The following is a 54089-nucleotide window of genomic DNA, read 5'->3' on the forward strand; positions in this document are numbered from 1 at the left end:
TGGTAGCGAAGCCCTCTATTCTATACCGATTTTTGAACCAACCGGGAAAGTTTTGAGAACTTTCTTCAGATCAACTCGCAGCATCTTCGGATCTCTCCGCAATCAGCGCGTTCTTTCTGAGGAAGGGCGCAAGTATAGCCCTGAAAATCACGCCTTCTATGAAAAAGGCGGATTTCTTTCCGGTTTGTCATCCCAAAGAGATGAGGCGCCCTCTTCCCACAGTCAGGCGACGGCCGCTTCCAGCGCATCAATGAACATGGCGGGCACGTCAAAGCCCGTCTGATCATGGATCTCTTGGAAACAAGTCGTGCTGGTCACATTGATTTCCGTGACGCACTCACCGATCACGTCCACGCCCACCAGCAGCAGCCCCCGGCTTTGCAGGATGGGCCCGAGCGCTTGCGCAATCTGCAGATCCTTGTCGCTCAGCGGCCGGGCGACGCCCTTGCCGCCAGCCGCCAGATTGCCGCGCACTTCATTGCCTTGGGGAATGCGCGCCAGGCAATAAGGAACCGGCTGGCCCCCGATGATCAGCACACGCTTGTCGCCGTCTGCGATCTCGGGAAGGAATTTCTGCACCATGACGCTTTGCGCGCCCTCCTTGTTGAGCGTCTCGATGATGCTGCCCAGATTCAGGCCATCCGCCTTCACTCGGAAGATGCCCATGCCGCCCATGCCGTCGAGCGGCTTGAGGATGATGTCCTTGTGCTCCTCATGAAAGCGACGGATCTGCTGGGCATCGCGCGTCACCAGCGTGGGGCCGATGAACTGCGGGAACTCCATGATCGCCAGCTTCTCGGGATGGTCACGCAGCGCGCTCGGCTTGTTGACGACCTTGGCGCCGTCGCGCTCGGCCTGCTCCAGCAGGTGAGTGGAGTAGATGTACTCGGCGTCGAATGGCGGGTCCTTGCGCATCAGTACTGCGCCGAAGTCCACCAGAGCGGCCCGGCGCTCGCCCTCCACCGCGAACCATGCATCGGCATCACCCGTCAGGCGGATGTCCCGCACCTCGGCCGTGACCTGCTCGCCGCGCTGCCAGGAGACATGACGAGGCTCGCACACCGCGATGGTGTGTCCGCGTCTCTGTGCCTCGCGCATCATGGCGAAGGTGGTGTCCTTGTAGATCTTGAAGTGCTCGATGGGATCGGCAACAAAGAGGATTTTCATGGGCTGTCGCGCCTATATAGATAGAGAGATCACTTCGCTGTGGGCGAGTGTGGACGTCCATACTGTTGCACAAACAGGGCAATGCTGCCGGCGATCACTCCCCAAAACGCTGATCCGATCCCGGCTATGGTGACGCCGCTCAGGGTCACGAGGAAGGTGATGAGCGCCGCCTCGCGATGCGATTCGTCACGTACGGCATTGGCCAGGCCACCGCCGATGGAGCCGAGCAACGCCAAGCCGGCAATCGCCATGACGAGCTCCTTGGGAAAGGCGATCAGCAGGCCGGTCACCACCGCGCCGAAGATGCCGATCAATATGTAGATGATGCCGCAGGAGGCCGCCGCCGTGTAGCGCTTGGCCGGATCGGGATGCGCCTCCGGGCCCATGCAGATCGCCGCAGTGATGGCGCTGAGGTTGAGCGCGTAGCCGCCGAATGGCGCCAGAACGAAAGTCGCCAGCCCGGTCATGGAGATCAGCTTCGAGATCGGCATGTCGTAGCCGCTTGCCCGGATCACCGCCACGCCGGGGAGATTCTGGGACGCCATCGTCACGACAAACAACGGCAGCGCCAGACTCATGATCGCCGCCACGGAGAACGTCGGCATGGTGAACACCGGCACCGCCAGATCCCAGTGGATGGCCGACCAGTTCATCTTGTTCATGAGGGCGGCGCAGAGGATTCCGGCCGCCAGAGTCAGCATGACGGCATAGCGCGGCAGAAAGCGGCGGGCCAGCAAATAGGTGAGCAGCATGGACAGCACCAGCGGCAACGCGGTTTCGGCCGCACTGAAAGCCTGCATGCCGAACTTGGCGAGCACTCCGGCCAGCAGCGCAGCGGCGATCTCCTGCGGAATCTTGTCCATCACGCGCTCGAACCAGCCGGTCACGCCCGCAAGGAAGATGAGCGCCGCGCTGACCATGAACGCCCCGACGGCATCGCCCATGGTGAAGCCGCCCATGGCACCGGCGGTCGCGAGCACCGCCGCGCCGGGCGTGGACCATGCGACCATCACGGGTTTCTTCAAAATCAGGGATGGGACCAGCGAGCACAGGCCCATGCCGATGCCCAGAGCCCACATCCACGAGGCGATTTCAGCCGGCGTCGCGCCGAAGGCCAGAGCCGCCTGAAAGACGATGGCGACCGAGCTGGTCAAGCCCACCAGCACGGAAACAAAACCGGCCACGAAGGCCGAAAGCGTCAGGTCCTTGAAAAATCGCATCGCGTATGTCGTTCCAAACTGCGACGCGATGCCAGCTCAAGGGTTCTTCAGGGCGAATCTGCGGCGCCCACGCAATATACAAAGAATCGCGTCCGCACGCTGGAATGCGTCAGACTTCCACCTTGGAGCCAAGCTCCACCAGACTGTTGCTGGGCAGGAGCAGGAAGTCGGCGACGCCCGCCGCGTTGTGGTGCATCTGGCCGAACAGTTTCTGACGCCAGAGCGCCATGCCGCTGTTGTTGTCGCCGGGCACGAACACATCGCGCGAAAGAAAGTAGCTGGTGCTCATGCTCTCGATCTCGCAGCCGCGGCCACGCAGTTGCTGCAGCGCCGCCGGAACGTCCGGGTCGTTCTTGAACCCGTAGTTGATCTTCACGCTCCAGCAGTCGCTGCCGAGCGATTCGATCTGCACGCGCTTGTCGAGCCCGATCCACGGCACTTCGTGGTTGACGATGGTCGCGAAGATGTTCTGCTCGTGCAGGACCTTGTTGTGCTTGAGGTTGTGCAGCAGCGCCGTCGGCGTGACCTTGGGGTCGGCGGTCAGGAACACCGCCGTACCGGCCACCCGTGTGATGGGCGGTTGCTGCAGGAACACCATCTGCAGGAAGTCGCGCAGGTCGATGCCGTCGGAGTGCAGCTTGTTGTAGATGAGATCGCGACCGCGCTTCCACGTCATCATCACCGTGAACACCGCAAAGCCGATGCTCAGCGGGAACCAGCCGCCTTCGAAAAGCTTGAGCATGTTCGACGCGAAGAACGTGACATCGATGAAGAAGAAAAACAGCGTGGGCGCGAGCGCCATCCACAGCGGATATTTCCAGCCGTAGCGCAGCACGAAGAAGGTGAGCACGGAAGTGATCGTCATGTCCAGCGTCACCGCGATGCCGTAGGCGGCCGCGAGATTGCTGCTGGAGCGGAACATCACCACCGCCAGCGCAATGGCGACGCACAGGCTCCAGTTGATGAACGGGATGTAGATCTGGCCCATGTCGCGCACGCTGGTGTGCTCGATCTGGATGCGCGGCAGGTAGCCGAGCTGGATCACCTGCTTGGTGACGCTGAAAGCCCCGGTGATCAGCGCCTGCGACGCGATCACCGTCGCCAGCGTGGCCAGCACCACCAGCGGCAGCACCGCCCAGCTGGGGGCGAGCATGTAGAACGGGTTCTTGATGGCCTCAGGATTCTCGAGCACCAGCGCGCCCTGCCCGAAGTAGCACAGCGTGAGCGCCGGCATGGCGATGCTGAACCAGGCGAGACGGATCGGCTTGCGGCCGAAGTGGCCCATGTCGGCATAGAGCGCCTCGGCGCCCGTCACGCAGAGCACGACCGCACCCAGAATGATGAAGCTGACGCCCGGATTCTCGAAGATGAAGCCCAGCGCGTAATGCGGGCTCAGACCGCGCAGCACCGTGGGATGCTGCATGATGTTCCAGACGCCCAATGCCGCGATGCTGATGAACCAGATCAGCATGATCGGTCCGAAGAACTTGCCGATGCCGGCCGTGCCGCGCTTTTGCAGCATGAACAGCGCGATCAGCACGATCAAGGTGAGCGGCACCACGCCCTTGGTGAAATGCGGAGAGACGAGCTCCAGACCCTCGACCGCCGAGAGCACCGAGATCGCGGGGGTGATGACCCCGTCACCATAGAAAAGGCAGGTGCCGAAGATGCCGATCATCATCAGCGCGGAGCGCAGCCTGGGCTTGTCCTTGACGGCCTGCGAGGCCAGCGCCAGCATCGCGATCAGGCCGCCTTCACCGTTGTTGTCCGCCCGCAGCACGAGCACGACGTACTTGAGCGAGACGATGATCGTCAGCGTCCAGAACAGGATCGAGAGAATGCCGTAGACGTTGTCATGCGTGAACGGAACATGGCCTGAGCCGAACACCTCCTTGAGCGTATACAGCACGCTGGTGCCAATGTCACCGTAGACGACACCGATCGCCCCCAGAGTGAGCGTGGTGAGAGAGGATTTCGAATTTTGCACAGGGATCAGTCACCCAGAACGCGAATGCGGGCTGTTGGGCGGTATTTTCCATCAATCACGGGAAATTTGCGCCGCCTGCAGCCCAAGGCCCGGTGATCGTTGACAGTTGTGGTGCGGCCACCATAGCAACCGCTCACAGACACTGATTTTTCGCGGTTTCGGTTGACGCGCCTATTGACCGGAGTGCTGACCGGAGTGCTGGCTGGCCTGCTTGAGCAGCTGCTGCAGAAACGGTTTCGCGGGCTCGGAGGGCTTGCCCGACTGCTGGATCAGATAGGGCGCGCCGGACATCGACGACGACGACGCCACCTTGTCCACGAACTGCTCGGCCGAATCCAGCCGGTTGCGGGTGCGCGAGAGCTTGAGCTTGAGATGGGCGACGGCGTCCACCGCGCTGTGCGATTCGCCGTTGCGGATGAAGACGAGGTCGGAGCGCTTTTCGAGCAGCGCGAGCATGGCCTGGACGCGCGCCTCCTCACTGCCGGAGAGCGCGAGCGCGGGCGCTGCAGGCAGACTCATGCAGGCAGCGAGCACCAGCAGCGCGGCCCGCCGGGACGGCGCAATACTGCACGTTCCGTGCGCCACCGCCGCGTCCTGGCGCTTGCTCATCAGTCGTAGACCTCGGCGTTCGGGTCGGTCGCCTCGAGCTCATAGCTCGCCGCCAGCATCGCCAGACGCGCGACCACGCCATACATGTAGAAGCGGTTCGGCGCACTCGCACCGGGGCGCGCGCCGGGCTGCGGCAGATGCGTGCTGTGCTCGAAGGCCAGCGGCACGTAGCTCGCGCCGGGTGCGTTGAGGTTCTCGTCGGTGCCGCGCTCGGCATGCATGCGGTAGAAGCCGCCCACCACGTAGCGGTCCATCATGTAGACGACCGGCTCTGCCACGGCCTGCTGCACGCGCTCGCGGGTCAGAACGCCTTCCTGGACGATCACGTCGTGCACGACCTGGCCGTCCTTGATGACGGCCATCTTGTTGCGCGTCTTGCGGTTCAGATCGTCGAGTTCCTTGGCGTCGCGCACCGTCATGATGCCCATGCCGTAGGTCCCGTTGTCCGGCTTGACCACGACCCATGGCTTCTCGTTGATGCCGTATTCCTTGTACTTGCGGCGCACCTTGGTGAGCGTCGCGTCGACGGAAGTCTGCAGCTCTTCGAGGCCCACGCCCTCGTTGAAATCAACGCCCTCCACCTTGGTGAACAGCGGGTTGATCAGCCACGGGTCGATGCCCAGCATCTTGCCGAAGCGCTTGGAGACTTCTTCGTAGCTCTGGAAATGGCGGCTCTTGCGGCGCACGCTCCAGCCCGCGTGCAGCGGCGGCAGCAGGTATTGCTCGTAGAGCTCTTCCAGAATGCCGGGCGCACCTGCGGAGAGGTCGTTGTTCAGCAGGATCGTGCAGGGGTCGAAGTTTTTCAGGCCCAGGCGGCGCTTGGTGCGGATCACCGGCTCCAGCGTGATCGACTCGCCGTGCGGCAGCGTGATCGTCGTGGCCTTCTTGATCTCCGGGCTCACCGAGCCGATGCGCACGTTCAGGCCGGCCATGTTGAAGATGCGCTGCAGCTGCATCACGTTGGCCAGATAGAAGGTGTTGCGCGAGTGGTTCTCGGGCACGATCAGCAGGTTGCGTGCCTCGGGGCAGATCTTCTCGATGGCGGCCATCGCGGCCTGCACGGCCAAGGGCAGCATCTGCTCGGTCAGATTGTTCCAGCCGCCCGGAAACAGATTGGTGTCCACCGGCGCCAGCTTGAACCCTGCATTGCGGATGTCCACGGACGAGTAGAACGGAGGCGTGTGCTCCATCCATTCGAGACGGAACCAGCGCTCGATCGCTGGCATCGAGTCCAGAATGCGTTGTTCCAGTTCGTTGATGGGGCCGGTCAGGGCGGTAATGAGATGGGGAACCATCAATGTCCTCGCAAGATTGCAAAAGGCTTTGGGCGGGGTAAGCCCACCATTTTACGAGACGCGGCAAATCGACTCTGAAACGACGTGCGGCAACCCCTATCGCGCGCCCTCGTCCTCGCCAACGCTACCTGCGCCAGAAAGTGGGCGTCAACAGCGCGATGAAGCTCAGGATTTCCAGACGCCCGAGCAACATGCCGAGCGTGCAGACCCAGAGCTGAAAGTCGTTCAGCACCGCATAGCTGGAGCTCGGCCCGAGCCGTCCCATCGCCGAGCCCGCGCAGTGCACGCTCGCCAGCACGGCGGAAAACGCGGTCAGCGGATCGAGATCGGTGAGCATCAACACCATGCTCAGCACGATCACCGTGGCGCCGTACATCAGCATGAAGGCCAGCACCGCGAAGATCATGCGGTTCTCCACCACCGCATGGCCCAGCTTCACCGGCTGCACCGCATTGGGGTGGATGATGCGGGCCATCTCGCGGCGTGCCTGCTTCAAGAGGATCAGCATGCGGGCCATCTTGATGCCGCCGCCGGTCGATCCCGCGCCCGTCGCCACGCCCGAGAGCATGATCATGAACACCGGAGCGAACACCGGCCAGTTCAGATAGTCGGTGGTCGTGTAGCCAGTCGTCGTGCCGACGGAAATCACATGGAACAGCCCCATGCGCAGCGCGTCAAGCGGCGCATAGACATCCTTGAACCACAGCAGCAGCGCGACGAACAGCCCGCCGCCGACCAGCGCCACCATGGTCGCGCGCATCTCCACATCGCGCCAGAAACCGCGCCAGTTGCCCTTGCGCAGCGCGATGAAGTACAGCGCGAAATTGCAGCTCGCGGCCAGCATGAAGAAGACCGCGATGCTCTCCATGAGCGGCGACTTGAAGTAGGCAAAGCTCGCGTCGTGCGGAGACAGTCCGCCCAGACTCACCGTGGTGAACATGTGCATGATCGCGTCCTCCGGCGTCATGCCCGCCCACCAGTAGCCGAGCGCGCAGAACAGCGAGAACAGAAAATACACGCCCCACAGCCCCTTGGCGGTTTCCGTCATGCGCGGCGTGAGCTTGGTGTCCTTGACCGGACCGGCCGCCTCGGCCTTGAACAGCTGGCTCGCGCCCACTCCGAGCAGCGGCAGCACGGCGACCGCCAGAATCAGAATCCCCATGCCGCCGATCCACTGCATGAAGGTGCGCCAGACGTTGAGCGACAGCGGCAGCTGGTCGAGATCCGACATCACCGTGCTGCCGGTGGTGGTGAGCCCGGAGACCGACTCGAAATACGCGTGCGTGAACGACATCGGCCGGTGGATCTCGTAGGACGCGAGCATCAGCGGAATCGCCGCGAACAGCGGCAGCGCCACCCACACCATCGACACCAGCATCACGCCATGCCGCGGCAGCAGCTCGCGCTGGTACTTGCGGGTGCTGAACCACAGAATCGCGGAAACCAGCAAGGTGAACAGAATCGAGACGACGTAGCACTCCCACAGCCCGTCGTCCGCGTAGACCGACGCGCCAAGCGGCACCAGCAGCGCGCCCGCGAACATCGCGAGCAGGACGCACAGCAGTCGCAGGACGGGCAGGATGTCGTTCATGTTCGGCGGTCGGATCAGAAATAGGTCGCGCTGACGCGAAACAGCTTTTCCACGTCCTTGACCAGCCGCTTGTTCGGCAGGAAGAACACCACGTGGTCATTCGACTGGATCACCGTGTGGCTGCGCGGAATGATGACCTCGGGCTCGCCCTCGGGTTGCGCCTGCTCCTGCCCGTCGTGGCACAGCGGATCAGGCAGCCCGCGCACGATCAGCCCCATATTCACTTCGGGCGGAAGATGGATTTCGCTGACCTTGCGCCCCACCACGCGCGAACTCTTCTGGTCGCCGCGCGCGACGATCTCCAGCGCCTCGGCCACGCCCCGGCGCAGGCTGTGCACCGCCTGCACGTCGCCCTGGCGCACATAGGCCAGCAGCTCGCCGAGCATCGCCTGCGCGGGCGACAGCGCGATGTCGATCTGCGTGCCGTGCATCAGGTCGGCATAGCTGCGCCGGTTGATGAGCGCGAGCACGCGGCTTGCGCCCATGCGCTTGGCGAGCAGGCTCGCCATGATGTTGTCCTCGTCGTCGCTGGTGATCGCGAGAAACAGGTCAATGTCCTCGATGTTCTCGTTGCTCAGCAGTTCTTCGTCGGTCGCATCGCCCTGCAGCACCAGCACGTCGGAGGGCAGCTGCGACGCCAGATCCACGCAGCGGTCCGGATTCATGTCGATGATCTTGATCTGCAGGTTGCCCTTCTTCGTGAGCTGGTTGGCCAGCCGCAGCGCCACGCGCCCGCCACCGGCCATCATCACCCGGCGCACCGGACGCGCGGCCTGGCCGCGCTGGCGATGGAACGAGGCCAGCACCTCGGGAATCTGCTCGCGTCCGGAGAGCACGAAGACCTCGTCGCCGGGCTCGACCATCGTCGAGCCATCGCAGGAAATGAAGCGGTCGGGCTCGTCCGCAAAACGCCGGTAGATCGCGACGATGCGCATCCCCACATCGGGCGCCATCAGGCGCAGCGCGCTGATGCGGTGGCCCACCATCGGAGCGCCGCCGCGCGCGCGCACCGACACCAGACAGGCCCGTCCGCCCGCGAACTCCCGCACCTGCATGGCCTCGGGAAACTCGATGAGCTTGCCGATGTAGCGGGTGAGCGACTCCTCGGGGCAGATGATGCGGTCGACGCCGAAACCGTCCTTGCCGAGCAGCTGCTCGGTCTTGTCCAGCCCCGACGAGCGCACCCGCGCGATCAGCTTGGGCACGTTGAACATCACCTGCGCGACCTTGCAGCAGACGAGATTGGTCTCGTCCTGCGCCGCGCAGGCGATCAGCAGATCGGTATCGTTGGCGCCGGCCTCGGCCAGCACCCGCGGGTCAATGCCGTTGCCGACGACGCCGCGCAGATCGTAGCGACTCTCGAGCTCGCGCAGCCGATCGGGGTTCTGATCGATCACCGTGATGTCGTTGCGCTCGGACTCCAAGCTGTCCGCAACGCTGGCACCGACCCGACCTGCACCCAGAATGATGATTTTCATCGTGTGTATCCCGCCCTGACTGGCTCAGCCATCCAAGCCCTTTGGCAGTGCCCGGCGCCGATCAGCCCCGGATCTCACCTTCGCCGAGCACGATCCATTTGAGCGAAGTAAGGCCCTCGATGCCTACCGGACCACGCGCATGGAACTTGTCAGTGCTGATGCCGATTTCAGCGCCGAGACCGTATTCAAAGCCGTCGGCAAAACGCGTGCTGGCGTTCACCATCACGCTCGCCGAATCCACCTCGCGCAGGAACCGCTGCGCGTGCACATGGTTGGTCGTGAGAATGGCCTCGGTGTGGTGGCTCGAATACTTGTTGATGTGAGCGATCGCCTCGTCCACACCCTCGACGATCCGGACGCTGATGACCGGGGCGAGATATTCCTCGCTCCAGTCGCTTTCCTGCGCTTCAACCAACCGGGCACCCGCCACAGGCTTGAGGAGGGCGAGCGCCTCGGCCGTGCCGCGCATCTCCACCCCCTTCGCCGCGAACACCGCGCCGATCTTCGGCAGGAATTCCGACGCCACGCCGCGCGCCACCAGCAGGCTTTCCGTCGCGTTGCACGGACTGTACTTCTGCGTCTTGGCGTTTTCCGTCACCTTGAGCGCCAACGCGATGTCGCAGGGGTCGTCCACATAGGTGTGGCAATTGCCGTCAAGGTGCTTGATGACCGGCACGCGCGCGTCGCGGCTGATGCGCTCGATCAGCCCCTTGCCGCCACGCGGAATGATCACATCCACATAGTCCGGCATGGTGATGAGCTGACCCACCACCTCGCGGTCGGTCGTCTGCACCAGCTGCACGCCGTGCTCGGGCAGGCCGGCCTCGGCCAGCGCCTTGCCGACCAGCAGAGCCAGCGCCTTGTTGGAGTCGATGGCTTCGGAGCCGCCACGCAGAATGCAGGCGTTGCCGCTCTTGATCGACAGGCTGGCGGCCTCGATGGTCACGTTCGGGCGGCTTTCGTAGATCATGCCGAACACGCCGATCGGCACGCGCATCTGGCCCACGCGGATGCCGCTGGGCTGCTGCTTCATGCCGAGCACTTCGCCGATGATGTCCGGCATCGCGGCGAGCTGCTCGCAGCCTTCAGCGCAGGTTTCCAGCACCTTGGGGGTGAGCTTGAGGCGATCGACCATGGGCTCGGCCAGCCCAGCGGCACGCGCGCGTTCGAGATCGCGGGCGTTGTCGATCTGCAGCGCGTCCACGTTTTCACGCAGCAGACGGGCCAGCGCCTTGAGGGCCTTGCTTTTGACGGCCGACGGAGCACGCGCCATCAGCGCGGAGGCCGCCTTGGCCTGAACTCCGAGGGCATGGGTGTATTCAGCGATATTGAGCGCATTCATAGCCTCGATTTTCACCGAAACCGCCCGACCCGCGTGCACAAGGGTTACGCTTGTGGCTTTCCGCCACTTCCAAGCCCCCAAGCGCCATGTCCGACACCGCCCTCTACGAACTGAACAGCCTCCGCGAACGCCTGCAGCAGCTCGCCGACGGTGGCCTCAGCCCCCACGGTTTCAGCGATGCCGCCCGCCACCAGAGCGCCCTGCTCGCCGCCCTGCCCGCGCGCTATTCCGACGTGCTGCTCGGCCTGCTCGACCGTCTGGAAGCCGGTGCCCTGTTCACCGAGGAAAGCTGCTCCTTCAGCCAGAAGGACCTGCACGACAGCCTGCAGGTCTGGCTGGACAAGGCTGACCAGCAACTCCAGCGCGGCTGATCCGGCTTTCTACGGTTCAACCTGGGTCTTCGGCAGGCGCAGCACGGCGCTCACGCCCGTCTGCCCGGCACCCGTGCGGTTGCGCACGCTGAGCGTTCCGCCCAGCGCCAGCGCCAAATCACGACAGATCGCCAGACCCAGCCCCGCGCCCTTGCCGCCGCCGCCCGTGATGAAAGGCTCGAACAGCCGCTCGGCCACGGCCTTCGCGAGCCCCTCGCCACTGTCCCACACCTCGAGCTCCCATTCCTGGCCGTTTTCGCCCAGCCGCATGCCCAGCACCGAACGCTGCGGCGCGTGCTGGATCGCGTTGGTCAGCAGATTCTTGAGGATTTCCTCGACCATCCAGCGCTCCCCGCGCCACGGCGCAGGCGTTTCCGGCCCATCGAGCGAAAAATCCAGCTGCCCGCGCGCAAGCAGCGGCGAAACTTCCACCGCCACGTCCCGCATCAGCCCCAGCAACTCGACGGACTCGACCATCTGCACCAGATCGGCCTGACCGCTCTGCGCGCGGTTCCACATCAGCAACTGGTGGACGACGCGGCTGGTGCGGCCCGTGGTGTCGGCGATGCTGGCCAGCGCCTCGCGCGCGGGCACGTCGCCCTTGAGACCCGATTCGGCATGCAGCTGCAGCACGGCCAACGGCGTGCGCAGCTGATGCGAGGCATCCGCCACGAAGCGCTGCTGGCGCTGGCGCGAACCGTCCACGCGCGCGAGCAGACCGTTGAAGGCCGCGAGCAAGGGGCCGACCTCCTCGGGCGTGGCCGCCGTGGCGATCGGCTGAAGATCGTCGGGGCTGCGCTGCTCCACCGAACGGGCCAGCACCCGAAGCGGCCTGAGCGCCGCCGTCGCCACCACCCACATCGCGACAAGCAGCAGCAGGAGCAGCGCGCATTGCCGCGCCAGCGTGTTCCACAGAAGCGCGCGGCCGATGGCGTAGCGATACGACACGTACTCGCCCACCTGCACCACCACGTAGCGCATGCCCTCGGCCGACTCGACCGGCTGCCACAGTGCCACAAAGCGCGCGGGCTCACCGCCCTCCATGTCCCGGTCGTAGAACTGCAGTCGCGAGGCGTAGGCCACGTTGAGCGGGGGCAGGCCGGTGTAGGCCGGCAGCGCGGCGTCGCCCGCGAGAAAATCGCCATTGAGAAAATTCACGCGGTACAGCAGCGGACTGCGGCCCGGCTGCTCGCGCAGGTCGGTGCGCACATCGGTGGAATACAGCTCCAGCGCCGAGTGCGGCAGCGTCACCTGCAGCTCGCCGCGCTCGAGGCGGATCATGTCGCCGAGCGCGTGCGCCGCCGTCACCAGCAGACGGTCGTAGGCCGACTGCGTGGTCTGCAGCGCGTTGCGGTAGCCAAGCCAGGCATCGAACAGCACGAACACCAGAAGCGGCACCGCCATCCAGATCAGCAGCCTGCGGCGCAGCGAGAACGCCCGCGCCGTGGCGTCCTGCAGGGCAGTGCCGTCAGTGCGCCGCGCCGCCATCCGGGCTTTCCTGAATCAGATAGCCCACGCCGCGCAGCGTCGTGATCTGCACGTCGGTGCCCAACAGTTTCTTGCGCAGCCGATGCGCCACCACCTCGACCGCGTCGGCCTGCGTGGCATGGTCCGAAGGAAACACCAGCGCGGTCAGCCGATCCTTGGTGACCGCATGGCCCGGGCGCTCCATCAGCGCGGCCAGCAGCGCCGACTCGCGCGGCGTGAGCTCAAGCGCCCGCCCGTCCACATAGGCCACGTGCGACGCGCGCTCCACACGCAGCCGCCCGCAGCGCATCTCGCCCGCTGTGCCACCCGCACGGCGGCACAGCGCGCGCAGGCGTGCTTCAAGCTCATCCAGATCGAAAGGTTTGGCGAGGTAGTCATCGGCTCCGGCGTTGAGTCCGGCCACCTTGTCGCCGACCGCACCGCGCGCCGTCACCACCAGCACCGGCACCTCGTTGCCCTTGGCGCGGATCTTGGAGACCAGCTGCAGCCCGTCCATCACCGGCAGGCCGAGATCGAGCATGACCACGTCGAACTGCCCCGCGCCGAGCTGCACCAGCGCCTGCACGCCGTCCATGCAATGCTCGACATGGATGCCGCGCCGCGTGAGCACGCGCGACAGCGCCGCGCTCAGGTCCAGATCGTCCTCCACCAGCAGCACCTTCATCGTGCGCGAGCCTCCGATGCTGCGGCGCACAAGGCGCGCTGCAATGCAACAAACGACAGGAAACAGGTGATTTTTCTCATTTTGAAAGCAACTTGAAAGCCAAGCGCAAGCCGGTCGAAAGGCGCGCCCCCAACGCGCGCATTGTGCTCCCTATAGTCGGGCCATCTTCCAATATTCCCAAAGACAAGGATAAGAGATGACCTTGAAGCCCACCGCCCGCGCGGCTTTCATCGGCATGGTTCTGAGCGCCGCCGCTTCCGCCAGCTTCGCGCAGGACGCCGCCTGCGCCAACCGAGGCGATCTGGACACCCAGTTCTGCGACGCCAACAAGGACATGGTCGCCGACACCCCCACCGACCCCAAGAAGCTCAAGGACCCGAGCACGCTGGTGTTCGCCTTCACGCCTGTCGAAGACCCCTCCATCTACGAAAAGCTGTTCCGTCCGTTCATGGGCCACCTGTCGCAATGCGTCGGCAAGAAGGTCGTGTTCTTCCCGGTGCAGTCCAACGCCGCTCAGATTGAAGCCATGCGCTCGGGCCGCCTGCACATCGCCGCGTTCTCGCCCGGCCCGGTGAACTTCGCCGTCAACCTCGCGGGCGCCGTGCCGTTCGCGATCCGCGGCAACGACCAAGGCCCCGTCGGCATGCACCTCAAGATGATCGTGCAAAAGGGCAGCAGCTACCAGAAGCTCGACGACCTCAAGGGCAAGCGCATCGCGCACACCTCGCCCTCGTCCAACTCCGGCAACCTGGCGCCGCGCGCCCTGTTCCCCAAGCTCGGCATCACGCCCGACAAGGACTACAAGGTCGTCTACTCCGGCAAGCATGACCAGTCGATCCTCGGCGTGAAGACCGGCGACTACGACGCCGCTCCGGTGGCGAGCGACGTGCTCCAGCACATGACCGACCGCGGCGTGGTCGGCAAGGACGACTTCCGCGTGCTCTACACCAGCGAGATGTTCCCGACCGACGCCTACGCGTTCGCCTACAACCTCGCCCCCGCGCTGCAGGAAAAGATCAAGGGCTGCTTCTTCGAGTACAAGGTCCCCGCCGAAATGGCCAAGGGCCTCGGCGGCGACCGCTTCCTGCCCATCACCTACAAAAAGGACTGGCAACTGGTGCGCGACGTAGCCCAGGCCTCCGGCGAATCCTTCACCCGCGAAGCCTTCGACAAGGCCGCGCAGAAGAAGTAAGCGCAGGATGAAGCACGCGGGCGGATGTTGAAACAGCATCCGCCCGCGTTGTCGTTTGGGGCCAGAGTGCCAGCATCCGTATCCGCACCCGAATCCGCCTGCCGGAGCGAGCCCAGGAAGCCCAGCGAGCGCCCAACCCGCCAGCCCCAACGGCAAGACAGCCCCTCAGGCAAGGCGTGAAGCCGCAGACAGTATGTTCATACGGCAAGGCTTCGCAACGACGCATGAGGGGCTGTATTGCCGCCCCAAAACGACCAGCAAACAAGCCCCAAGAACCACCATGACCGAACAAAAAGCCATCGAGATAAAAAACCTGGTGAAGGAATACAGACCCGGCCAACCGATTCTGAAATCCATCAACCTGTCGCTCCCCGCCTCGGGCCTGACCTGCGTGATCGGCCCTTCGGGCACGGGCAAGTCGACGATGCTCCGCTGCATCAACCGCCTGGTCGATCCCACCTCCGGCGAAATCTGGATCACCATCGAAGGCCAGCGCATCGACATGGCCAGGCTCTCGGGCAGCGAGCTGCGCCGCGCGCGCCGCCACATCGGCATGGTGTTCCAGGAGTACAACCTCGTGGACCGTCTGAGCGTGATGGAAAACGTGCTCACCGGCCGCCTCGGCTACACCTCGGCATGGCGCGCGTGGCGGCGCAAGTTCGATCCGCAGGACATCGAGCATGCGCAGCAGCTGCTCGGTGAAGTGGGCCTCGGCGACTTCGCCTCGCGCCGCGCCGATGCGCTGAGCGGCGGCCAGCGCCAGCGCGTGGGCATCGCTCGCGCGCTCGCGCAGCAGCCCGCCGTGCTGCTGGCCGACGAGCCCACCTCCTCGCTCGATCCCAAGACCTCCATCGAAATCATCCAGCTGCTGCGCGAGCAGGGTATCCAGCGCAAGATTCCGGTGATGGTCAACATCCACGACGTGGAGCTCGCGCGCAGCTTTGCCGACCGGATCATCGGCATGACCGGCGGCCATGTGGTCTACGACGGCGCGCCCGAAGGCCTGACCGAGGAGCATCTCACGCAGATCTACGGAGGCAAGGCATGGCTGGAGTGAACCCCGCACCATCGGTCAACGCCGCTTCGCCGCGCGGACCGTTCCGCATGGGCTGGCAGCAGAAGGCCGCCCTGCTCGCGCTGCTCGCCTACTGCGTCTGGGCGCTGTCCACCATGGGCGTGAACAGCGAGCGCCTGGCCAATGGCTGGTCGGCCGCCGCCAAGTTCATCGGCATGATGTTCCCACCGCAGATGAACAAGATGGACGAGCTCTGGCAGGGCCTCAAGGAAACCATGCAGATCGCCGTGCTCGCCACCGCGGGCGGCATTGCGCTGAGTCTGCCGGTGGGCCTGATGTCGGCGTCCAACATGTCACCCGCGCCGCTGCGCGCCTTCGGGCGCGGGCTGATCGCCGTGTGCCGCGCGCTGCATCCGGTGATCAGCGCAATCCTGTTCGTGAAGGCCGTCGGCTTCGGGCCGCTCGCGGGCATTCTCGCGCTGATCGTGGCGACCGTGGGCTTCGTCGGCAAGCTGTTCGCCGACGCCATCGAGGAAATCTCGCCCAAGCCCATCGAAGCCATCCGCGCGACCGGCGCGTCGTTCATGAACGTGGTGCTGTTCGGCGTGCTGCCGCAGGTGATCAGCCGCTTCGTCGGCTTCGCGACTTATCAGCTCGACTCCAATCTGCGCAATTCCACCATGGTCGGCATCGTCGGCGCGGGCGGCATCGGCGGCGTGCTGTTCGCGGCCTTTCTGCGCTATGAGTACAACTTCGTGTGCACGATTCTCGCGGCGGTGATCATCATCATCGTGATCGGCGAGATCGTCGTGAACGCCGTGCGAAAGGCCCTCCATGTCTGACGCCAGCATGAAACTCAACCCGTCCACCAAACCAGCCGCACCCGTCAAATGGCAGCACCACAGCTTCGGCCAGCGCCTGCTGCGCTATCTGCTGTGGATCTTCTGCATCTGGGCCATCGTGCAGTCGGTGCGCTACATCGAGGTGATTCCCGAGTTCCTCTACGACGCGCCCGAGCAGATGGCCGACATGCTCGGCCGCATGTGGCCCGTGGACTGGGCCTACTTCCAACCCGACGTGCTGCAGGGCCTGATGGAGACGCTGCACATGGCGACGCTGGGCACCGTGCTGTCGCTGTTTCTCGCGCTGCCGCTGGGCGTGATGGTCGCGCCCAACATCACGAAAAGCCGCACGCTGAACCTCGTCGCCCGCGTGCTGCTGGTGGCCAGCCGTTCGGTGAACTCGCTGGTCTGGGCGATGCTCTTCGTCGCCATCTTCGGCCCCGGCCCGCTGGCCGGCATGTTCGCCATCGCGCTGCGCTCGGTGGGCTTCGTCGGCAAGCTCATCGGCGAGGCGCTCGAGCAGACGCCCAAGGGCTCCATCGAAGCCCTGCAGGCGGCCGGTGCGAGCAAGTTCGCCCAGCTCTGGTATGGCTACTGGCCGCAGATCAAACCGGCCTTCTGGTCGGTGGCGCTGCTGCGCTGGGACATCAACGTGCGCGAGTCGGGCGTGCTCGGCCTCGTCGGCGCGGGTGGCATCGGCGTGGTGCTCAACACCTGCATCGACCTGTTCCAGTGGGACCGTGTGGCGCTGGTGCTGTTCACCATTCTGGTGGTCGTGGCCGTCGCCGAAATCGTGGTGCTGCAGATCCGCAAGCGCGTGCTGTAAACGCAACGCCAGCGTCAGTGCTCACTCTCCCGATGAGGAACTTCACATAGACTTCACGAAGCTCACCGTGGCTTCACTCCCGACTGACAGACTCGGTGCACAGCAAACAACGCCCCGGGAGGTCATTCATGCTGCGGCTTGCCAATCAGAAACTGGCGGCAGCCAGCGAGGTGCTGGTGAAGTTCCTGTCCCTGCTCTGGAGACCGCTGGCCGCGCTGCTGCGGCTGGTCTTCGGCTCATGGCAGCCGCCCGCATGGCTCGCGGCAACGCTGCGCGCCATGCGCCGGGGCGCCTGCTGGCTGCAGCAGCGGCTTTTGCTGCTCGTGCTGCTGATCGCGCTGGCCGCTGCCGCCTGGTTCGCCAGCCCCGCCGTCCTGAAATGGTGGCACGGGCTCACGCCTGAGAAGGTCGATCCGGCCCGCATCACCGCCACCGTCACGCCGCCGCAGCGCACCCGCGTCGAAGACGGCGCGCCACCGAATCCGCTGGTGATCCAGTTCTCGGGCGATGCCGCCCCCATCCATCTAAGCGCGGGGGTCGAGGCGAGCGGCGTGAGCCTCGAGCCCGCCATCGCGGGCACCTGGGTCTGGGAGGAGTCGCGCAAGCTGCTGTTCCGTCCGCGCGAGGACTGGCCCGTCGGACAGACCTTCTCCATCCGCCTGGCCGACAACGCGCTCGCCGCCCATGTGACTCTGGCCGACGCGAGCCGGAAAACCGGCTTCACCTCACCCCCGTTCGCAACTTCGCTGCAGAGCGCCGAGTTCTATCAGGACCCCACCGAGGCCAACGTGCGCCGCGCGCTCTACATGGTGCGTTTCACCCATCCGGTGAACACGGCCGAGTTCGAAAAGCGCATCGCCCTCAGCTACGACAAGCCCTGCGAAAGCGGGCTGCTCAAGTTCGGTGACAGCGCCAAGTGCGAGCCGCTCCAATACACGGTGAGCTACGACAAATGGCAGCTCACCGCGACCATCCTGTCCGAGCCGCTGCCCATTCCGGAGAAGACCCGCCCAGTGGTCCTCAAGATCGCCAAGGGCACGAGCGCCAGACGCGGTGGCCCGGCCGTGGCCGACGATCTGGTGCGTGCCGTGGGCATCCCCGGCCTCTACAGCCTCGCCATCAGCGACGTGAGCAACGTGGTCGTCAATGCGGACAACGGCGAGCCGGGCTACGTGCTCAACGTAAGCGCGTCGATGCCGGTGCGTGACCGCGCGATGGCGCAGGTCGTGCAGGCCTGGCTGCTGCCCGCAAAGCACAAGAACGCCGACGGCGAGCCGGTCGACAAGTTCGACTGGAGCAGCGCCAAGCGCGCCGAGTTCACCGACGCCCTGCTCAAGACCGCGACCAAGCTCACGCTCGATGCCCTGCCCACCGAGCGCGACGCGAGCGAGACCGTGAGCTTCCGCATGCCGCAGGCTGCGGGCGCTGGCGGCCGCTACCTGCTGGTGCGCGTGGCCAAGGGCCTCAAGACGCCCGGCGGCTACCAGCTTGGCGAGGCGCGTCAGGTGGTGCTCAAGCTCGACCCCTTCGCGCCGCAGCTCAGCATCGTGAGCCAGGGCTCGCTGCTCGCGCTCTCGGGAGAGAAAAAACTGCCCGTGCTGGTGCGCGACCTGCCCGGCGTGCGCGTGGAACTCAACCGCCTGCTGCCCAGGCAATTGCAGCACATGGTCACCCAGAGCAACGGCGAATTCGGCCGCCCGCAGATGTCGTACGGCCTCACGTTCGAAGACATCTCGGATCGCTTTGAAAAGAAGATTCCACTGGCCCTTCCGGCCGGCAAGGCGCACTACGAAACCGTGGATTTCAGCGGCTATCTCGCCAAGGACAAGACCGACCGGCGCGGCGTTTTCCTGCTGACCGTGCAGGGCTACAACCCGAAGGCGAAACAGCCCAAGCCGCACGACGAAGACGCCGAGATCGACGCGACCAGCGCGAACGCGGAGGAAGAAGAACACGGCTCCGGCGAGGAGGCGGCGGACGGTGGCGACGACAGCCGCACCCCCGAGAACTACAAGGAAGAGCGACTGGTGCTGGTGACCGACCTCGGCCTTGTCGTGAAAAAGTCCATCAACGGCACGCGCGACGTGTTCGTGCAGAGCATCGCCACCGGCCAGCCCGTGGGCGGCGCGCAGGTGGAGGTCTGGGGCCGCAACGGCGTGGCGATCGCCACGCAGACGACCGACGCCACGGGCCGCGCCAGCCTGCCGAGTCTGGCGGGTTTCGACCGCGAGAAGTCGCCCGTCGTGCTCGTGGTGCGCAAGGAAGGCGACATGAGCTTTCTGCCGCTCAACCGCTATGACCGCACGCTGGACGTCTCGCGCTTTGACGTGGGCGGCGTCTACGCCAAGGGCGTTCCCAACCAGATGCAGGGCTTCGTGTTCAGCGACCGAGGCATGTACCGTCCCGGCGACACCATGCACATCGGCATCATCGTGAAGGCGGGCAACTGGAACACCTCGCTGCGCGATCTGCCGGTGGAGGTCGACATCACCGACGCGCGCGGCCTGAGCGTCAAGCGCGAGAAGCTCAAGCTCGGCGCGGGCGGCGCCACCGAGATCAGCCACACCACGCAGGACAGCTCTCCCACCGGCAACTACACGGTCAACCTCTACCTGCCGCGCCGCGCGAATGCGGGCTCGCCCGAATCGAACGGACTGCTGGTCGGCACCACCACGGTGAAGGTGCAGGAGTTCCTGCCCGACCGCACCAAGGTGCGTCTCACGCTCAGCCAGCAGGCGAGCGAAGGCTGGGTCCGTCCGCAGGATCTGAAGGCGAATGTCGATGTGCAGAACCTGTTCGGCACGCCCGCGCAGGACCGCAAGGTCGAGGGCACGCTGACGCTCACGCCCGCGTTCCCGGCCTTCCGCGGCCTGCCCGACTACAGCTTTCACGATCCGCAGAAGGAAGGCCAGAAGCAGGTCGATGAGCTCGGTGCCCTGCAGACCAGCACCGAAGGACAGGCGCTGTTCGACCTGCGGCTCTCGCGCTTCGAGGCCGCGACCTACCAGGTGCATGTGCTCGCCCGCGCGTTCGAGCCCGAGGGCGGTCGCAGCGTCGCCGCCGAGGCGCAGACGCTCGTGAGCGACCTGTCCTATCTGGTGGGCGTGAAGGTCGATGGCGACACCCGCTACGTGGCGAAGAATGCCGTGCGCAACGCGTCGATCATCGCCATCGATCCCAAGGTGCAGAAGACCGCCGTGCCCAACCTCAAGCTGCAACGCATCGAGCGCAGGGTGATATCGGTGCTCGTCAAGCAGGACAACGGCGTGTTCCGCTACGAGTCGCGCACCAAGGAAATCCAGATCGACGAGAAGCCCTTCTCCATCGCGGCTGCGGGCAACGCGCTCGCGCTCGACACCGCAACGCCCGGCGATTTCGCCTACATCGTGCTCGATGAGAAGAACGTGGCGCTCAATCGCATCGAATACAGCGTCGCGGGCAACGCCAACGTCACGCGTTCGCTCGACCGCAACGCCGAGCTGCAGCTCACGCTCGACAAGAAGGACTACGAGCCTGGGCAGGAAATTTCGGTGAGCATCCGCGCGCCGTACGTGGGCGCGGGCCTGATCACCATCGAGCGCGACAGGGTCTACGCGCACGCCTGGTTCAAGACCGACAAGACCGCGTCGGTACAGAAGATCACCATCCCCAAGGACTTCGAGGGCACGGGCTACATCACCGTGCATTTCGTGCGCGATCCGTCGTCGGACGAGGTCTACATGAGCCCGCTGTCGTACGGCGTCGCGCCGTTCGCGACCACGCTCGCCAAGCGCACGGCCAACATCACGCTCACCAGCAGCGAACTCGTCAAGCCCGGCCAGACCGTGAAGATGACGCTCACGAGCGACCAGCCCACGCGCGCGGTCGTGTTCGCGGTCGATGAAGGCATTCTGCAGGTGGCTCGCTACAGGACACCCGCGCCGCTCAAGTTCTTCTTCCAAAAGCGCGCGCTCGAGGTGAACACGCTGCAGACGCTGGACATGATCCTGCCCGAGTTCAAGAAGCTCATGCTCGCCGCCGCCCCCGGCGGCGACGGCGAGGACGAGCTCGGCAAGCACCTGAACCCGTTCAAGCGCAAGCGCGACAAGCCGGTCGCGTACTGGTCGGGTCTGGTCGACGTGAACGGCAGCCGCGAGTTCAGCTACACCGTGCCCGAGAGCTTCAACGGCAGCCTGCGCGTGATGGCGGTGGCCGTCAACGACCAGAGCACCGCCGCCAAGAGCTCCACCACCGTCGTGCGCGGCGACATGGTGATCCTGCCGAACGCGCCGCTCGCGATGGCGCCCGGCGACACGGTGGAAGTCGGCGTGGGCCTCGCCAACAACATCGAGGGCTCAGGCAAGAACGTGCCGATCGCGCTCACGCTCAACGCGTCGGGCGGGCTCGAAGTGGTGGGCGACGCGACGCAGACGCTCAGCATCAACGAGCGCGGCGAGGCCAGCACCAAGTTCAGGCTGCGCGCCAAGGCGGGCGCGGATGCCGTGCTGGGCTCGTCACCGCTCGCGTTCAGCGCGGTGCACAAGAACTTCCGCGCCGATCTCAAGGAAGAAGTCAGCGTGCGGCCCGCGTCGCCCTATGTCTCTCTGGTTCAGGCGGGCAGCTTCCAGCGCTCGGGCGAGATCAGGAGTCAGGGCGACTTCTTCCCCAACTTCCGCCGCAGCGACGTGGCCGTCTCGTCCGCACCGTGGTCGTTCGCGACCGGGCTGATGCAGTATCTCGAGGCCTATCCCTACGGCTGCACGGAGCAGATCACGAGCCAGACCTATCCGGCCGTGCTGCTCTCCACGCGCCCCGAGCTGATGAAGGAAGTGTCGCGTGGCAGAACCGCCGAACAGGGCCCGCTGCCCGATGCCCGCAAGGTGCTTGAGCGCTACGTCGTTCAACTGCGCGCGCGCCAGACCGGCGAAGGCGGCTTCTCGGCCTGGCCCGGCGACGCCACGCCCGACACCTTCGCCACGCTGTACGCGGTGCAGTTGCTGCTCGAAGCGAAGGAACACAGGCTGCCCGTGCCGCAGGACCTGCTGCAGCAGGCCAACGCCTATCTGCAGAGCGCCCTCGGCAACGCCGATGCCGCGCCCGACCACTGGCGCATGAACACGCAGGCGCTCTACCTGCTCACGCGCCAGGGCATCGTCGCCCCGGCTGCGCTGGCCAACCTGCGCGAGGCGTGGCGCAGTGGTCAGGCCAAGGGTCTGAACACCGATCTCGGCGCCGCCTATCTGGCCGCGAGCTACCAGCTCGTCAAGCAGGACAAGGTGGCCGCCGAGCTGTTCGATCCCGTATGGAAGGACCTGCTCGCGCGCACCGCGAAGAAGCAGCGCCGCACGACCTGGGGCGCGTACTACGACCCGCTGGTGCACGAAAGCATGCTGGTCTACGTGGCCGCACGCCACTTCCCCGACAAGCTCAAGACGCTGCCGCCGACGGTATGGAACGGCGTGGCGGGCATGGTGCAGGACGGCTGGTACAACAGCCTCTCTTCCGCATCGATGGTGCTGGCCGTGGACGCGTATTTCAACGCGGTGAACCAGAACACCGAGGGCCGTGTGAGCCTGCAGTCGATCAACGCGCAAGGCCAGGCGGCGGCGCTGGCGCTCGGCAGCATCAACCCGGTGGCGCGCGCGCAGGTGCCGGTCGGCACGAGCAGGCTCAAGCTCGCCAACGACAGCGACTTCAATCTGTTCTACAGCTGGGCCGAACAGGGCTTCGAGCGCAATGTGCCCGACAAGGCGATAAGCAAGGGCATGGAAATCCATCACGAGGTGATCGACGCTTCGGGCAAGCCGGTCACGCAGGTGAAGATTGGCGACGAGGTCACCGTGCGCGTCCGCGTGCGCAGCACCGACCGCGAGAATCTGTCCAACGTGGCGCTGGTCGACATGCTGCCCGGCGGCCTCGAACCCGTTCTGCAGCCCGTGAGCAGCGGCAGCGGCAATGCCGATGAAGAAGCCGAGCAGAACGAGGAATCGCAGGAGCCGATCTGGAAGCAGCGCCTTGGCATCAAGGGCTCATGGAGTCTCGCCTACGCCGACATCCGCGAGGACCGCGTGGTGTTCTACGGCAGCGTGAACAAGAACATGATGGAGCTCACCTACAAGGCCCGCGCCACCAACGTCGGTGACTTCGTCGTGCCGCCCGCCTACGGCGAAGACATGTACGACCGCCGCGTGTTCTCGCGCTCGGCTGCGGCGCGTCTGCAGGTGGTGCCCAAGTGACCTCCGTCATTACGCCCCGCAAGGCGTCGTCGCCCCGCAAACGGCGATGGAGAAGAGCGGGAGCGGCCTCCGCTCTGCTGACGATGCTGATCACGCTGGCCGTCGCCATCCTGCGCGTGCTTCCCCACGCTCCGTTGAGCGAGCAGGTCGGCTCGTCGCGCGCCGTCTACGCGCGCGGCGGCGAGCTGCTCAGGCTCACGCTCGCGCCCGACGAGCAGTACCGCGTCTGGGTGCCGCTCAAGAGCATCTCGCCCACGCTGGTCGAGGCCGTGCTGCTGTATGAGGACCGCAGCTTCTACCGCCACCCCGGCGTCAATCCTGCTGCGCTCGTGCGCAGCGCCTGGCACATCACCAGCGGTGGTCGCCGGCAGGGCGGATCGACGCTCACCATGCAGCTCGCGCGGCGCGTCTACGGCATCGACAGCCGCAGCTATGGCGGCAAGGTCGCGCAGATCTTTGCGGCGCTCTGGCTGCAGGCGCGCTACAGCAAGCGCGAAGTGCTCGAGGCCTATCTCAACACCGCGCCCTACGGCGGCAACATCGAAGGCGTGCAGGCCGCGAGCATGATCTATTTCCGCAAGAGCGCCGCCGATCTCACCCTGCCCGAGGCGCTCACGCTCGCGGTGATTCCGCAGAACCCGGTCAAGCGCATCGCCGAGCGCGGCCGCAACGCGGAGCTGCAGTCCGCGCGCCAGCGACTGCTCGCGCTGTGGAAGGAGCGCGACCCGCAGGCCCGCCTGCTCGCGCCCGACGCCGAGCTGGCGCTCTCCGCCCAGTCGCGCGGCAATCTGCCGTTTCTCGCGCCGCACCTCACCGACATGCTGCTCGCGCAGGAGCGCGGCCAGCAGGACATCCGCAGCACCATCGATCTGCGCATGCAGACCACGCTCGAGCGCGTGCTCGCCCAATACCTGCGCACCCGCTCCGACGTGGGCCTGATCAACGCGAGCGCACTGCTGCTCGATGCGTCCACCATGGAGGTGCGCGCGCTCATCGGCTCGGCCGACTGGCACGACGCGAAGATCGAGGGCCAGGTCAATGGCACGCAGGCCAGGCGCTCGCCGGGATCGACGCTCAAGCCCTTCATCTACGCGCTCGCGCTCGATCAGGGACTGCTGCATCCCAAGACCGTTCTGAAGGACGCGCCCACCGCCTTCGGCCCCTACACGCCCGAGAATTTCGACCACCGCTTTGTCGGCCCCGTCTCCGCGCAGGACGCGCTGATCCGCAGCCGCAACATCCCCGCCGTCGCGGTCGCATCGCAGCTCGGCAAGCCCAATCTGCATGCGTTCCTGCGCCTTGCCGGGGTGCAGAAACTGCAGAGCGAATCGCACTACGGCCTCGCCCTTGTGCTGGGCGGCGGCGAGGTCACGCCCGAAGAACTCGCGGGCCTCTACGGCACGCTCGCCAACGGCGGCGTGACCCAGCCGGTCCGCTACACGCAGCGCGGCCCGAGTGACCAACCCACGGCCGCCGCGCCGCTGCGCCTGCTCAGCGAAGAGGCCGCCTTCATCACGCTCGACATGCTGCGCCACACGCCGCGCCCCGACACCGCACAGCCCGCGCGTCCCGCCGTCGCATGGAAGACGGGCACCTCCTGGGGATTCCGCGACGCGTGGACCGCAGGCGTCTTCGGCCGCTACGTGCTGGTGGTGTGGATGGGCAATTTCGACGGCAGCAGCAACCCCGCGCTGGTTGGCGTGGACGCGGCCGCCCCGCTGTTCATGCGCATGGTGGACGCGCTGCGCGCCCAGCGTTTCGACACCACCGAAGTGCCCAGACGCCAACCGCGCGACCTGCGCCAGATAGAGGTATGCGCCGCCACCGGCGGCCTGCCCGACGCGCTGTGCCCCGTGCGCACCAGCACCTGGTTCATCGCGGGCAAGTCCCCCATCCAGACCAGCCAGCTGCACCGCGCCGTGTGGGTCGACGAAGCCTCGGGCAAGATCGTCTGCGGCCCGCAGCCCGGTGCGCGCCAGCAGGTCGTGGAGCAGTGGAGCAGCGACATGCGCCGCCTGTTCCGCCAGTCCGGCCTGCCCCGTGCAGCCGCGCCCGACGACGGCTGCGACCGCGCGGACATGAGTGCCAACGCGGACGCGGGCAGCAGCCCGCTCGATGGCATCGCGACCGCAGACCATGCGCCACGCATCACCGCCCCGCTGCGCGGCGTGCGCCACATCCTGCGCACGCAAAAGCCCGAGCCGCTGGTGCTGCGTGCAGAGACCGACGCGGACATCCGCACCATCTACTGGTTTGCAGGCGACACGCTGATCGGCCAGTCCGCTCCCGGCGAAGGCATCACCTGGCTGCCCCCCATGGCGCAAGCCAGCCAGCGCCACACCCTGCGCGCCGTCAGCGACCAGGGCCAAACGGAAACGCGGGAAATCACCGTGGACATCGTGCCCTGAGCTTGCGATAACGTGCCCTGCACCGTGGCCATCGCCCACGGCCCAACGAAAGGTACGCTCCATGTCGCTGCGCAAGCACCCCGCCCTGACCGCCATCGCCGCCATCGCGACCCTTACGGCCACCCAATTCGTCCACGCAGAGGTCTACCCGCGTGAAAGCATGATCAAGGCCGAAAAGAAGGAAGCCGCTGGCGGCAAGGGCGTGCTCCACGGCGAATACGCCTTCACCCGCGACATGCCCAAAAAAGACGAAGCCATCAAGGAAATCAGCTGGCTGACCCTGAAGCCCGGCGACTCCATCGGCTACCACAAGCACACGACGAACGAAGACACCTACATCATCATCTCGGGCACAGGCATCTTCAAGGACAAGGACGGGAAAGACGTGCCTGTGAAGGCCGGCGACGTGACCATCGTGCGCAAGGGCGAATCACATGGACTGACGGCCACGGGGACCGAGCCGCTGGTGTTTGTGGATGTGATTGCGGAGCAGTGAGTGCCGAGACAGGCATTGAACCCCATGGAAGAGACCATTGACGTGGGAAGCGAGGTCCTGCTGCTCAGCATTCCCGATTGGCTCATCGCAGACCTTCCACTAAATGAACAAAGAGAGATTCTTGCATGCGTCGGACACACAACCACGGTGAAAAGCATTGATGACTTTGGCTACTGCTGGATTGGATTCGGCGCGACGATAGATATGAATGACACCGGATTCTTCAGCGGACATTCCTTTGGCGTTCCGGCCCTGTGTTTGAAGCTCGTCCGCAAGAACAGTGACAACTCCCAACGATGAATGCGATTGTGCCTTTCGAATTGGTGGAATCAATTCCGTTGTCACACTGAATGGGGCGTTTGTAAAAGCTGCAGCGCCTCACCACCCCCTCAAGGCCTTCAACACGGCCCTAAGCGGTTGCGTCACGCGCCACGACATCGAGTCCTCCATGGATCGAATCCTTGCGTCCAAACGATGCACCTCGTCAAGTGCCCCCTCCTTCGCCGTCGCCAGCGCACGGTTGAGTTCCTGCATTTCCATGCGCATCTGTACCAACGCCTGCTCCATGCGCCGGTTCCTTTCGTTCAGGTCTGAGCTGGCCAGTTCCGCCTCAAGGCTTCTGGCATAGCGTTCGGCATCAGCATGGGCGTCGCGCAGGCTCAGTGCATAGCGTTCGGCTTCACTGGCCATCGCTGTCGTTGCTGCCAGATCGACGTGCAGTTGTTGCACATAGTGATCTGGTTCGTCTGTTAGAGCACCATAGACAATGGGAAACCTCGCGCCGGTCTGCAGGCTGCGCGTGCGGGCATCCATGCAGCACATGGTAAACGCGCGCCTTGGAGCGGACGACGGGTTGACGCCAGAGCGATGAATCAACCAGTTATGCATCAGCACTGCATGGCCTGACGGCACCTCGAGTGCAACGATCTGCTCTGCATGGCAGTGCTCTTGCACCTGATCATGAGTGAGTGTGCTGCCTTGCATGCTCAGCAAACCGTTGCGATGCGATCCGCGAATGGCGTCCATGCAACCATTGGCCTGGGTAGCGTCGTCCAACGCAACCCAGATGGTCACCAGAGGGTCGCGATCGAGTTGCCAAACCGTACCACCATCCTGGTGCCATGGCAGGTTCGTACCCAGCCCCGCAGGCTTGTTCATGATCATTGCGCGAAAGATCGATACCGGTGAGTGCGCTCCATACATCCGGGCACAGATCTCGCGAAACACGGGCCGATCGATCAGTTGCGCAAACCGGTCGTCGTTCTCCAGCCCCTGAATCTTGCGATACAAGAGCGATCCTTCCTCGAACCGGGCAACAGCGTCGGGCAAGGCGTCGTACTCACCTCCGGTATCACGCTGCATCTGAATGTGGGGATTGTCCAGCTCGCCCAGCGCCAGCGTATCCGCTCTCTGTTGCAATGCTTTGACCTCGTCTGCACTCAACACCTGCCCTAGGTAGAGATACCCGTCGCGCTCAAACTGCTGCCAATCGATTTCGCTCACCATTTTGCTCCTCCCTTCTTCGCTGTTCACGTGCCGCCGTGTTTGCGCCAGTGGTCGCGCGTCCGTCTTTACCGGCGCTGTCGAATCGAGCATGGATGCTGCAATTCCACTCCATCTGGCCGGTACAGGCGGCTCGACCGGCATGCCCGTGCAAAACATTCTCGCCAACGCTTCCCGTCGAAGCGACTCGTCGCGCTCAAGGCTCGGGCGTTGCAGCGCAATATGGGCACTCCGCGCCTCACGTTGCGCCCACTGGTGCATCAGGCGCGTGATCAGATGCCCATGCAGCACCGAACTCAAATCCAAGACATCCCCAGCGCAGTCCATGTGCAGCAGCGCACCCTGCAGTTTCGTCCGGGTGTAGTCGTCAACGCATACCCCCACGCAAGGCACATCTGCCGCCAGGGCAAATACCAGTGGGTGATATCTGGAACTCACCACCAGTCTTGCCTGCGCGGTCATCCGTGCGATCTGCGCAGCGGGCAGCACCGGCAATACATGCATGACGACCTTTCGCAAGCACGCGGCCAGTGCCTTGCCCATATCTTCATCACTCCAGCGTGCTCCAGCCTTTGGCGCCGCACGCGCATGCGAGATGAAAACCAGTTCGCATCCCGCATGCAACGCAAATGCTTCAAGCTGGCGAGCCAGCGACTCGATCACGGGATCGCCCTCAGCGGGATCGCACAGCGGATGAAATGTCACTCCTATCCACGGAGACTGGATGGGAAACGAGAGCGGCCATGACAGCCCTGCTCCTGAGCCCGGATCTGCTCGCCCCAATGCATGGGCATCGTCGATTTGGAAACTCATGCGACGAGGATCTGCACCCAAGGTCAGCGCCCGTTGATAGCTGGGATATTCCCGAACACCGATCCACGATGCGGCCCGCAACATCTCGGACACCATCTCCCGATGGCGGTCATTCAACTCCGGACCGATGGTCTGGCCCAATATCACCACGGAGGCACCAATTTTCACGGCGCGCCGACACAGCGCCAGACGCTCGTAGATGCAGGCTGGCCAAGCGTCGCGCAAGTTTCCCCCACCGGAGATGAGCAGACCATCCGACGCATCGGCCAATGCGCCAAACGCCTTCGGCGCGCGACTCGTCCAATGTGGACGTGAGACTTGATCAAGCAGCGCCTCACGTTCGATTTCGGTGGCGCAATCATCGAATCCCAGCCGGGCAAATGCCTGAACACCATAGCTGAGCGATGTGAATTCAGGATCTGCGGAGATGACATGCAATTGAGAGCCGGGGGCGACGGATCGCAGCAACCGTAGATTGGACTCCAGCATGGCCTCGTCACCCGCGTGAAAGTTGGCTGCACCACCGATATCACCCACCAGCGTCCAGCGCCGGATGTTGCTGACCTTCGCCTTGATGCTCACGCCGTCGCCTCCACCGAGTTGCTTTTTCCCAGTTGAAGCGAGACGAGACGCTCGCGCAAGCGCGCAGCGCAGACGTCTGTACCGAAGCTGCTTTCCAGCATTGCGCGAGCGGTCTCGGCACGCCGTGCGGCTTCTTCACGCTGTTGAAAGACCTGACGCATCTGCCATGCGGCATGGCAGATGTCAGGCTCCGCCCACACCTGGCCTTCGTGAAAGGGGTAGTGGCCATCGGGCACCGGAACCAGCGCGCAATCCACGGGCCAACCCGTGTGCTTCGTCACCAGTTCGGTGGTGGCGGAATAGTCGGTGGCAATGACCGGCTTGCCGAGCTGCATGGCCTCCGCCACCAACAGCCCCAGCCCTTCCGCCCGATGCAGCGACACGACCGCATCGCTGCAGGCGATCAGTTGGAGGTTTTCCTGGCGGTTCAAAGTGCGCTCCATCAGGATCATGTCCGAGTCGCTGCACAGTGCTTCGCGCAACGCGTTGCCCTTTTCCTCATGGATGTCCGAGTGCAGCGTCTTGATGACGAGCGCCACTTTGGGGCGATCATCGCCGCAACGAAAGGCACGGCGAAACGCGCGGATGATCGCCATCGGATTCTTACGCTCCACATACGACAGAAAATCGAATGAGAAGTAGAACAGGAATACGTCGTCCGGCAATCCGAAACGGGAGCGCTCTGCCGCTGGCGGAACATCGAACGTCAGAGGCAAAGGCATGTGCAGCACGGGCTTGTCGAGCTTGTGCGCCAGCATGGTCTGCACGTATCGCGTTGGAGCCCACACTTCATTCACTACGTCGAATGCCTTGAGCCAAGGCTCAGGAAACTGCTCAAGCTCCCAAAATGGCACGACAGCCTTCCAGGCATCTGCACGTACCGACGAGGACACGAACTCAGCCACTTCAGGCAACTGGTCGGCATTCACCTGGAAAATCTGAATGGGTGCCTGACTTTTCGAGACCAGCGGGGCTCCGGGCGCCTGATCCACTTGAGCAGACAATGTGTTCAGACGAACAGGCAGGCCGTTGGCCCGCACTCCTGCGTGGCTTAGCGTGCGCAGCATTTTCCGTCCAGCCTCGGCCACACCCGTTGCCAACTCAAGGTACCCAATCACCGTCACTTCTGGTGTCCCGGAGCTGTGATTGTCATGTTCGCCCTTCAGACTCGCTCGCGAGTCCCAGGCAAACTTTCGCATCCCGGCGCGCCGCGAGACAGGTTCCACCAAACGGCTGTCCAGAAGCAAGTCGCGTGCGTGGCGCATGTACCACTGCAGATATCCCTCGACTCCTTGCTGCGTCGCGAGGTGAAATTGGGACTGCAGCCAATGTTCGCGCTGATGCACATAGGCCATTAACTGGGTCACGTAACCGGAGCGCCCCATCGCTGCATGCGTGCTGGGTAAGTGCAGGTATTCCTCATAGCATTCAAACGGATCACCACCGGACCAGCACACATGTCGCTCACGGAACATGCGGCGCACCAAGTCGGGAATCAACGTGCCTGAGGCGAAACGGCCATAGGCATAGGTGGCTCTGGGCACCTGGCCATGCCCGTTGTCCAGCACCTGTTGGGCATACTCGCCCATCAAGGTACTGAGCGACTCTGGAATCTCCTCGTCGCAAAACGCTTCTGTGTGTTTGGACAATCGCCGCGGATTCGCGGGATCAATGCCGCTGAAGTGGAAAAAGCGCAGCGGCGCACTGTCGACCAGCCATGTCTTGCCATCGCGCCCCAAGGTGCGCTGATGCAAGTTCCAATAGGCCACGTTGTAGCCCGTATCGCGCAGGATGCATGCACGGTCTGCAAAACCGGGAACGAGATCCATGAACTTCTGGTCCACGAAAATGCCACGTGCGGGCTCGTTCACGCAATGGTGCTCAAGACGCCTGCCCCACCAGCGCAGAATGTTCTGAGCCTCCTCGCCAGCACCGACCCCGAGAAAACCAAGGTTGTAGACGCCCGCGAGCATGATGCCCACATCGTCGGGAAAGACGTCACGCTCGGCAGGTTTCGTCAGATGGGGAGTAAGAACAAACGAGGCGCCTTCATCCAGCAGCCGAAATACGGACTCGAGCGGTGCAAATACTTCAATGTCCGGGTCGAGATAAACGACGTGTTCATGTCCGCGTGCGAGCAGATGACGGAACATGAACGGCTTGACCGCCGTGTTGAACTCCAGCACGTCGTAGCGAAAGGCGAACTCACGAAAACTGGGAATCGCCAGCGCATCGGCTGTGACCACCTCGCAAAATTCGGGGTAAAAGTCAGCATCCGCCAACTTTTCGTCCGCAAGGCACAGATAGATGGCGGCCTCGGGATGATGACGGCGTGCGCTCTCCAGCAACACCCTCGCCATCGGAACGTAGTTGTTCGAGCAGATCGTGAAGATCGCGCGGTTTTGAGTAACCATTCAACGCCTTGTGCAGAATGCACCGTAAATTCAGCTCTGACCGCAACCCCTCGCGTCATGACATCTGTTCTTCGGTGATCCCACGATCATGTATCAATGTCAACAATGCAGGATTGTCTTTATCAATCTACCTTTCCAATGGAGGGGCACAGAGGCTTAACGTCCCGCGCACGTCTTGCACAACTGCAGCGCCAACCGCTGCAGCGCCAGCCACCCGTCCGCTGGCCAGTCCGGTTGCTTCAGGCCCTTGACGATGCCGTCCACGATGTGGGCGGACTGCAGCAATCGTGACAGGGCAGCGTCGCCGACGCTCGGCAGTACGCGTTCGAACAGGCGCTCCTTCGGCCCCCAGACGCGGTTTTCGCGCAGGGCCATGGGCAAGGGCTTGCCTGCGTTCATGGCGTCTTTCACGCGCTTCAAAGAGCGGATGTCTTCGGCCAGCGCCCAGTGGACCAGCACCTCGGCCTCGCCTTCGGCCTGCAGGCCGTCCATCATGCGCTGCATGCGGGCGACGTTGCCGGAGAGCACGGCTTCGGAGAGTTTGAAGACGTCGTAGCGGGCGACGTTGAGCACCGCCTGTTCGACCTGCGACCAGGTGAGTTCGCCCTGCGGATAGAGCAGCGCGAGCTTCTGGATTTCCTGGTGCGCGGCGAGCAGGTTGCCTTCGACGCGGTCGGCAAAGAAGGCGAGCGTGCGCTGGCCCTCTTCGCCGGGCACGACGCGCTGGCTCTGGGCCGCGAGTCGCTGTGCTATCCATTGCGGGAGCATGCCGCGTTCGACGGGGTCGATCTGGATGCTGATGCCTGCGGAGTCAAGCGCGCTGAACCAGGCGCCGGTTTTGGTGGCCTTGTCGAGGCGCGGCAGCATCACGATGGTGAGGGTGCTGTCGCTGGATGCGGCATCTCGCGCGATCTGCTGCAGGGCCGCTCCGCCGTCCTTGCCGGGCTTGCCGCTGGGGATGCGGATTTCGATGATCTGCTTGTCGGCGAACAGCGAGAGCGATCCGCCCGCCGCGAGCACGCCGCTCCAGTCGAAATGCGCACCCTGCACGGTGAAGCTGCTGCGCTCGGTGTAGCCCGATTCGCGCGCGACGGCGCGGATGGCGTCCACCGCCTCCTGCTGCAGCAACGGCTCGTCGCCATGCAGCACGTAGAGCGGCTTCACGCTTTTTTGAAGATGCCCAGCCAGCTGGTTCAGTGCCACTTGCATGCGATCAGGTCACCGGCACCAGTTTGGCCTTGGCGAGGCGTCGCATGAGCTGCTGCACCAGATCGGTCTGCATGTTCTTGAACAGCATGGCCTCTTCGCCTTCCTTGGACAGCGCGATCGATTCGTTGTAGCTCACGTCGCGTTGCTGCAGCAGTTCGGTGCTGGGAATGAACTCCTCGCCGTTCGGTCCGGTCAGCGAGAAGTGCATGCGCAGGCGCAGTTGCAGCTCGCGCACCTGACCCGATGCGTTCAGGCCGACAACGATGCGGTCGCGGTTTTCCGAGAGGATGTTGCAGATCGCCTCGGCCTGCGCGATGTCGGCGATGTCGGTGATCACCTTGACGTCGCCGCCCGCGCCCTTCAGGGTGCGCACCAGCTCGCGCGCGAGCTGCGAGCCGGGCGGTGCCTTCACATAGATGGACTTGAACTGGAAGTCCGGCGCGCCACGCAGGCGAAAACCGCAAGCTGCGAGCGGCGCTGCAGCGAGCAATGCGAGAACGGTGCGTTTTTGCATGATGCGTTGTTTCCCCTGCGTTTGCCTACGCTTGCCTTCGAGCCGGACTCAGACCACCACGTTGACCAGGCGACCCGGCACAACGATGATCTTCTTCGGAGCCTTGCCTTCGGCGAACTTCTGGTATTCCTCGTTCGCGAGCGCAGCGGCTTCGATGGCGGCCTTGTCGGCCTTGGCGTCGACGCGGATCGAGCCGCGCAGCTTGCCGTTCACCTGCAGCATGAGTTCGATCTCGTCCTGCACCAGCGCCTGCGGATCGACTTCCGGCCAGGCGGTATCGAGCAGTTCACCCTGCGCCTTGGCGAAGCCCAGTTCGGTCCACAGCACGTGGCCCAGATGCGGCGTTGCGGGATACAGCGCGCGGGTCAGAATGCCGAAGCATTCGACCACGGCTTCGCGACCGCCTTCGGTGTCGAGGGCCTTGAAGTCTTCGAGCGCGTTGATCATCTTCATCGCACCGGAAACCACCGTGTTGTACTGCATGCGCTGGTAGTCGTAGTCCACCTGCTTGAGCACGGTGTGCACTTCCAGGCGCAGCGCCTTGGCTTCCTTGCCGAAAGCGACGCCCGCCACGCCGTTCTTGGCCGTGGCCTTGGCGCGTGCGGCGTCGAACTCCGGTGCCGAGAGCTTGGCGCCGAAGTTGTAGACGCGGCGCAGGAAACGGTAGCTGCCTTCCACGGCGAACTCGTTCCACTCCAGCGTCAGCTCGGGCGGCGCGGTGAACATGGTGTACAGGCGCGCGGTATCGGCACCGTACTTCTCGATCAGGTCCTGCGGATCGACGCCGTTGTTCTTGGACTTGGACATGGTCGTCATCTCATAGTCGAGCGCCGAGCCGTCGCTCTTGAGCGTGCCGCCGATGACCACGTCGTTCTCGTTCTTGATGACGTTGACTTCGCTTTCCCAGAAGTACTGCTTGCCGCCGTTGGCCGTGCGCTGCGAGAACGCACCGCGCAGCACCATGCCCTGCGTGAGCAGCTTGGTGAAGGGCTCATCGACCTTCACGAGGCCCATGTCGCGCATCACCTTGGTCCAGAAACGGGCGTAGAGCAGGTGAAGAATCGCGTGTTCGATGCCTCCGATGTACTGGTCCATGGGCATCCAGTAGTCCGCGCCATCCGCCACCATCTTCTCGCTGTTCTTCGCGTCGCAATAGCGCATGAAGTACCACGAGCTGTCCACGAACGTGTCCATCGTGTCGGTCTCGCGGCGTGCGGGCTTGCCGCAGCAGGGGCAGACCACGCCGGCGTGGAACGCTTCGCTCTTGATGAGCGGATTGCCGGAGCCATCGGGCACGAGGTCCTGCGGCAGAACGACCGGCAGGTCCTTTTCAGGCACGGGCTGCGCGCCGCAGTCTTCGCAGTGGATGATCGGGATCGGTGTGCCCCAGTAGCGCTGACGGCTGATGCCCCAGTCGCGCAGACGCCAGGTGGTCTTGAGTTCGCCAAGACCCTTGGATTCGAGCAGCTTGGCGACGGCGGCGACCGCGTCCTTGTGGCTCATGCCGTCGAATTCGCCCGAGTGGATGGTGACGCCGCGCTCCTTGTCGCCGTACCAGTCGTGCCATTGCGTGGCATCGTAGGTCTGGCCTTCCACGGCCACCACCTGCTGGATGGGCAGCTGGTACTTGAGCGCGAACGCGAAGTCGCGCTCGTCATGTGCGGGAACGCCCATGACCGCGCCGTCGCCGTAGCTCATCAGCACGTAGTTGCCGATCCACACTTCGACCTGCTTGCCGGTGATCGGGTGCGTGACGAACAGACCCGTCGGCAGGCCTTCCTTTTCCTTGACGGCGAGCTCGGCTTCGGTCGTGCCGCCCTTCTTGCATTCCTCGATGAACGCGGCGATCTTGGCATTGCCCTGTGCGGCCTGCGTGGCCAGCGGATGCTCGGGCGCCACCGCACAGAAGGTCACTCCCATGATGGTGTCCGCACGCGTGGTGAACACGTACATCTTGCCGTCCTGGATGAGGTTGCCCTGCGCATCCTTGATGTCATGCGTGAACGCGAAGCGCACGCCGGCCGACTTGCCGATCCAGTTTTCCTGCATCAGGCGAACCTTGTCGGGCCAGCCGGTGAGCGTGGCCTTTTCGTTGCCGATCTGCACGTGGTCCAGCAGCTCCTGCGCGTACTGGGTGATGGCCAGGTAGTAGCCCGGAATCTCGCGCTTTTCGACGAGCGCGCCGGTGCGCCAGCCACGGCCGTCGATCACCTGTTCGTTGGCCAGCACGGTCTGGTCCACCGGGTCCCAGTTCACGATCTGGGTCTTGCGGTAGGCGACGCCCTTCTCCAGCATCTTGAGGAAAAGCCACTGGTTCCACTTGTAGTAATCAGGATCGCAGGTGGCGACTTCGCGGCTCCAGTCGATGGCAAGGCCCATGGCCTGCATCTGCTTTTTCATGTACGCGATGTTTTCGTACGTCCACTTGGCAGGCGGCACCTTGTTCTTGAGCGCGGCGTTCTCCGCTGGCAGGCCGAAGGCGTCCCAGCCCATGGGCATCAACACGTTGAAGCCCTTCATGCGCAGCTGGCGCGTGAGCATGTCGTTGATGGTGTAGTTGCGCACGTGGCCCATGTGCAGCTTGCCGCTGGGGTAGGGCAACATCGAGCAGGCGTAGTACTTGGGCTTGTTCGCGTCTTCCGTCACGCGGTAGGCGTCGGCGGCGGTCCAGTGGCTCTGCGCTGCGCGCTCCACTTCGGAATGGTTGTATTTGTCTTGCATGGAAACTCGAATGGGAAGGAATGCGGCCGCCACACCCTGCGCGATCAAACCAGCCTTTCGGGAAATCATCCCGAAGGCAAACGGGGTCAACGCGAGCCGAATGGTGGAAGATTGTAGGCGTTTGTCCTGATCCCCGGTTGGTGGCTCCGATAACGGGGGCCCGTCGCGCGCGGGCGCGCGCCCATGGCACGCTGATCTCCCCGCCGGCATGCAAGGTAAACGCAGGGCATGAGAAAATCGAGGAACCTTCCAGGCGCCTTCGGCGTCTGACATTGAAGCCATTGCTCTCAATTTGATAGAGCCAGCGGAATCACCCACGCGTCTGCGGTCCGCTTTTGCCCGATGATCCGCTGCCGGATCGCCCCTTTTTTCACCCCAACCTCACCGAAGGAGCGTGAACCTGTGCTTTCCGCTGCGTTTTCCGATTACTACGACACCATCAGCCACCTCGACCCCTGGATGCAGAGCGCCATCGGCCTCGCCGTGCTGGCCGTCATCGCCTATGTGCTGCGCTTCGTCGCGCGGCTGATCCTGCTGACGGTGCTGCCGCGCCTGGCCAGCAAGCTGTCCGCGCCGTGGATGCAGAACCTGGTGGACCGGCGCGTGCTCACCCGCCTGTCGCAGATCGTGCCGTCACTGGTGTTCCAGATCGGCGTGTTCGCGGTGCCCAAGTTGTCGCCCGTGGCCAGCAACATCATCCACAACGTGGCCGTGGCCTGCACGGTGCTGGCGATCGGGCGCATCGTCTTTGCGGTGCTCGACGTGATCGAGGATCACAACCGGCAAGCCCTCAGCAAGACGCCGGGCACGCGCTCGGTCAAGAGCTATGTGCAGCTCGGCCAGCTGATCACCATGCTGGTGGTCGGCATCGTCATGATCGGCGCGCTGATCGACCGCTCGCCGCTGATCCTGCTCTCGGGTCTGGGCGCAATGTCTGCGGTGCTGATGCTGGTGTTCAAGGACACCATCCTGTCGTTCACCGCCGGCGTGCAGCTCGCGGGCAACGACATGCTGCGCGTGGGCGACTGGCTGCAGATGGACCAGGTCGGTGCGGACGGCGCGGTGGTCGACATGGCGCTCAACACGGTGAAGATCCGCAACTGGGACAACACCATCACCACCATCCCCACCTGGCGGCTGATGAGCGAGAGCTTCAAGAACTGGCGCGGCATGTCCGAATCGGGCGGCCGCCGCATCAAGCGCAGCCTGCTGATCGACAACGCGACGGTGCGTTTTCTCACCGACGCCGAAATCGAGGAGCTGTCGCACATCGCCCTGCTGCGCCCCTATCTGAACAGCAAGACCGAAGAGATCGACACCTACAACAGCGACTTCGCCGAAAAGGCGCCGGAGATGGCGCACGAGGTGGTCAACCTGCGCAAGCTCACCAACATCGGCACCTTCCGCGCCTACGTGAACGCGTATCTGCGCGCCCACCCGCGCCTGCGCAAGGACATGACGCTGATGGCCCGCATGATGGAGAGCACCACCAACGGCACGCCGCTGGAGGTCTACGCGTTCACCGCGACCACCGTGTGGCTCGAATACGAAAGCATCCAGGGCGACATCTTCGACCACCTCATGGCGATCCTGCCGGAGTTCGGACTGCATGCGTTCCAGAACCCATCGGGCCACGACGTGAAGCTGCGGCTGGGGCAGAACGAGGTCGGCGTGCTGTCGGCCTGAGTCCCGGTCGCAGCGCCAACTCACGGCCTGCTGGCCTGAGGCAGGGGCTCCTCGGCCGGCGCCACGACCTCCGCGTCCGCCGCTGAATCGATGTCGCCGCCCTCAACATCCGACGAGGGCTTTGGCGACAGTGCACGCGGCACCGCAATGGGCTTTCCATCCGCATCGGCCAGCCCCACGAGCAGCGCCCGCCCATCGGGCAGCACGCGGAAGTCTCCGTACTGCGCGCGCTCGAACACCTTGCCCGTGCCTTCTGGGAAAAAGTAGGCATCGGTCACCAGCACCCAGCGGCCCTTCAGGCGCTTGAGCGGCAGCACGACCTCGCCCGCTACCGGATCGAAGCGCTCCGCGACCAGCCCCTTGACCGTGGCACGGCCCTTGTCATCGAGCGTGGCACGCACGCGCGCCGTGGGCAGCAGCGTTTTCTCGAGCCCCTCATGAACGTTGGCGGGCAGATCGAAGCGCAGCGCCATGTAGTCCCCTTGCATCAGCGAACGCGGGTCCACCGGCACCAGCTTCACCAGCACCGGCTGACCATGGGCGATCACCTGCTCCTTGCCGCGCACATCCCAATTCACCAGGCCGAAAACAAGCAGCGCCCCGGCGACCAGACAGACCAGCCGCGCGCGCGACCAGGCCGCCACCGGCATCAGGCCATCCGCTGCGTGATCACCGTCTGCACTTGCAGCACCGCGACCGGCCAACAGCCCCGGCAGCATGAGCCCCGCAAGCAGCACCGCACCCATGGCCGCCAGGCCCAGGCCCTTCTGGGCAAGAGGCCACGCGAGGCTGTAATAGAACTGCGACAACGCCCACAACGCCCCCAAACCGCACAGCACGGCAATGCGCCAGCGCGCGCCGATCAGCGCACCAGCGGCCAGCAGCGCAATCACGCCAAGCGACGGGCTGAACCACGCGGCCACGGCGAGCAGCACCCCCACGCCGAGCACCGTCTGCAGCGTCGGGCGCGTTGCCATGCCATGCTTTTTCCAGTGCGCGCACAACCCACCCACAGCCACGGCGACCAGCAGCGCAGCCCACGTACGCCCCACGAGAATCAGCAGCCGCGCCGAGTCCGCATCCAGGGCGCGGGGGCCCCGCAGGCCGAAGAACCAATAGGTCATTCCGTCGCCCCAGCCACTGCCGCCGACCCCCAGGACCACCATGAGCAGCAATCCCACGGCGGCGCTGTCTGCAAAGGCGGCCCACCCCATCCATGCCGGTTGCGCCGCCTGACGCTGCAGCCACTCGGGCTCCTTGCGCAGCCATAGCAGCCATGCAGCAGCCAACACCACGCCCTGCACATGCATCAGATGCAACAGTGCCACATCACCGAGAAGCCTAGTCAGACACAGATACAGCGCAATCGCGAACACCACACCCATGATGCGGCGTATCCATTGCGCGCGCGCAAGCGACGCGCCCACGAGCTGCAGCAGCGCCAGCAGGCCCATGACTATCACGACCTCCCGCGCACCACCATGCAAATCATTGGCCAGACGAATCATCAACAGGCTGCAGAACAGCCCCCACATCACCAGCGCAAGGCAGGTCACGAACACGCTGCGATGGCGACTGAGCAGCCAGCCGGAGCCCACGATGCCGATCAGACTCAACACATAGGAGGCAGGGTGGCGGAACCAGAAATCGGAATCGACCAGCGCGACGAGGAACACGCCCGCCGCAATCGCACAGACCACCGCGCCGATCAGCGCGAGCACGATCACGAAGATGCTTGGCTCTTCATCCGCGCTGGCTTCGGGCGAATCGCCGCTCACCAGCCCGAGTTGACGCGCGCGCGGCCACCACGATGGTTGTGAAGAAAAGAAGCTCATTGGAGCGCTCCTTCCGATGCATTCCGCACGGACTGCACACGCATGCCGCGCTGCACGGCCAGCAGGCCCGAGACAGTGGCGCCAAGACAGCCCAGCGTCGCGAGCGCGAAGACAAACAGGCTGGCCGTGGACTTCGAACCTTCAAAGACCACCCGCGCGACCAGCGACAGAATCCAGACATTGGCCGCGAGCGTGCACAGGCACAGGCTCGCGAAGTCGCGCAACGATCCTTGATAGGACACGAACATGGCAACGGCGATCAACGCGCCGGTCAGCGGATACGCGAGGCCGCTGCTCCCGCGGGTGAACAGGTCGATCACACCAAGCGTCGTCCATGCGGCCAGCGCCATGGCCAGCGCCGCACGGTGCGACCACCAGGCCATGCCGTCGCGGTGGCGCGTCCACGGCACGAGCGACACCAGCCAGGGCACCAGCGCAAGCGCCAGCCACATCAGGATGTAGATCATCTGCTGCATGAACCGCTCGCGCCCGCGAAACAGCATCTCCCACAGATCCAGATGCCCGAACCACATGGCGATCGCCGTCGCGGCGATGCCCACCCAGACCACCCACAGCACATCGCTGCGCGCGAGAAGCGTCCACAGCAGCGCCAGCGCCGCCCAGGTGGCGAACAGCTGCCATGCGTCCGCGCCGGTCTGGTAGGTCTGCCCGATGAACGCGAGCAGGCCGCCGAGCGCGAGCGTCGCGCACAGCAGCGCCGCGATGCGCCCGCGCCGCCACACGAGCGACGCCACGGCGCTCGCCAGCAGCGCGCCCTCGATCAGCAGGAGCTTGAACATCCGCGTCTGCTCCTGCCAGTTGGCGGCGATCCAGAAGATCAGCCCGCTTGCAAGCAGCAGCGCCGCCACGAGCAGCAGCCCCCAATGCAGATGGCGCGCGAGCGAGCGCGGCTCGCCGGGCGCGGTCGCGATCCGGTGCAACCGCGCAAGCGTCTGCGGATCACGCTCGGCCTGTGCGGCGAGCTGGTACAAGGTGCTATCCATGGTGACGACTCTCCCTTCTGGAACATGGGGCGAATGTAAGGGGCGCGCCCAGCACGAGGTGAATCCTGCCCTGCCGGTGCCACTTCATGACACGCAGAGTATCGGCTAACGATACGCGAGCCGCCTTTCGGCCGACGCGAGGCTATTTCTGCGCCTTGCCCGACTTGTCCGGTGCGACCACCGGATCGGTCACGAAGGCGATGCGGTGCAGCCCTGCCTTGTGCAGCTGGCCCATGAGTTCGACCACGCGGCCATAGGGCACGGTGGTGTCGGCGCGCAGCTGCACCTCGGAGTCCGCACGGCCGGCGGCCAGTTGCTGAAGGCGGCTTTCGAGCGCCGTTGGCTCCAGCGCCTCGTCGTTCAGGTAGATGGCTCCTGCGGCGTCCATGGCCACGGTCAGCGGCTTGTCGACCGCCGCGCCGGGCTGGGCGCCGTCGGCCTTGGGCAGATCGAGGCGAATGGCGCTCGCGAGCAGCGGCGCGGTAAGGATGAAGATCACCACCAGCACCAGCATCACGTCGACCAGCGGCGTGACGTTGATGTCACTCATCGGCTTGGATTCTTCAGTGCGCTCGAGTCGTCCAAAGGCCATGACGCGCGCTCGCTTTCCGGCTCATTCGCCCATCGGGCCGGAGGACTGGGCCGATGTGGTGCTGCCATCGGCCAGCAGCTCGCGCAGATCGTGCGCAAAGCCTTCGAGGTCGGCCTCGACGCTGCCGAGAATGCGGCCATAGACGTTGTAGGCCAGCACGGCGGGGATGGCGACCGCGAGGCCCGCGGCCGTCATGATCAGCGCCTCGCCCACCGGGCCCGCGACACGCTCGATGGTGAGCTGCCCCGCGCTCGCCATGCCGGTGAGCGCGTGGTAGATGCCCCAGACCGTGCCGAGCAGGCCGACGAACGGCGCGGTCGAGCCCACGGTGGCAAGCGTCACCTGCCCGAATTTCAGGCGCGAGATCGACTGGTGCAGGGCATTGCGCAGCACGCGCGTGAGCTGCTGGGCGCGGTTGCCCTGGCCCGCCAGCGTGTCGCTGGAATGGTGCGCCTGCGCAAGCGCCGCATCCACCATGGGCCGCACGAGGTTTTCGCGGTCCCATTGCTGGAGCTGTTCACAGGCGGCGGCCAGCGTGGGCGCCTGCCAGACGGCGGCCGTGCTGCGCGGCACGTCCACATGCGCGCGGCGCATCAGCCACGCCTTCCAGAAGATGAGCACCCAGCTCGCCACCGACATCAGCAGCAGCACCACCGCCGCGATCTGCGTGACGGCATCGCCTTGTCGCAACCAGGAGAGTCCGTTCATGGGCGGGCCGGGTGGTGGATCAGTCCTTGAGATGGAGCACGTCGAACATGTCGAACATGCCGCTCTTCTTGTCCGCGAGATAGCCCACGGCGCGCAGGCTGCCGCGCACATAGCCGGCGCGGCTCGAGGACTTGTGCGAGATCTCGATGCGCTCGCCTTCGGTGGCGAACATCACCGTGTGGTCGCCGACGATGTCGCCCGCGCGGATCGTCGCGAAGCCGATGGTGCCGTCCTTGCGCGCGCCGGTGTGGCCGTAACGCTCGTACACGGCGCGGTCTTCAAGCCTGGTGCCCTGCGCCTCGGCGATCACCTCGCCCATCTTGAGCGCGGTGCCCGAAGGCGCGTCCACCTTGTGCTTGTGGTGGGCTTCGAGAATCTCGATGTCGTAGCCCTCGTGCATGGCCTTGGCGGCCAGCTCGAGCAGCTTGAGCGTGACGTTCACGCCCACGCTCATGTTGGGCGCGAACACGATGCCGATCTTCTTGCCGCCCTCGGCGATGCGCGCCTTTTCCCCGTCGGAGAAGCCGGTCGTGCCGATCACCAGCTGCACGCCGAGCTCTTCGCAGACGGCCAGATGGTTCAGCGTGCCTTCGGGACGGGTGAAGTCGATCAGCACATCCGCGTTCTGGAGACCCTTGCGCACATCGGCCGTGATCTGCACGCCGCTCGCGTGGCCGAGAAAGGCCGTCGCGTCAGCGCCGACCGCCGGGCTGCTGGGCACGTCGAGCGCACCGGCGAGCACGCAGTCTTCGCTCTGGCGGATGGCTTCGATGAGCATGCGGCCCATGCGGCCGGATGCACCTGCCACGGCAACGCGGCGACGGGTGGAGGAAGAAGGAGCGGTCATCTCTGCTGTCGATTCATGCATGCCCCGCCTGCAGGAGCTGCGGCGAGGCGATTCTGGGATTCTTGTGGTGGCTTACTTCGGTGCCTCGAGCGGCGGATAGCTCGTGGACAGCGGTGCCGACGGAGGCTCATTGCCGGGATTGCTGGCGGGCGAGGGGTCCGGTTTGGCCGGGAAGCGCTTGAGCTGGTCTTCGGTGGCCTCCAGGTTCGGCACCTTGTTCTTGGCCGCCTTGGAGCCCAGCGACGCGACGAACTCCGCCTCGGTTGGCATCTCGTCGCCCTCGAAGCGGTCGAGCACGTCGTCCTTGAAGAACACGGTCAGCTTGCGCGTCTGCTGCTCAATGCCGGGGCGCTTGAGCGTGAAGATGTATTCCCAGCGATCGGTGTGGAAAAGCGGCATCACCAATGGCGTCCCCAGAATTTCCTTGACCTGCTGGCGCCCCATGCCGGGCTTGAGCGCATCGACCTGTTCCTTGGAAATGAAATTTCCTTGCACAACGTCAATCTTGTATGGTGTGATGGCACTGGCAAGACGCTGACTTGCACTGTCGATGCTTCCGCAGGCAGCCAGTCCGGCACTCAGCAAAATGATCGCGCCACAACGGACGCCGTAACGGGCGGGAGCAAACATGGTTAACGCCATAGGGATATGATCGGCCCATTGTAGCGGCTGGAATCCCCCGGGCCTTAACGCGCCTTAGGCAAACGAAAGACCTTGTCATGACGAATATTGACGAACTGAAAAGCACCGGCCTGAAAGCGACGCTTCCCCGACTGAAGATCCTCGACATCTTCCAGAAAGGGCAGCAGCGTCACATGACGGCTGAAGACGTTTTCCGCGTACTGCTGGAAGAACGCTCCGACATCGGCCTTGCAACCGTTTACCGCGTTCTCACGCAGTTCGAGCAAGCCGGCATCCTGCTGCGCAGCAACTTCGAAAGCGGCAAGGCCGTCTACGAACTCAACGAGGGTCAGCACCATGACCACTTCGTGTGTACGGGTTGCGGCAAGGTGGAGGAGTTCTACGATGCCGAAATCGAAAAGCGCCAGAACCTGATCGCCAAGCAGAAGGGCTGGGTGATTCAGGATCACTCGATGTCGCTGTACGGCCAATGTGCCGAATGCGCCAAGCGCGGCGTGGCCCATCGCTGATCCCAAACGGACTCCCACAAAAAACGAAGCTCCCTTCAGGGGCTTCGTTTTTTTTCGCCCGTCGATGCGAAGAGACGATGCCCGGGGCTGGTCAGGGCTGGATGCCGCTGGCCATGGCGCGGCGGTGGCGCTCGACGAATTCCTGGTAGGTGTCGATGCCGCGCAGTTGCAGGATCGTGTTGCGCACGGCGGCCTCGACCAGCACGGCGATGTTTCGCCCGGCCACCACCTGAATCACCACCTTGAGCACCGGCACGCCCAGCACGTCCTGGGTGAGCGGCTGGTAGGGCATGCGTTCGTAGTCGCGCTCCAGTGTTTCCTTGCGCACGAGGTGCACGATGAGCTTGAGGCGCATCTTGCGGCGCACCGCCGCCTCGCCGAAGATCGCGCGGATGTCGAGCAGGCCGATGCCTCGGACCTCGAGCAGGTTCTGCAGCAGATCGGGGCACTTGCCCTCGATGGTGGTCTGGTTGATGCGGTAGAGGTCGACCGCGTCGTCGGCCACGAGGCCGTTGCCGCGCGAGATCAGTTCGAGGCCGAGTTCACTCTTGCCGAGACCCGATTCGCCCGTGATCAGCACGCCCAGGCCCAGAATGTCCATGAACACCCCGTGCAGCGTCGTTCGCGTCGCGAAATGCTTGGAGAGATAGGCGCGCACCACGTCGATCACGAAAGCCGACGACTCATGGGTGGCGAACAGCGGAATCTGCGCGCGCTCGCACAGGGAGATCAGGGCATCGGGCGCGGTCTGGTCGTCGGCCATGATCAGCACCGGCGGCTCCAGCGTCAGGATGCGGGCCACGCGGCGCTTGCAGTCTTCCTCGGTGCCGTTGGTCAGGTACCTGATCTCCCGCTCGCCCAGCACCTGCGCGCGAAACGGGTGGATGTAATTGAGGTAGCCGACCAGATCGGCACCGGAGCGTGCGGCACGGACCGCCTCTTCATCGAAGCGCCGTGCGGATGCGCCAAGACCGGCCACCCAGACCAGCTTCAGGGAGCTGCGAAACTCTTCAAACAGAACATCGGCACTGACGAGATTGGGCTTCACAGAATTCCTGACCTGAAAAAGAGGGAATCATGCGCCTGCCAGACCGCCGCGATCCACGGAGACCTGCCGCAATCCGCCGGACTGCGCCGACCGGCGAGGATCGGAGATCGGAATCCGGAATCAGGCCGCCTGAGCGGAGCGCCAGTCGGCAATCATGCCATGCAATTGCGCCGCGTCCGTGCAGGACTTGATGCGCTCGCGCAAGCCGCTGTCGCTGAGCAGCTCGGCGATTTCGGACAGGATTTCCAGATGCTTCTGCGTGGCCGCCTCGGGCACGAGCAGAAAGATCAGCAGGGAAACCGGCTGTTCGTCGGGCGCGTCGAACCCGATGGGGTGCGCCAGTTGGAAGACCGCCGCCATGGGCGACTTCAGGCCCTTGATGCGGCCGTGCGGAATGGCTACGCCATGCCCCAGACCAGTGGAGCCAAGACGCTCGCGAGCAAAGAGGCTGTCGGTGATCAGGGCACGCGACAAACCATGCTGACTCTCAAACAGCAGACCCGCCTCTTCGAAAGCGCGCTTCTTGCTGGTGGCGTCAACACCGACCAGCACCTGCGCTGGCGGGAGAATGGAAGCAAGACGATTCATGGTGGCAATTATGCGCGTCCAGCGTAAACCCTTAAAGGGCTTACTATAAGCAACAAAAAACCGCCTTGGAAGGCGGTTGCGTATCCAATCCAGAATATAGCGGATTGCAGGCGCGACGGATGAAAGGGTTGCATTATGTATCAGTCGCGCCGAATACGTCGGTGACGGGTCCTTCAGGTCGCCGCAGCAGCCAGTGCCGATTGGGCCGTCGCCTTGCGCAGGGCAGGCTGATGGTCCTGCAGACGCTGCTTGTACTTCATCACCTTGCGATCAAGCTTGTCGACCAGCTCATCCACCGCCGCATACAGGTCGAAATGGGCGCTCTCCGCAAACAGATCACTGCCTTTCACTCGCACATTGCATTCCGCTCGCTGCCGCTTGTCTTTTTCTTTCTGATTTTCGACAGTCAGCAGCACCTTGACATCGACGACCTGGTCGAAGTGACGCGTGATGCGCTCCAGCTTGGAAGTCACGTAGCTGCGCAACGCGGGACTCACATCCAGATGATGTCCGCTAATCGTCAAGTTCATAAAACGTCTCCTGTGACGCATGGTTTGGAAAGAGCCCTGCACCCCGTCAATCGCGGTGCCGGACGGCGAACTTGAATGCACTCAATCTGGTTTTCACTATGCACTTGGCGAAGGTGAAAATCAACGCCTGACCTGCCGCATCGCCGGGGTTAGCGGTTACAGGTGCCAAGCTGCCAAAAAACGGTCACAATGCGAAGTTGTCCGGTCACCCAGAGAGTCCGGCAAATCCGGCCCACCTCCAGCCCTCCGCGCATTGCTTTGCGGCCTGGGCGTAAAATCCCCTCTCACGTCCCGAGCAGAAACCGCGCCGAGGCAATGTGCACCGCCGCATTTCTTCCTCTGGGATTTCTTTTTTGTGTTTGCCCACACTGACTGCAATGACCCAGCCTAGCTCCTCCGCTCTGCATACCTCCGCCCTGACCTCGCTGCCCCTTCTGGCGCGCGGCAAAGTGCGCGACAACTATGCAGTGGGTGACGATCGCATCCTGATGGTGGCGTCCGATCGCCTGTCCGCCTTTGACGTGATCATGGGCGAGCCGATCCCCGGCAAGGGAGAGCTGCTGACCAAGATGGCGCTGTTCTGGTTCGACAAGCTGCAAGGCATCGTCCCCAACCACCTGACCGGCGACGTTCCCGAAAGCGTGGTCACCCCAGCCGAGGTGCCGCAGGTCGTGGGCCGCTCGATGCTGGTCAAGCGCCTCAAGCCCATCCCGGTCGAGGCCGTGGTGCGCGGCTACCTGGCCGGCAGCGGCTGGAAGGAATACCAGGAATCGCGCTCGGTCTGCGGCGTGCCGCTGCCCGAAGGCCTGACCAACGCGGCCAAGCTGCCCCACTCGATCTACACGCCCGCAGCCAAGGCCGCGGCCGGTGAGCACGACGAGAACATCACCTTCGAGCAGACCGTCGAGATCGTCGGCGAAGACCTCGCCAAGCGCATCCGCGACGTGAGCATCGCGCTCTACGAAAAGGCGGCCGCCATCGCCCTCACCAAGGGCATGATCATCGCGGACACGAAGTTCGAATTCGGCCTCACGCCCGAAGGCGAGCTGGTGCTGATGGACGAGGTGCTGACCCCCGACAGCTCGCGCTACTGGCCCGTCGAAGGCTACGAAGACGCCCTCAAGAACGGCACCAACCCTCCAAGCTACGACAAGCAGTTCGTGCGCGACTGGCTCGAGGCCGTGCGCATCAACGGCAAGCCCTGGGACAAGACCGCGCCCGCACCGCGCCTGCCGCGCGAAGTGGTCGAGAAGACCGCCGCCAAGTACCGCGAAGCGCTGGAGCGTCTGACGGCCTGACGGCCCGCTTCCCGATACGCCGCTTCACGCGCAAAAGGCCGCCTGGATTCATCCGGCGGCTTTTTGCATTTCAGGGCGATGGATCACTGCGGCGAGTTGTCGGGCTCGTAGGGCTCGAAGGCGGCCTCCCCCGCCTCATCCGCCCTGAATCTCAGGAACGGCTTGCCCTCCTGATCGCGCATCACCAGCTCGCGCCCGCGCTGCATGAAGCCGCTCGTCTGCTGCAGCGCGCTCAGAAACGCCGGTTCGTCCTTGCCGCCCTCGAGACACAGGCGGATCGAGGTGGTGTCGAGCGCGAGCCTCAGCCGCGCGCCCTCGACCTCGTAGCGGCCCAGAAAACGGTTACAGCCGCCCGATCCTGAAAACTCCCCCTGAGCCGTGCCCGGCGGCAGACCGCTGCGCGAGGGGTGGAACTGGATGAACGCGGGAGCAACGCCCTTTTCGGGCGCGGAGACGGACGACACGGCCTCCTCGCCCACGCTCATCAGCCGCCAATGCGTCTGGGTGAACGCGACGGCGGCGCGCGCGGTCGCGTACGAGTTCGGATAGGGCTCGAGAATGACGTCGGTTCGGTGGAACGCAGGATCGGCCATCACCGGATGCGAACCCGGCGTGTAGAACAGCAGCTGGTTGTAGAGCGACACCTGGGCCTGCACCAAGTACTTGCCGTTGCGCTGCAACTGGCCCATCTCGAACGGGATATTCAGATCGAACGGTGCCTGCCCCGCCGGCTCGATGCGCTGGCGGGCGAGCGCCACCGGCGGCCGGCTCTCGTTGGACACGTCCATCAGCGCCGCCTCAAAGACGGCGTCCGGCGGAACATAGATGCGCGTTCTCGAGAACGCCCGCCCGGTGATGCGCGCATCGGGCCGGGGCACGCCCGCGCAGCCGCCGAGCAGGGCCAACGCGCCGCCGCAGACCAGCAGCCCGCGGCGCGCGACGCCGGGTGATGACGCTTCAACCGGCCGGCTCAAGGCGCTCTCGATCCCGCTCAGCTCAGCACGACGCTCGAGAGACGGCGGCGATAGGTCGCCACGGTCGGGTCTTCGGGAGGAATCTGACCGTCGGCGACCTTGACCTTGGGTGGCTCGATCAGCTCGAGAATGGCGATGTAGAGCTTGCGCGCAGCGTCGTCGTTCCAGGTCTTGTCGCGCATGAGGATGTCGAGCAGTTCGTCCATCGCATCGGTCCACTTCTGCTCGGCGACAAGCTTGCGCGCGCGGCCGAAACGCGCCTCGAAATCGCGCTTGTTGGCGGCGATCTTCGCGTCGAATTCAGCGACGGGGCCGTTCTGCGTGGAGAAATCGAGCGCATCCATCCAAGCCTTGAGCGCGCCGAGCTTGCGCGACAGCGCCGCCTTGGCGATCACTGGCGCGAAGGCCACCTTGGCATCGTCCTCGCGGCCCAGCTGCAGCAGCAGCTTGACGTAGTCGTAGCGCGCATCGTCGTTCGACGGATCGGTGACCACAGCGTGCTGATAGCGCTCGAGCAGCGATTCGGCACCTTCCTCGCCGAGTGCCTCTTCGGCATCTGCCACATCTTCCTCGGGCGCGGCCTCGTCGGCGGGCGGCACATGCTTGTCGAGGAATTCCTTGACCTGGCCCTCGCTCTGCGCGCCCATGAAGCCGTCCACCGGCTGGCCGTTCTTCATGAGAATGCAGGTGGGAATGCTGCGGATGCCGAAGGCGCCCGCCAGTTCCTGCTGCTGGTCGGAGTCGATTTTCACGAGCTTGAAGCGGCCTGCGTATTCGGTCTCGACCTTCTCGAGCACGGGACCCAGCGTCTTGCACGGGCCGCACCAGGGCGCCCAGAAATCCACCAGCACGGGCGTTTGCATCGACGCGGCGATGACTTCGGATTCAAAATTCTCTACGGTGACATCAATCATGGCAAAACCCGGTGACGTGAATGGGGGTGGTGGAGCGCGGCGCCTGTCTCGCGGGCCGCGCGGATCGGACGACTGGAAACCCGACAGTTGGGGGCATCCCCCGGATCCTCAAGGCTCGGTCAAGCCGCCATTCTCCAGCATATTCACCGCCGCATGAGAACACGCGCAGACCGCCCGCCTTTGCCGTTGACAGAGCAATTCCCCGGCCCATTGCACGCGACCCGCCCACAAAAAGTAAAATCATGGGTTCCACCCCAGCGGGGCAGCCACCGGGCGGCCCCTCGCACCTACCAAAAATGAATTCCATCCAAATCGGCGTGGTGATGGGCTCCAGCAGCGACTGGGAGACCATGCAGCACGCAGTAGCCATCCTCGAACAATTCGGCATCGCCCACGAAGCGCAAGTGGTTTCGGCCCACCGCATGCCTGACGACATGTTCCGCTACGCGGAAGCCGCCGCCGACCGGGGCCTCAAGGCCATCATCGCGGGCGCGGGCGGCGCTGCCCACCTGCCCGGCATGATCGCCGCCAAGACCACCGTGCCGGTGCTCGGCGTGCCGGTCGCGAGCCGCCACCTGCAAGGTGTGGATTCGCTGCACTCCATCGTTCAGATGCCCAAGGGCGTGCCCGTGGCGACCTTCGCCATCGGCACTGCCGGTGCGGCCAACGCGGCGCTGTTCGCGGTCGCCCTGCTGGCCAATGAAGATCCGGCCCTGCGCCAGAAGCTCGAAGCCTTCCGCGTGGAGCAGACCAACGCAGCGCGCGCCATGACCCTGCCGCCGGTGTCCGCATGAGCGCGCACGACAACTCCGCCGTCATCCTCCCAGGCGCGACGCTGGGCGTGCTCGGCGGCGGCCAGCTCGGCCGCATGTTCGCCCAGACCGCACAGGCGATGGGTTACTTCACCGCCGTGCTCGACAAGGATGAGACCAGCCCCGCAGGCCTCGTCAGCCACCACCACATCCGCACCGGTTACGAAGATCCGCAGGGTCTGGCTGAACTGGCCGGACTGTGCGCGGCGGTGACCACTGAATTCGAGAACGTGCCCGCCGGTTCGCTGAACAAGCTGGCCGAGACGCTGCCGGTGTCGCCCGCCGGATCGGCCGTCGCTATTGCCCAGGACCGCGCTGCGGAAAAGGCGCATTTCGTGAAGTGCGGCGTGCCCTGCGCGCCCTATGCCGTGATCGAGACGCCCGAGCAGCTCGCCGCCGTGAACGACGCGCTGCTGCCCGGCATTCTGAAGACCGCCCGCATGGGCTACGACGGCAAGGGCCAGGTCCGCGTGAAGACGCGCGAAGAGCTCAACACCGCGTGGGAACAGCTCGGCCGCGTGGCCTGCGTGCTTGAAAAGATGCTGCCGCTCGTGCACGAGTGCTCGGTGATCGTCGCCCGTGGCCGCGATGGCAGCATCGTGAACCTGCCGGTGCAGCGCAATCTGCACCGCGACGGCATTCTGGCCGTCACCGAGGTCTATGAAGGCAATCTGCCCGCGACCACCATCGAGAAAGCCATCGCCGCCGCCAAGTCGGTCGCCACCGGCCTCGACTACGTGGGCGTGCTTTGCGTGGAGTTCTTCGTGCTGAACGACGGCATGCTGGTGGTCAACGAGATCGCTCCGCGTCCGCACAACAGCGGTCACTACAGCCAGAACGCGTGCGACGTCTCGCAGTTCGAGCTGCAGGTGCGCTGCATGACCAACCTGCCGCTCACCCAGCCGCGCCAGCACAGCCCCTCCATCATGCTGAACCTGCTCGGCGATCTGTGGTTCAAGGAGTCCGATGTGGCGAAGACGCCCGCATGGGACCAGGTGCTGGCCCTGCCCGGCGCGACGCTGCACCTCTACGGCAAGCACGACGCCAAGCGCGCGCGCAAGATGGGGCACCTGAACATCACCGGCGCCACGCCCGAGGCAGTGCGCTCCGTCGCGCTCAAGGCCGCCGACATCCTCGGCATCGCGCCGTTCTGATGGCAGGCGCGACGTCATGATTCTGGACGCAAGCCAGCCCGGTTCGGTGAAAACGGCGGCCGAGGCGCTCGCGCGCGGCGACCTGCTCGGCATGCCCACGGAGACGGTCTACGGCCTCGCCGCCGATGCCGACAACGACGCGGCCGTGGCGCAGATCTTTGCCGCCAAGGGCCGCCCGACCAACCACCCGCTGATCGTGCACGTGGCCGACGCGGACACCATCCGCCGCTACGCCAAGGAAGTGCCGCTGTTCGCGCAGCAGCTGATCGACGCGTTCTGGCCCGGGCCGCTCACCGTGATCCTGCCGCGCCTGCCAGACGCCGCCAAGGCCTCGACCGGCGGGCAGGACAGCGTGGGGCTGCGCTGTCCTTCGCACCCCGTGGCGCACGCGCTGCTGCTGGCCTGCCAGAAGCTCGAATCTCCCGTCTGGGGCGTGGCCGCGCCGAGCGCCAACAAGTTCGGCCGCGTGAGCCCGACGACCGCCCAGCACGTGGCCTCGGAATTCGGCGACGCGCTGCTGGTGCTCGACGGCGGCGCCTGCGAGGTCGGCATCGAATCGACCATCGTCGACTGCACGCGCGGCGTGCCCGTGCTGCTGCGCCCCGGCGCGATCACGCGCGACGACATCGAGCGCGCCTGCGGCATCCGTCCGCTGTCCAAGGAAGAGATGCCGGAGCACACGCCGCGCGCCTCGGGCACGCTGCTCGCGCACTACGCGCCCAGCGCCAACGTGCGGCTGATGAACGCCAAACAGATCCAGACCGCGCTCGAGATCATGGGCAAGGACGCCGCGAACATCGCGATCTACTCGCGCGCCCGCATGCTCACACCGGCCAAAAGCGTGGTGCTGCGCCGCATGCCCGATGATGCGCATGAGGCCAGCAGGGAACTGTTTGCCGCGCTACGTGACTTCGACGCCGCCAAGGTCAAACTCATCTGGGTGGAGTCGCCACCAGAATCCGAAGATTGGGAAGGTGTCCGTGACCGGCTGCAGCGCGCCGCTGCGGCCTGAACGGGGTCCCTACAGTTTGTAGCGGATGCTTCGCCCATCGTTTACATGCACTAGTTACACTCACGCCATCGTTTTGGAGATTTTTATGGCAGCAAATTGGATGCGCCGCACTTTTGTGGCCGCGGCCTGCGCCTCGGCAGCCCTGCTCACCGCTTGCGGCTCCAGCAGTGTGGATTCGGCGATCAGCCCCGACCGTTTCGTCATCTTCGGCGACGGTCTGGCGGACCAAGGCCAGCTCGGCACCTCGTTCACCGTGAATGATGGCGCCATCAACAACTGGGCCGCACAGTTCGCATCGCGCTACGACGTGACGACGACACCGTCGTCCAAGGGCGGAACGAACTATGCGTACGGCAACGCCCGCATCTCCGCCACGCCCGACGCCGCAGGCAACGCCAGCACGCCGACGGTCGTCCAGCAGATCGACACCTTCCTCGCCGGCAACAAGATCGGCGACAACGACATGGTCGTCGTCAGTGCCGGCGTGAGCGACGTGATCGTCAACATCACGGCCTTCATGAACGGCTCGATCACCGAAGACCAGCTGCTTGCCAATGCCACGCAGGCGGGCGCCGATCTGGCTGCGCAGGTCAAGCGCCTGAACGCAGCTGGTGCCAAGCACATCGTCGTGACCGGCACCTTCGACCTGAGCCGCACTCCGTGGGCCAAGATCATCGATCAGGAACAGCGCCTCTCGAAGGTCATGCTCGCGCTGAACAACAAGCTCAAGATCGACATCAATGAGCTGGGCGGCAAGCAGGTCCTGTACATCGATGCGGCATACCAGGTGAACCTGTTCCAGGGCAGCCCGGGCAGCTACGGCTTCACCAACAGCGAAAAGGCCGTCTGCAATTCCGTGGACGCCGGCGCCGGCAACGGCACGGGCACCGGCCAGATCAACTCGGCACTGTGCAACACCAGCACCGTGATCGACGAGAACTACAACCGCTACGTCTTCTCCGACAACGTCTACCTGACCCCCGAGGCCAACCGCCGTCTGGGCGACTACGCACGCGACATCGTCGTGCTGCAATGGTGATCTGAGCCAGTTTCAGTCTCCCACACGGGCGGCAAGCGGTGCAGACCGTTGGCCGCCCGTTGTCATTGGTGGGTCGCCACATTCACCATTCAGGCATAAAAAAGCCGACCCCGAGGGGTCGGCTGCTGAACACCTTGGAGGTTTCCGTTCAGAACTTGTAGCCGATATCGAACGAGACGACATCCGGATTGAGCTTCACCGAGATGCTCTGCCCGGTGGACAGGTGCGCCTTGGTCTTCAGGAACGACTTGTAGTACGACGCGTTCACGAACCAGCGTTCATTGATGTTGTAGATGAAGCCGATCTGCGGAGTCAGAGCGAACTTGTTGTCCATCTTGGCCGTCGTCGGGTGGTCAGGACCGCCGCCGGTCAGACCGGTCAGCGTGGCCGTCGTGCGGTTCTTGAAGAACTTGGCATAGGTCACGCCCAGACCGACGTAGGGACGGAAGGCCGCATTGGCTTCCAGAAAACGGTACTGCACGAACAGCGTCGCGGGCAGCACCTTGACCTTGCCGAGCTGGCCCACGCCGTCGATCGCGCCATCACCGTAGAACTTGTGCTTGAACGGCAGCGCAAGCGGCAGATCCAGCGAGATGTTGTCGGTCAGCATGTAGTTCACGCCACCCGACACCTGGGTCGCATCGCTCACCGAGATCTTGGTGCCCGGAAAGCTGGGCTCCGAGAGATTGCCGCTGGTCGTGTCCGGCATGATGCGCGTGACGCCGAAACGCGCACTGAACGTGCCCGCCACCTGAGCCTGCGCACCCGCGCAGGCCGCCAATACCAGCACTGCCGCGCCAGCCTTGAAGGGGTAGATCAAGCAGTCGTGTCACCAGCCGCCATTTCGATCACGGCAATGGCAGCCGGGCGTTCACGTTCAAATTGTTCCGGTCTGGATGAGGCCGACTGACGTCTCGGATGGCGCGTGACATACG

At 64.6% G+C, this 54089-nt stretch carries 44 protein-coding genes; 17 read left to right on the forward strand and 27 right to left on the reverse strand.

All coding sequences use genetic code 11. From position 1 onward, the window contains the following. Positions 1–283, forward strand: a 283-nt coding sequence (locus tag ISG32_RS27705; protein ID WP_228530137.1) for a hypothetical protein, incomplete at its 5' end; no start/stop codon positions are given. On the opposite strand, the gene gshB is transcribed toward ISG32_RS27705, so the two are convergent. The 8 genes from gshB to ISG32_RS26275 form a co-directional block, all read right to left on the reverse strand. Continuing rightward, complete coding sequence (gshB, locus tag ISG32_RS26240; RefSeq protein WP_194773969.1) at positions 223–1167, reverse strand: glutathione synthase; 945 nt, start codon at positions 1165–1167, stop codon at positions 223–225. The two genes, ISG32_RS27705 and gshB, sit on opposite strands and share 61 nt — an antisense overlap. 29 nt (positions 1168–1196) lie before the next feature. Continuing rightward, on the reverse strand, positions 1197–2387 hold the full coding sequence (locus tag ISG32_RS26245; RefSeq protein WP_194773970.1) for a benzoate/H(+) symporter BenE family transporter: 1191 nt from the start codon (positions 2385–2387) through the stop codon (positions 1197–1199). A gap of 109 nt (positions 2388–2496) precedes the next feature. After that, a complete protein-coding gene (locus tag ISG32_RS26250; RefSeq protein WP_194773971.1) occupies positions 2497–4374 on the reverse strand; it encodes a potassium transporter Kup in 1878 nt (625 codons plus the stop codon). Positions 4375–4545: 171 nt separating this feature from the next. Then, a complete protein-coding gene (locus ISG32_RS26255) occupies positions 4546–4983 on the reverse strand; it encodes a DUF5329 family protein (RefSeq protein WP_228530138.1) in 438 nt (145 codons plus the stop codon). Further along, positions 4983–6278, reverse strand: a complete 1296-nt coding sequence (gene gshA, locus ISG32_RS26260) for a glutamate--cysteine ligase (protein WP_194773972.1) — start codon at positions 6276–6278, stop codon at positions 4983–4985. The genes ISG32_RS26255 and gshA overlap by 1 nt, the downstream gene beginning before the upstream one ends. Before the next feature lie 124 nt (positions 6279–6402). Further along, entirely contained in the window at positions 6403–7869 is a 1467-nt protein-coding gene (locus ISG32_RS26265) for a TrkH family potassium uptake protein (RefSeq protein ID WP_194773973.1), read from the reverse strand. A 14-nt stretch (positions 7870–7883) separates the two neighbouring features. After that, on the reverse strand, positions 7884–9347 hold the full coding sequence (gene trkA / locus ISG32_RS26270; protein WP_194773974.1) for a Trk system potassium transporter TrkA: 1464 nt from the start codon (positions 9345–9347) through the stop codon (positions 7884–7886). 61 nt (positions 9348–9408) lie between these two features. Further along, positions 9409–10689, reverse strand: coding sequence for a glutamate-5-semialdehyde dehydrogenase (locus ISG32_RS26275; protein WP_194773975.1), 1281 nt, complete (start codon positions 10687–10689; stop codon positions 9409–9411). 86 nt (positions 10690–10775) lie between these two features. On the opposite strand from ISG32_RS26275, the gene ISG32_RS26280 reads away from it, so the two are divergent. Next, positions 10776–11060, forward strand: a complete 285-nt coding sequence (locus tag ISG32_RS26280) for a hypothetical protein (protein ID WP_194773976.1) — start codon at positions 10776–10778, stop codon at positions 11058–11060. Positions 11061–11069: 9 nt separating this feature from the next. Here the strand turns inward: ISG32_RS26280 and ISG32_RS26285 are convergent, their stop codons facing one another. Then, entirely contained in the window at positions 11070–12548 is a 1479-nt protein-coding gene (locus tag ISG32_RS26285) for a sensor histidine kinase (protein WP_194773977.1), read from the reverse strand. Further along, positions 12529–13212 carry a response regulator transcription factor gene (locus tag ISG32_RS26290; protein WP_194774005.1) on the reverse strand — a complete coding sequence of 228 codons (684 nt, stop codon included), beginning with the start codon at positions 13210–13212 and terminating at the stop codon, positions 12529–12531. The genes ISG32_RS26285 and ISG32_RS26290 overlap by 20 nt, the downstream gene beginning before the upstream one ends. 196 nt (positions 13213–13408) lie before the next feature. On the opposite strand from ISG32_RS26290, the gene phnD reads away from it, so the two are divergent. The 8 genes from phnD (at position 13409) to ISG32_RS26330 (ending at position 26506) form a co-directional block, all read left to right on the forward strand. Beyond that, positions 13409–14404: a phosphate/phosphite/phosphonate ABC transporter substrate-binding protein gene (gene phnD / locus ISG32_RS26295; RefSeq protein ID WP_194773978.1), complete on the forward strand. Its 996-nt coding sequence runs from the start codon at positions 13409–13411 to the stop codon at positions 14402–14404. A gap of 280 nt (positions 14405–14684) precedes the next feature. Beyond that, a complete protein-coding gene (phnC, locus tag ISG32_RS26300) occupies positions 14685–15461 on the forward strand; it encodes a phosphonate ABC transporter ATP-binding protein (protein ID WP_194773979.1) in 777 nt (258 codons plus the stop codon). After that, positions 15449–16261 (forward strand): phosphonate ABC transporter, permease protein PhnE, encoded by an 813-nt coding sequence (gene phnE, locus ISG32_RS26305; RefSeq protein ID WP_407645097.1) that lies wholly within the window; start codon positions 15449–15451, stop codon positions 16259–16261. Before phnC ends, phnE (ISG32_RS26305) begins: the two co-directional genes overlap by 13 nt. Beyond that, a complete protein-coding gene (gene phnE, locus ISG32_RS26310) occupies positions 16254–17087 on the forward strand; it encodes a phosphonate ABC transporter, permease protein PhnE (protein WP_407645098.1) in 834 nt (277 codons plus the stop codon). Before phnE (ISG32_RS26305) ends, phnE (ISG32_RS26310) begins: the two co-directional genes overlap by 8 nt. 128 nt (positions 17088–17215) lie before the next feature. Further along, on the forward strand, positions 17216–23302 hold the full coding sequence (locus tag ISG32_RS26315; protein WP_194773980.1) for an alpha-2-macroglobulin: 6087 nt from the start codon (positions 17216–17218) through the stop codon (positions 23300–23302). Continuing rightward, positions 23299–25710, forward strand: coding sequence for a penicillin-binding protein 1C (gene pbpC, locus ISG32_RS26320; RefSeq protein ID WP_323745999.1), 2412 nt, complete (start codon positions 23299–23301; stop codon positions 25708–25710). Before ISG32_RS26315 ends, pbpC begins: the two co-directional genes overlap by 4 nt. A gap of 61 nt (positions 25711–25771) precedes the next feature. Beyond that, complete coding sequence (locus ISG32_RS26325) at positions 25772–26206, forward strand: cupin domain-containing protein (protein ID WP_194773981.1); 435 nt, start codon at positions 25772–25774, stop codon at positions 26204–26206. Positions 26207–26230: 24 nt separating this feature from the next. Further along, a complete protein-coding gene (locus tag ISG32_RS26330) occupies positions 26231–26506 on the forward strand; it encodes a hypothetical protein (RefSeq protein ID WP_194773982.1) in 276 nt (91 codons plus the stop codon). A 78-nt stretch (positions 26507–26584) separates the two neighbouring features. Here ISG32_RS26330 and ISG32_RS26335 read toward each other — a convergent pair whose 3' ends face one another. From ISG32_RS26335 to leuS, 5 genes are all read right to left on the reverse strand, one after another. Next, positions 26585–29104, reverse strand: coding sequence for a phytanoyl-CoA dioxygenase family protein (locus ISG32_RS26335; RefSeq protein WP_194773983.1), 2520 nt, complete (start codon positions 29102–29104; stop codon positions 26585–26587). Next, a complete protein-coding gene (locus tag ISG32_RS26340) occupies positions 29101–31518 on the reverse strand; it encodes a glycosyltransferase (RefSeq protein ID WP_194773984.1) in 2418 nt (805 codons plus the stop codon). The genes ISG32_RS26335 and ISG32_RS26340 overlap by 4 nt, the downstream gene beginning before the upstream one ends. A 156-nt stretch (positions 31519–31674) precedes the next feature. Then, on the reverse strand, positions 31675–32727 hold the full coding sequence (gene holA, locus ISG32_RS26345; RefSeq protein WP_194773985.1) for a DNA polymerase III subunit delta: 1053 nt from the start codon (positions 32725–32727) through the stop codon (positions 31675–31677). 4 nt (positions 32728–32731) lie between these two features. Then, on the reverse strand, positions 32732–33241 hold the full coding sequence (locus tag ISG32_RS26350) for an LPS-assembly lipoprotein LptE (RefSeq protein ID WP_194773986.1): 510 nt from the start codon (positions 33239–33241) through the stop codon (positions 32732–32734). Positions 33242–33289: 48 nt separating this feature from the next. After that, positions 33290–35962, reverse strand: a complete 2673-nt coding sequence (leuS, locus tag ISG32_RS26355; protein WP_194773987.1) for a leucine--tRNA ligase — start codon at positions 35960–35962, stop codon at positions 33290–33292. A 459-nt stretch (positions 35963–36421) separates the two neighbouring features. Between leuS and ISG32_RS26360 the strand changes: the two genes are divergently transcribed. Continuing rightward, positions 36422–37648 carry a mechanosensitive ion channel family protein gene (locus ISG32_RS26360; protein WP_228530141.1) on the forward strand — a complete coding sequence of 409 codons (1227 nt, stop codon included), beginning with the start codon at positions 36422–36424 and terminating at the stop codon, positions 37646–37648. Between the two features lie 20 nt (positions 37649–37668). On the opposite strand, the gene ISG32_RS26365 is transcribed toward ISG32_RS26360, so the two are convergent. From ISG32_RS26365 to ISG32_RS26390, 6 genes are all read right to left on the reverse strand, one after another. After that, positions 37669–39483 carry a GDYXXLXY domain-containing protein gene (locus ISG32_RS26365; protein ID WP_194773989.1) on the reverse strand — a complete coding sequence of 605 codons (1815 nt, stop codon included), beginning with the start codon at positions 39481–39483 and terminating at the stop codon, positions 37669–37671. Beyond that, positions 39480–40487, reverse strand: a complete 1008-nt coding sequence (locus tag ISG32_RS26370) for a DUF2157 domain-containing protein (protein ID WP_194773990.1) — start codon at positions 40485–40487, stop codon at positions 39480–39482. Before ISG32_RS26370 ends, ISG32_RS26365 begins: the two co-directional genes overlap by 4 nt. Before the next feature lie 142 nt (positions 40488–40629). After that, complete coding sequence (locus ISG32_RS26375) at positions 40630–41079, reverse strand: ExbD/TolR family protein (RefSeq protein WP_194773991.1); 450 nt, start codon at positions 41077–41079, stop codon at positions 40630–40632. Positions 41080–41100: 21 nt separating this feature from the next. Beyond that, positions 41101–41787 carry a MotA/TolQ/ExbB proton channel family protein gene (locus tag ISG32_RS26380; RefSeq protein ID WP_194773992.1) on the reverse strand — a complete coding sequence of 229 codons (687 nt, stop codon included), beginning with the start codon at positions 41785–41787 and terminating at the stop codon, positions 41101–41103. A gap of 19 nt (positions 41788–41806) precedes the next feature. Then, a complete protein-coding gene (gene dapB / locus ISG32_RS26385; protein ID WP_407645099.1) occupies positions 41807–42655 on the reverse strand; it encodes a 4-hydroxy-tetrahydrodipicolinate reductase in 849 nt (282 codons plus the stop codon). A 51-nt stretch (positions 42656–42706) separates the two neighbouring features. Beyond that, a complete protein-coding gene (locus ISG32_RS26390; protein ID WP_194773993.1) occupies positions 42707–43276 on the reverse strand; it encodes an outer membrane protein assembly factor BamE in 570 nt (189 codons plus the stop codon). Between the two features lie 77 nt (positions 43277–43353). On the opposite strand from ISG32_RS26390, the gene fur reads away from it, so the two are divergent. Further along, complete coding sequence (gene fur, locus ISG32_RS26395; RefSeq protein ID WP_194773994.1) at positions 43354–43785, forward strand: ferric iron uptake transcriptional regulator; 432 nt, start codon at positions 43354–43356, stop codon at positions 43783–43785. A gap of 91 nt (positions 43786–43876) precedes the next feature. On the opposite strand, the gene hprK is transcribed toward fur, so the two are convergent. From hprK to hpf, 3 genes are all read right to left on the reverse strand, one after another. Then, entirely contained in the window at positions 43877–44833 is a 957-nt protein-coding gene (hprK, locus tag ISG32_RS26400) for an HPr(Ser) kinase/phosphatase (protein WP_166311340.1), read from the reverse strand. Between the two features lie 120 nt (positions 44834–44953). Next, positions 44954–45421 (reverse strand): PTS sugar transporter subunit IIA, encoded by a 468-nt coding sequence (locus ISG32_RS26405; RefSeq protein WP_166311339.1) that lies wholly within the window; start codon positions 45419–45421, stop codon positions 44954–44956. 173 nt (positions 45422–45594) lie between these two features. Continuing rightward, positions 45595–45951, reverse strand: a complete 357-nt coding sequence (gene hpf / locus ISG32_RS26410) for a ribosome hibernation-promoting factor, HPF/YfiA family (RefSeq protein WP_194773995.1) — start codon at positions 45949–45951, stop codon at positions 45595–45597. A gap of 377 nt (positions 45952–46328) precedes the next feature. On the opposite strand from hpf, the gene ISG32_RS26415 reads away from it, so the two are divergent. Further along, the gene (locus tag ISG32_RS26415) at positions 46329–47249 is read left to right on the forward strand and encodes a phosphoribosylaminoimidazolesuccinocarboxamide synthase (RefSeq protein WP_194773996.1); all 921 of its coding nucleotides are present in this window, start codon (positions 46329–46331) and stop codon (positions 47247–47249) included. Positions 47250–47332: 83 nt separating this feature from the next. On the opposite strand, the gene ISG32_RS26420 is transcribed toward ISG32_RS26415, so the two are convergent. Next, entirely contained in the window at positions 47333–48223 is an 891-nt protein-coding gene (locus ISG32_RS26420; RefSeq protein WP_194773997.1) for a YbaY family lipoprotein, read from the reverse strand. A 17-nt stretch (positions 48224–48240) separates the two neighbouring features. After that, positions 48241–49137: a thioredoxin gene (gene trxA / locus ISG32_RS26425; protein ID WP_194773998.1), complete on the reverse strand. Its 897-nt coding sequence runs from the start codon at positions 49135–49137 to the stop codon at positions 48241–48243. Positions 49138–49433: 296 nt separating this feature from the next. Between trxA and purE the strand changes: the two genes are divergently transcribed. The 4 genes from purE to ISG32_RS26445 all read left to right on the forward strand — a co-directional run bounded on the left by purE (position 49434) and on the right by ISG32_RS26445 (position 53154). After that, positions 49434–49931 carry a 5-(carboxyamino)imidazole ribonucleotide mutase gene (purE, locus tag ISG32_RS26430; protein ID WP_194773999.1) on the forward strand — a complete coding sequence of 166 codons (498 nt, stop codon included), beginning with the start codon at positions 49434–49436 and terminating at the stop codon, positions 49929–49931. Then, positions 49928–51103: a 5-(carboxyamino)imidazole ribonucleotide synthase gene (locus ISG32_RS26435; protein ID WP_194774000.1), complete on the forward strand. Its 1176-nt coding sequence runs from the start codon at positions 49928–49930 to the stop codon at positions 51101–51103. Before purE ends, ISG32_RS26435 begins: the two co-directional genes overlap by 4 nt. A gap of 16 nt (positions 51104–51119) precedes the next feature. Next, on the forward strand, positions 51120–52115 hold the full coding sequence (locus ISG32_RS26440) for an L-threonylcarbamoyladenylate synthase (RefSeq protein WP_194774001.1): 996 nt from the start codon (positions 51120–51122) through the stop codon (positions 52113–52115). Positions 52116–52200: 85 nt separating this feature from the next. Continuing rightward, on the forward strand, positions 52201–53154 hold the full coding sequence (locus ISG32_RS26445) for an SGNH/GDSL hydrolase family protein (protein ID WP_194774002.1): 954 nt from the start codon (positions 52201–52203) through the stop codon (positions 53152–53154). Between the two features lie 148 nt (positions 53155–53302). Here the strand turns inward: ISG32_RS26445 and ISG32_RS26450 are convergent, their stop codons facing one another. Next, positions 53303–53974 (reverse strand): OmpW/AlkL family protein, encoded by a 672-nt coding sequence (locus tag ISG32_RS26450; RefSeq protein ID WP_194774003.1) that lies wholly within the window; start codon positions 53972–53974, stop codon positions 53303–53305. Positions 53975–54089 lie beyond the last annotated feature (115 nt).

The organism is Diaphorobacter caeni (genome assembly GCF_015354245.1).
GTDB lineage: Bacteria > Pseudomonadota > Gammaproteobacteria > Burkholderiales > Burkholderiaceae_C > Diaphorobacter_A > Diaphorobacter_A caeni.

Bases quoted from the DNA above. Each gene is read 5' to 3' on its own strand.
- gshB (WP_194773969.1), bottom strand. From the start codon at position 1,167: ATGAAAATCCTCTTTGTTGCCGATCCCATCGAGCACTTCAAGATCTAC.
- ISG32_RS26245 (WP_194773970.1), bottom strand. From the start codon at position 2,387: ATGCGATTTTTCAAGGACCTGACGCTTTCGGCCTTCGTGGCCGGTTTT.
- ISG32_RS26255 (WP_228530138.1), bottom strand. From the start codon at position 4,983: ATGAGCAAGCGCCAGGACGCGGCGGTGGCGCACGGAACGTGCAGTATT.
- gshA (WP_194773972.1), bottom strand. From the start codon at position 6,278: ATGGTTCCCCATCTCATTACCGCCCTGACCGGCCCCATCAACGAACTG.
- ISG32_RS26265 (WP_194773973.1), bottom strand. From the start codon at position 7,869: ATGAACGACATCCTGCCCGTCCTGCGACTGCTGTGCGTCCTGCTCGCG.
- trkA (WP_194773974.1), bottom strand. From the start codon at position 9,347: ATGAAAATCATCATTCTGGGTGCAGGTCGGGTCGGTGCCAGCGTTGCG.
- ISG32_RS26275 (WP_194773975.1), bottom strand. From the start codon at position 10,689: ATGAATGCGCTCAATATCGCTGAATACACCCATGCCCTCGGAGTTCAG.
- ISG32_RS26280 (WP_194773976.1), top strand. From the start codon at position 10,776: ATGTCCGACACCGCCCTCTACGAACTGAACAGCCTCCGCGAACGCCTG.
- ISG32_RS26285 (WP_194773977.1), bottom strand. From the start codon at position 12,548: ATGGCGGCGCGGCGCACTGACGGCACTGCCCTGCAGGACGCCACGGCG.
- ISG32_RS26290 (WP_194774005.1), bottom strand. From the start codon at position 13,212: ATGAAGGTGCTGCTGGTGGAGGACGATCTGGACCTGAGCGCGGCGCTG.
- phnD (WP_194773978.1), top strand. From the start codon at position 13,409: ATGACCTTGAAGCCCACCGCCCGCGCGGCTTTCATCGGCATGGTTCTG.
- phnC (WP_194773979.1), top strand. From the start codon at position 14,685: ATGACCGAACAAAAAGCCATCGAGATAAAAAACCTGGTGAAGGAATAC.
- phnE (WP_407645097.1), top strand. From the start codon at position 15,449: ATGGCTGGAGTGAACCCCGCACCATCGGTCAACGCCGCTTCGCCGCGC.
- phnE (WP_407645098.1), top strand. From the start codon at position 16,254: ATGTCTGACGCCAGCATGAAACTCAACCCGTCCACCAAACCAGCCGCA.
- ISG32_RS26315 (WP_194773980.1), top strand. From the start codon at position 17,216: ATGCTGCGGCTTGCCAATCAGAAACTGGCGGCAGCCAGCGAGGTGCTG.
- ISG32_RS26325 (WP_194773981.1), top strand. From the start codon at position 25,772: ATGTCGCTGCGCAAGCACCCCGCCCTGACCGCCATCGCCGCCATCGCG.
- ISG32_RS26330 (WP_194773982.1), top strand. From the start codon at position 26,231: ATGGAAGAGACCATTGACGTGGGAAGCGAGGTCCTGCTGCTCAGCATT.
- ISG32_RS26340 (WP_194773984.1), bottom strand. From the start codon at position 31,518: ATGGTTACTCAAAACCGCGCGATCTTCACGATCTGCTCGAACAACTAC.
- holA (WP_194773985.1), bottom strand. From the start codon at position 32,727: ATGCAAGTGGCACTGAACCAGCTGGCTGGGCATCTTCAAAAAAGCGTG.
- ISG32_RS26350 (WP_194773986.1), bottom strand. From the start codon at position 33,241: ATGCAAAAACGCACCGTTCTCGCATTGCTCGCTGCAGCGCCGCTCGCA.
- leuS (WP_194773987.1), bottom strand. From the start codon at position 35,962: ATGCAAGACAAATACAACCATTCCGAAGTGGAGCGCGCAGCGCAGAGC.
- ISG32_RS26360 (WP_228530141.1), top strand. From the start codon at position 36,422: ATGCAGAGCGCCATCGGCCTCGCCGTGCTGGCCGTCATCGCCTATGTG.
- ISG32_RS26365 (WP_194773989.1), bottom strand. From the start codon at position 39,483: ATGAGCTTCTTTTCTTCACAACCATCGTGGTGGCCGCGCGCGCGTCAA.
- ISG32_RS26370 (WP_194773990.1), bottom strand. From the start codon at position 40,487: ATGGATAGCACCTTGTACCAGCTCGCCGCACAGGCCGAGCGTGATCCG.
- ISG32_RS26375 (WP_194773991.1), bottom strand. From the start codon at position 41,079: ATGGCCTTTGGACGACTCGAGCGCACTGAAGAATCCAAGCCGATGAGT.
- ISG32_RS26380 (WP_194773992.1), bottom strand. From the start codon at position 41,787: ATGAACGGACTCTCCTGGTTGCGACAAGGCGATGCCGTCACGCAGATC.
- dapB (WP_407645099.1), bottom strand. From the start codon at position 42,655: ATGCATGAATCGACAGCAGAGATGACCGCTCCTTCTTCCTCCACCCGT.
- ISG32_RS26390 (WP_194773993.1), bottom strand. From the start codon at position 43,276: ATGGCGTTAACCATGTTTGCTCCCGCCCGTTACGGCGTCCGTTGTGGC.
- fur (WP_194773994.1), top strand. From the start codon at position 43,354: ATGACGAATATTGACGAACTGAAAAGCACCGGCCTGAAAGCGACGCTT.
- ISG32_RS26405 (WP_166311339.1), bottom strand. From the start codon at position 45,421: ATGAATCGTCTTGCTTCCATTCTCCCGCCAGCGCAGGTGCTGGTCGGT.
- hpf (WP_194773995.1), bottom strand. From the start codon at position 45,951: ATGAACTTGACGATTAGCGGACATCATCTGGATGTGAGTCCCGCGTTG.
- ISG32_RS26415 (WP_194773996.1), top strand. From the start codon at position 46,329: ATGACCCAGCCTAGCTCCTCCGCTCTGCATACCTCCGCCCTGACCTCG.
- trxA (WP_194773998.1), bottom strand. From the start codon at position 49,137: ATGATTGATGTCACCGTAGAGAATTTTGAATCCGAAGTCATCGCCGCG.
- purE (WP_194773999.1), top strand. From the start codon at position 49,434: ATGAATTCCATCCAAATCGGCGTGGTGATGGGCTCCAGCAGCGACTGG.
- ISG32_RS26435 (WP_194774000.1), top strand. From the start codon at position 49,928: ATGAGCGCGCACGACAACTCCGCCGTCATCCTCCCAGGCGCGACGCTG.
- ISG32_RS26440 (WP_194774001.1), top strand. From the start codon at position 51,120: ATGATTCTGGACGCAAGCCAGCCCGGTTCGGTGAAAACGGCGGCCGAG.
- ISG32_RS26445 (WP_194774002.1), top strand. From the start codon at position 52,201: ATGGCAGCAAATTGGATGCGCCGCACTTTTGTGGCCGCGGCCTGCGCC.